This is a genomic window from Fibrobacter sp., from assembly GCA_024398965.1.
In the GTDB taxonomy this organism is placed as follows: Bacteria; Fibrobacterota; Fibrobacteria; order Fibrobacterales; family Fibrobacteraceae; genus Fibrobacter.
In genome coordinates this window covers 1-57,671 of record JAKSIF010000004.1, presented here as the reverse complement: position 1 = coordinate 57,671, position 57,671 = coordinate 1, and the positions used below count along the sequence as shown (strand labels likewise).

At 48.7% G+C, this 57,671-nt stretch carries 37 protein-coding genes (1 of these 37 running past the window's edge); 31 read left to right on the top strand and 6 right to left on the bottom strand.

The annotated features are described in order from the left end of the window. From MJZ26_02870 to MJZ26_02815, 12 genes are all read left to right on the top strand, one after another. Positions 1 to 1,196, top strand: the 3' portion of a protein-coding gene (locus MJZ26_02870) for a carbohydrate-binding protein (GenBank protein ID MCQ2104713.1). It extends 460 nt beyond the left edge of the window; the window shows 1,196 of its 1,656 coding nt (coding positions 461–1,656); its start codon lies beyond the left edge, outside the window; the stop codon is at positions 1,194 to 1,196. 287 nt (positions 1,197 to 1,483) lie between these two features. Next, positions 1,484 to 3,835, top strand: a complete 2,352-nt coding sequence (locus MJZ26_02865; protein ID MCQ2104712.1) for a family 43 glycosylhydrolase — start codon at positions 1,484 to 1,486, stop codon at positions 3,833 to 3,835. 217 nt (positions 3,836 to 4,052) lie between these two features. Beyond that, positions 4,053 to 5,633: a carbohydrate-binding protein gene (locus MJZ26_02860; GenBank protein MCQ2104711.1), complete on the top strand. Its 1,581-nt coding sequence runs from the start codon at positions 4,053 to 4,055 to the stop codon at positions 5,631 to 5,633. Between the two features lie 101 nt (positions 5,634 to 5,734). Then, entirely contained in the window at positions 5,735 to 7,720 is a 1,986-nt protein-coding gene (locus MJZ26_02855) for a carbohydrate-binding protein (protein MCQ2104710.1), read from the top strand. Between the two features lie 258 nt (positions 7,721 to 7,978). Further along, positions 7,979 to 9,778 carry a carbohydrate-binding protein gene (locus MJZ26_02850; GenBank protein MCQ2104709.1) on the top strand — a complete coding sequence of 600 codons (1,800 nt, stop codon included), beginning with the start codon at positions 7,979 to 7,981 and terminating at the stop codon, positions 9,776 to 9,778. A gap of 191 nt (positions 9,779 to 9,969) precedes the next feature. After that, positions 9,970 to 11,997 carry a carbohydrate-binding protein gene (locus MJZ26_02845; GenBank protein ID MCQ2104708.1) on the top strand — a complete coding sequence of 676 codons (2,028 nt, stop codon included), beginning with the start codon at positions 9,970 to 9,972 and terminating at the stop codon, positions 11,995 to 11,997. A 134-nt stretch (positions 11,998 to 12,131) separates the two neighbouring features. Continuing rightward, on the top strand, positions 12,132 to 14,756 hold the full coding sequence (locus MJZ26_02840; protein MCQ2104707.1) for a carbohydrate-binding protein: 2,625 nt from the start codon (positions 12,132 to 12,134) through the stop codon (positions 14,754 to 14,756). Between the two features lie 207 nt (positions 14,757 to 14,963). Beyond that, complete coding sequence (locus MJZ26_02835; protein ID MCQ2104706.1) at positions 14,964 to 15,791, top strand: TIGR02147 family protein; 828 nt, start codon at positions 14,964 to 14,966, stop codon at positions 15,789 to 15,791. Next, the gene (locus tag MJZ26_02830) at positions 15,788 to 17,452 is read left to right on the top strand and encodes a hypothetical protein (protein ID MCQ2104705.1); all 1,665 of its coding nucleotides are present in this window, start codon (positions 15,788 to 15,790) and stop codon (positions 17,450 to 17,452) included. The genes MJZ26_02835 and MJZ26_02830 overlap by 4 nt, the downstream gene beginning before the upstream one ends. Positions 17,453 to 17,624: 172 nt before the next feature. Further along, on the top strand, positions 17,625 to 19,799 hold the full coding sequence (locus MJZ26_02825) for a family 43 glycosylhydrolase (protein MCQ2104704.1): 2,175 nt from the start codon (positions 17,625 to 17,627) through the stop codon (positions 19,797 to 19,799). A 198-nt stretch (positions 19,800 to 19,997) separates the two neighbouring features. Further along, positions 19,998 to 23,903 (top strand): carbohydrate-binding protein, encoded by a 3,906-nt coding sequence (locus MJZ26_02820; protein MCQ2104703.1) that lies wholly within the window; start codon positions 19,998 to 20,000, stop codon positions 23,901 to 23,903. A 193-nt stretch (positions 23,904 to 24,096) separates the two neighbouring features. After that, positions 24,097 to 27,096: a glycoside hydrolase N-terminal domain-containing protein gene (locus MJZ26_02815; GenBank protein ID MCQ2104702.1), complete on the top strand. Its 3,000-nt coding sequence runs from the start codon at positions 24,097 to 24,099 to the stop codon at positions 27,094 to 27,096. 432 nt (positions 27,097 to 27,528) lie between these two features. On the opposite strand, the gene MJZ26_02810 is transcribed toward MJZ26_02815, so the two are convergent. Next, a complete protein-coding gene (locus tag MJZ26_02810) occupies positions 27,529 to 29,037 on the bottom strand; it encodes a feruloyl esterase (GenBank protein MCQ2104701.1) in 1,509 nt (502 codons plus the stop codon). Positions 29,038 to 29,302: 265 nt separating this feature from the next. Here MJZ26_02810 and MJZ26_02805 point away from each other — a divergent pair, with 265 nt between their 5' ends. The 5 genes from MJZ26_02805 (at position 29,303) to rpsI (ending at position 36,640) form a co-directional block, all read left to right on the top strand. Then, positions 29,303 to 31,171 carry a cellulase family glycosylhydrolase gene (locus tag MJZ26_02805; GenBank protein ID MCQ2104700.1) on the top strand — a complete coding sequence of 623 codons (1,869 nt, stop codon included), beginning with the start codon at positions 29,303 to 29,305 and terminating at the stop codon, positions 31,169 to 31,171. 197 nt (positions 31,172 to 31,368) lie between these two features. Further along, positions 31,369 to 33,297, top strand: a complete 1,929-nt coding sequence (locus MJZ26_02800) for an endo-1,4-beta-xylanase (GenBank protein MCQ2104699.1) — start codon at positions 31,369 to 31,371, stop codon at positions 33,295 to 33,297. Between the two features lie 275 nt (positions 33,298 to 33,572). After that, on the top strand, positions 33,573 to 35,453 hold the full coding sequence (locus MJZ26_02795; GenBank protein MCQ2104698.1) for a cellulase family glycosylhydrolase: 1,881 nt from the start codon (positions 33,573 to 33,575) through the stop codon (positions 35,451 to 35,453). Positions 35,454 to 35,785: 332 nt separating this feature from the next. Next, positions 35,786 to 36,214, top strand: a complete 429-nt coding sequence (rplM, locus tag MJZ26_02790) for a 50S ribosomal protein L13 (protein MCQ2104697.1) — start codon at positions 35,786 to 35,788, stop codon at positions 36,212 to 36,214. A gap of 45 nt (positions 36,215 to 36,259) precedes the next feature. Then, complete coding sequence (gene rpsI, locus MJZ26_02785) at positions 36,260 to 36,640, top strand: 30S ribosomal protein S9 (protein ID MCQ2104696.1); 381 nt, start codon at positions 36,260 to 36,262, stop codon at positions 36,638 to 36,640. Between the two features lie 83 nt (positions 36,641 to 36,723). Here rpsI and MJZ26_02780 read toward each other — a convergent pair whose 3' ends face one another. Beyond that, positions 36,724 to 37,908, bottom strand: a complete 1,185-nt coding sequence (locus MJZ26_02780; protein MCQ2104695.1) for a hypothetical protein — start codon at positions 37,906 to 37,908, stop codon at positions 36,724 to 36,726. Positions 37,909 to 38,285: 377 nt separating this feature from the next. Here MJZ26_02780 and rpsB point away from each other — a divergent pair, with 377 nt between their 5' ends. The 6 genes from rpsB to MJZ26_02750 all read left to right on the top strand — a co-directional run bounded on the left by rpsB (position 38,286) and on the right by MJZ26_02750 (position 43,051). Next, positions 38,286 to 39,023 carry a 30S ribosomal protein S2 gene (rpsB, locus tag MJZ26_02775; protein ID MCQ2104694.1) on the top strand — a complete coding sequence of 246 codons (738 nt, stop codon included), beginning with the start codon at positions 38,286 to 38,288 and terminating at the stop codon, positions 39,021 to 39,023. Positions 39,024 to 39,025: 2 nt separating this feature from the next. Further along, positions 39,026 to 39,922, top strand: coding sequence for a translation elongation factor Ts (gene tsf / locus MJZ26_02770; GenBank protein ID MCQ2104693.1), 897 nt, complete (start codon positions 39,026 to 39,028; stop codon positions 39,920 to 39,922). Positions 39,923 to 40,078: 156 nt separating this feature from the next. Further along, entirely contained in the window at positions 40,079 to 40,786 is a 708-nt protein-coding gene (gene pyrH / locus MJZ26_02765; protein MCQ2104692.1) for a UMP kinase, read from the top strand. A gap of 131 nt (positions 40,787 to 40,917) precedes the next feature. After that, positions 40,918 to 41,451: a ribosome recycling factor gene (frr, locus tag MJZ26_02760; GenBank protein ID MCQ2104691.1), complete on the top strand. Its 534-nt coding sequence runs from the start codon at positions 40,918 to 40,920 to the stop codon at positions 41,449 to 41,451. Positions 41,452 to 41,466: 15 nt separating this feature from the next. Next, complete coding sequence (locus MJZ26_02755; GenBank protein ID MCQ2104690.1) at positions 41,467 to 42,177, top strand: isoprenyl transferase; 711 nt, start codon at positions 41,467 to 41,469, stop codon at positions 42,175 to 42,177. Continuing rightward, the gene (locus MJZ26_02750) at positions 42,170 to 43,051 is read left to right on the top strand and encodes a phosphatidate cytidylyltransferase (GenBank protein ID MCQ2104689.1); all 882 of its coding nucleotides are present in this window, start codon (positions 42,170 to 42,172) and stop codon (positions 43,049 to 43,051) included. Before MJZ26_02755 ends, MJZ26_02750 begins: the two co-directional genes overlap by 8 nt. A gap of 5 nt (positions 43,052 to 43,056) precedes the next feature. Here MJZ26_02750 and MJZ26_02745 read toward each other — a convergent pair whose 3' ends face one another. Further along, entirely contained in the window at positions 43,057 to 44,121 is a 1,065-nt protein-coding gene (locus tag MJZ26_02745) for an MBL fold metallo-hydrolase (protein MCQ2104688.1), read from the bottom strand. A 187-nt stretch (positions 44,122 to 44,308) separates the two neighbouring features. Between MJZ26_02745 and MJZ26_02740 the strand changes: the two genes are divergently transcribed. Then, on the top strand, positions 44,309 to 44,803 hold the full coding sequence (locus tag MJZ26_02740; protein MCQ2104687.1) for a MerR family transcriptional regulator: 495 nt from the start codon (positions 44,309 to 44,311) through the stop codon (positions 44,801 to 44,803). A 244-nt stretch (positions 44,804 to 45,047) separates the two neighbouring features. On the opposite strand, the gene MJZ26_02735 is transcribed toward MJZ26_02740, so the two are convergent. The 3 genes from MJZ26_02735 to MJZ26_02725 all read right to left on the bottom strand — a co-directional run bounded on the left by MJZ26_02735 (position 45,048) and on the right by MJZ26_02725 (position 46,976). Then, positions 45,048 to 45,695: a DUF4405 domain-containing protein gene (locus MJZ26_02735; GenBank protein MCQ2104686.1), complete on the bottom strand. Its 648-nt coding sequence runs from the start codon at positions 45,693 to 45,695 to the stop codon at positions 45,048 to 45,050. A 76-nt stretch (positions 45,696 to 45,771) separates the two neighbouring features. Next, positions 45,772 to 46,293: a hypothetical protein gene (locus MJZ26_02730; protein ID MCQ2104685.1), complete on the bottom strand. Its 522-nt coding sequence runs from the start codon at positions 46,291 to 46,293 to the stop codon at positions 45,772 to 45,774. A gap of 140 nt (positions 46,294 to 46,433) precedes the next feature. Next, complete coding sequence (locus tag MJZ26_02725) at positions 46,434 to 46,976, bottom strand: nitroreductase (protein MCQ2104684.1); 543 nt, start codon at positions 46,974 to 46,976, stop codon at positions 46,434 to 46,436. Between the two features lie 168 nt (positions 46,977 to 47,144). Between MJZ26_02725 and MJZ26_02720 the strand changes: the two genes are divergently transcribed. From MJZ26_02720 to MJZ26_02690, 7 genes are all read left to right on the top strand, one after another. Further along, positions 47,145 to 47,705: a flavodoxin gene (locus tag MJZ26_02720; protein ID MCQ2104683.1), complete on the top strand. Its 561-nt coding sequence runs from the start codon at positions 47,145 to 47,147 to the stop codon at positions 47,703 to 47,705. Positions 47,706 to 47,853: 148 nt separating this feature from the next. After that, complete coding sequence (locus MJZ26_02715) at positions 47,854 to 48,999, top strand: 1-deoxy-D-xylulose-5-phosphate reductoisomerase (protein MCQ2104682.1); 1,146 nt, start codon at positions 47,854 to 47,856, stop codon at positions 48,997 to 48,999. Positions 49,000 to 49,163: 164 nt separating this feature from the next. After that, entirely contained in the window at positions 49,164 to 51,011 is a 1,848-nt protein-coding gene (locus MJZ26_02710) for a glycoside hydrolase family 9 protein (GenBank protein MCQ2104681.1), read from the top strand. Between the two features lie 247 nt (positions 51,012 to 51,258). Continuing rightward, positions 51,259 to 52,638 carry an RIP metalloprotease RseP gene (gene rseP / locus MJZ26_02705; GenBank protein ID MCQ2104680.1) on the top strand — a complete coding sequence of 460 codons (1,380 nt, stop codon included), beginning with the start codon at positions 51,259 to 51,261 and terminating at the stop codon, positions 52,636 to 52,638. Positions 52,639 to 52,732: 94 nt separating this feature from the next. Next, positions 52,733 to 56,356, top strand: a complete 3,624-nt coding sequence (locus tag MJZ26_02700) for an InlB B-repeat-containing protein (GenBank protein MCQ2104679.1) — start codon at positions 52,733 to 52,735, stop codon at positions 56,354 to 56,356. Positions 56,357 to 56,793: 437 nt separating this feature from the next. After that, positions 56,794 to 57,090, top strand: a complete 297-nt coding sequence (locus MJZ26_02695; protein MCQ2104678.1) for a type II toxin-antitoxin system RelB/DinJ family antitoxin — start codon at positions 56,794 to 56,796, stop codon at positions 57,088 to 57,090. Next, the gene (locus MJZ26_02690) at positions 57,087 to 57,554 is read left to right on the top strand and encodes a putative toxin-antitoxin system toxin component, PIN family (protein ID MCQ2104677.1); all 468 of its coding nucleotides are present in this window, start codon (positions 57,087 to 57,089) and stop codon (positions 57,552 to 57,554) included. The genes MJZ26_02695 and MJZ26_02690 overlap by 4 nt, the downstream gene beginning before the upstream one ends. The last annotated feature ends 117 nt before the right edge of the window (positions 57,555 to 57,671 follow it).

Genomic DNA, 57,671 nt, shown 5'->3' with positions numbered 1-57,671 from the left:
AGGGCAATGATTATGCTGCTATTATCAACCTGGCCAAGAAGGCTCAGGAAGTGGGTGTCATCAAGGGATTCATTTTCCATCAGGGCGAAACCGATGGCGGCATGGGTAACTGGGAACAGATTGTCCAAAAGACTTATAACGACATGCGTAACGACCTGGGCATTAAGGAAGAATTGCCCTTCGTCGCTGGTGAAATGGTGTACAATGGCGCCTGCCACGGCATGAGCACCCGCGTAAACGGTCTTTCCAAGTACTTTGCAAAGTTTGGCGTTGCCAAGTCCCAGGGAACGGGCATGCAGAGCGACCGTTTGCACTTTGACCACGATGGCTATGTAGAAATGGGTAAGCGTTACGCTGCCGAAATGCTGAAGCTTATCGACAAGACGGTGGATCCCAGCGCACCCTCGGTAAGTGTACCTCTTTACGGCGGCGGTTCTGCAGGTAGCGAAAAGCCCGAGGAATATGGCCCCTATGGCGACGTGTTCAAGATTCCTGGCAAGATTCAGGCCGAAGACTACAACAAGGGCGGTTCCGGCGTTGCCTATTCCGATATGGATAGCAAGAACCAGGGCGATGAATACCGCGGTGACGGCGTCGATATTTACAAGGCCGGCATGGGCATGGCTGTAGGTTACTGCCAGAAGGGTGAATGGATGAAGTACTCCGTTCATGTGGAAGAAGACGGCGAATACGAAATGAGCGCGCTTCTTTCTGGCACGAACGGTACCGGTGCTATCGCAGTCTACCTGGGTGATGACAAGATTGGTGAAACCATGGTTTCTAAGCAGAATGCTGCCGACGACTATGATACCTATACGAGCATTAGCGGTGGTAAGGTTACCTTGAAGGCCGGCGATTATGATCTCAAGATCCAGATTGAGTCGGACTGGGTAAATATTGACTATGTGGAATTCAAGAAGGCTGAAGCCGAAGTTGTGGAGCCGGACCCGGAAAATCCCGTTCCGTCTGATACCACAGTGAAGGATACGTTGCCTGTTGTATGCGAAGGCTCTGAATGCTTTGAACCAATTGGCATTCGTGCCGGCGTTTTGGCTAACCGTGTAGAGGATATGTCTAAGGCCCAGTACTTTGATATGCGGGGTAATCGTGTAGGCAAGTCCGATGCCCAGAAGCTGGGTGTCTACCTGGTTCGTGTTCCCGGTGTAAAGTCCTTTATTGTCCGTAAGGAGAAGTAATGAAAAAGCAGGAAATGTTCATTTTGAAGCAATTCGGCCTCTTTTTTGCGGTGGCAGTTATTTTGGGCTTTCTGTACGGCTAAATAAGTCCGTTTGAGGAAACTTTCAAGAATCCCGGTCTTTTGATCGGGATTTTTTTGCTTAAAGACGGGGTTTTGTTCGAGTTGCCCGTTGATAAAAAATCCATAGAAGATGGAATAAAAGCAGGTAGAAACACCTCTTTTATGGATATTTTTATGAGTGTAGAATGGTAAGGGTCGGTGTACCCTTCGAAAAGGAGTTCTCCTATGGGATGTTTTAAGAAGATTTTGGGCGCCGCAGCCTTGATTGGCTCTGCCTTGGCAGGTTCTGCTGTTGCCGCATCCGTTTCCAATCCGTGGATTTATTCCGATGTTCCGGACCTTTGCATTGCCAAGGGCGAGGGCGACAACTATTACATGGTAAGTACCACCATGCACTATGCTCCTGGTGTGCCTATCATGAAGTCTACCGACTTGGCAAATTGGCGTACCGTCAATTATGCTTACCAGACCTTGACCAATAGCGACAACATGAACCTGAACGGCGGCAAGAATGCCTACGGTAAGGGCTCCTGGGCATCCGCTATCCGTTATCATAAGGGCAAGTGGTATATCTTGACTCCGTCCTATACCACCAACAAAACTCATCTTTATATTACCGACGATATCGAAAACGGTCCCTTTACCGAAAAGCTTTTGCCTTTCTATCACGACCCCAGCTTCTTTATTGACGATGATGGCAGTGCCTACGTTGTTTACGGCGGTGGCCAGCTCAGTATCGTAAAGCTGAAATCCGACCTTTCCGGCCCCGATGGCGGATCTACCGTATTGGTGAGCGAAGCCCTGCGTAATCAGACTTCTGGCACTAGCAGCTACATTGTGGCTCTTGAAGGTGCCCACATGGAAAAAGTCAATGGCGAATACTACCTGTTTGGCATTAGCTGGTATGGCCCTTGCCGTACAGAATTGGTATTCCGTTCCAAGAGCCTTAAGAGTGGTTATTCCGGCAAGGTTTTCCTGCAGAACAACGGTGTTGCTCAGGGTAGTATCTTCCAGACCGAAGGTGGCAAGTGGTATGGCTACCTGTTCCGCGATAGCGGTGGCATCGGTCGTATTCCCTATTTGATGGAAGTGGAATGGAAGGATGGCTGGCCCACTGTTGTTGGCGGCAAGGCTCCTTCTACCATCAATTTGCCGAACGCTGTTGATCCTGGCTATGGCATGGTTACCTCCGATGAATTCGACGGTCCGGAGCTTCCGCTGGAATGGCAGTGGAACCACAATCCCGATAACAGCAAGTGGGCTCTTTCCGACGGCAAGCTGAAGATTACCACTGGCCGCGTCGATGGCAAGCTTTATAATGCAAAGAACACCTTGACCCAGCGTACCTATGGCCCCAAGTGCTCTGGCCGTACTCTGGTGAGCGGCAAGGACATGAAGGATGGCGATGTTGCCGGTCTTGTTGCACTTGCAGACTCCCTGGGCTTTGTTGCTCTGGAAAAGAACGGCAACAGCTTTGAAGTGGTTTACTACGAACGTGAATTCAAGATTTCCGGCACTCCTATCAATGGCGACGAAGTTTACCTCCGCATAGACTTCGACTTCACTAGGGACCGCGCAAACTTCTACTACAGCACTGATGGAAAGAGCTGGACCAAGTATGGCAAGGAACTGAAGTTGCCCTATACCTTGGGCATGTTCGTGGGTTACCGTTTTGGCCTGTTTAACTATGCCAAGAAGACTGCCGGTGGTACCGCCGCATTTGACTGGTTCAAGGTTGGCGACGATGTCAACGACGAAATCTACCTGGATGGCGCAATTGAACCTGTTCCCCAGACCGCTCATAACGCTACTCAGACCCCGTGGGCAATTCCGGGAAAGATCCAGATGGAAGATTTCGATGATCCGGGCAAGGGCAAGGATGGCGCCTCCTACTATGATACCGATTCCGAAAATCATGGCGACTCCGACTATCGTAGCAATACCGGCGTTGATCTGTACAAGAAGTCCAACGATCGCGTTATCGTTGGCTACAACGCAGAAGGCGAATGGCTGGAATACACCGTGAACGTAAAGGAAGCTGGCGACTACACCCTGTTTGCCGCTGTTGCCGCCGCAGGTTCTACCTCTAGCTTCAAGTTCTCCCTGGATGGCAAGGACATTACCGAAACCATCGCGGTTCCTGCTGCTAAGGCTGGCGAAGAAAACTACGATGACTACAACAAGGTTTCTGCCAATGTCACTTTGCCCGCTGGCGAACATGTGCTGCGCTTTACCGTAGTTGGTTCCTGGCTTGATATTGACTACATCACCTTCGTGAAGGGTAAGGATGCTACTGACCCGGAACCCATCGTAGAACCGGAAGATCCCGAAGAAGGTGAAGGCGATGACGAAGGCAGTGGTGACCATACCGTGATTGCTTCCAAGATCCAGTATAGTGTTTCCCAGGGCCAGAATTACAATGTATTCAGCTTGACTGGAACGTTCATGGGTAGCATCGAAGCTGCCAATATTCAGCAAATTAGAACACAGACTCGCAACTTGGTCAAGCAGCAGGGTATTTATCTGGTCAAGTCTACCAAGAACGGCCTGATTCATCGTGTGTCTATTACAAAATAGCCGAAATTAGCCGAATTTAGCGGTTTTTATTACCTCGTGGAGTCCCAGGCTTGTTCCTGGGGCTTCTTTTTTATTGTTTGGCTTGTTTTCATTATGGACAAACTGTCCACAAAAGCTAGTTCTGTTTTGGCGCTACACCCTGAAATTTCATTTAATTTATAGAATGGTGGCCCCTGTTATTTGATAATGGTGTCAAAAAGGGGTGTATGGGTATTAGATGAAAAAGGAACTTCTCTTTTCCGCCGTGTTGGCACTGGTTGGTGCGACAGAATCTTTTGCAGGTAATGCAAAGGCCGAAACTTTGAACGGTCGCTCCATTTATGTTTATGCGCCTGCAAACATTGAGAAGAACAAGCCGCTTTTGATTTCCTGCCATGGCATGAATCAGGATGCTGCCTACCAGAGCAATCAGGCCCGCTGGGAAGATATTGCCGATACCGCCCGCTTTGTGGTGGTTTACCCCAACGGCATCAACAAGGGCTGGGATCTTGGCGGTGACAAGGATATCAACCTGATGAAGGACATTATCGACGAAATGTCCAAGCGTTACCAGATTGACCTTTCCCGCGTATACCTGTCCGGCTTTAGCATGGGCGGCATGTTCACCTATTACGCCATGGGTAAGATTGCCGACAAGATTGCTGCCTTCGCTCCTGTTTCCGGTTACATGATGGGCGGCCCGGGCAAGGCTCAGCGCCCTGTGCCTATTATTCACCATCACGGCACCAGCGACGATGTGGTTACCTACAACAACGTGATGACCCACATCAATGCCTACAAGAATCAGTTTAACTGCCCTGCAAATCCCTCTGAAACCCAGACGTTCCCTGCAAATTCCAAGTCTGAAATGTGGGGCCCCTGCGATGATGGCGTTAGCGTCAAGCTTGTAACCTTGGGCGGCAAGGGCCATTGGCATTCCAACGACGAGGCTGTGGTTCATACCAGCAAGTCCATCTGGAACTTTATCAAGAATTACACTCTGGACGGCTCCGTAGATGCAGTAGAACCAGAACCCCAGAAGCCATTCAAGGGTACAGCTATCGCTATCCCGGGTAAGGTGGAAGCCGAAGATTTCGATATTCCGGGCGTTGGCCGCAATGCAGATGGTACTACCAATCAGTCCTTCAGCGTTGCCACTTCCGAAAACAAGGGCGATTCTGACTACCGTAAGGATACCCCGGTAAGCATCTACAAGAAGGCCACCGGCAATGTCATCGGGTATAACGGCGAAGGCAACTGGTACGAATATACGGTTGATGTGAAGGCCGACGGCGAATACACGGTTTACGCCGCTGTTGCCGCCGCAGGTTCTACTTCCAGTTTCCAGCTGTCCATGGACGGCAAGGAAATTTCCGAGAAGGTTGCCGTTCCCGCGGCTGCCGCAGGCGAGGACAACTATGATGATTACAACAAGGTCAGCTTTGACGTGAAGCTTTCCAAGGGTCAGCATATCCTGCGTCTTACCGTCACTGGCGCCTGGTTTGACATCGACTACATGACCTTTGTAGCAAAGGGCGAGGCCGACCCGGAACCTATCGAGACTCCTGCAGTCGATCCAGTTGATCCGGAAAATCCGGGCAATCAGACTGGCGATTCCGATAAGTGCGACGAAGGTGAAAAGTGCGAGGGCTCTCCTGCTACAATTCATTCACGAATCGCCTTAGACGGAGCTACATCCAGAAGTTTTAAGGTTTACAGCCTGTCTGGCGCATTCTTGGGAACGAAGATTCCTGAAAAGGCTGGTATATACATGATTCGTACCGGCAGTGCCATGAAAATGATTCAGGTCAAGAAGTAATCCTTTGACAAAATGTCCATAAAAGGTGTGGCTCTGCCATGCCTTTTTTGCGTTTTAACAGGTAACTTTATAATTGAAATAATTATTAAGGAGTGTACAAAATGTTCGGTTTGAAAAAGTCTTTAGGTGTTGCAGCTATGGCAACTTTGGCCATTGCGGCCTCTGTAAACGCGCATCCCGATAGCTTGGTGCTTACGCCCCCTCTGGGTTGGAACAGCTGGAACGTGTTCCACGAAAACATTAATGAAAACCAGATCAAGGAAGTTGCCGACGCCATGGTTTCTTCCGGCCTTCGCGATGCTGGCTACATCTATCTGAACTTGGATGACAACTGGATGGATACCAAACGCGACGCCAATGGTGACCTTCAGAACCATCCCAAGACTTTTCCCAGCGGTATGAAGGCTCTGGCCGATTACATTCATAAGAAGGGTCTGAAGTTTGGTGTGTATGGCGACCGCGGTAAACGTACCTGCCATCATTACAACAGCAACTGGGACAGTGAAAACGGCTCCTACATGCACGAAGAACAGGATGCCAAGAAGTTTGCCGAATGGGGCGTTGACTACTTGAAGTACGATAACTGCGACCCGGCTCCCGGCTCCAACCAGGAAGCGGATTACACCCGCATGAGTAAGGCTCTCCGCAATTCCGGCCGCGACATCGTGTTCAGCATTTGCGCCTGGGAATATAAGGACTGGATGCCGAAAATCGCCCATCTGTGGCGTACCACTTTCGATATTGGCCCCGAATGGAGATCTACCTCCTGGTACCGCGGCGTTTACGAAATTATCGATGCCAATGACAAGTACTGGAAGATTGCAAAGCCGGGTAACTGGAATGACCCGGACATGCTGGAAGTGGATAACAGAAACCTGACTTACGAAGAACAGAAGTCCCAGATGACCATGTGGTCCATTATGGCGGCTCCCATCATGATCAGTTCCGATGTCCGCAAGATGAGTGATCAGGTTAAGGACCTTTACCTGAACAAGGATATGATTGCCATTAACCAGGACTCCCTGGGCGTTCAGGGCCATCGAATTTCCAATGTGAACGGCAAGCAGGTTTGGACCAAACCCTTGCGCAATGGTGACCTCGCTGTAGCCCTCCTGAATGACAATACTTCTACCCAGACTATCGAAGTCAACTTTAAGGATATTGGCGTAGAAGGCGAAGTGGAAGTCCGCGATGTCTGGCAGAAGAAGGATCTGGGCCTAAAGTCCAGTGTTTCTGCGGAAATCCCGGCACACGGCACCGTATATCTCCGTCTTGTTGTAAAGCCCGTTCCTCGTGAACCCTTTGGCGGTAAGGCAGCAGTCATTCCTGGCAAGATCGAAATGGAAAACTTCGACATTCCGGGTACTGGCGCAGGTAACGCTTCCTTCAACGAAATGGATTCCGAAAACCACGGCGATAGCGATCTTCGCCCGGGTACCGGTGTGGACCTCTACAAGAAGGCAACTGGCGTGATTGTGGGCTACAACCAGGCCGGCGAATGGCTGGAATACACCGTGAATGTCGCTGAAACTGGCACTTACACCATGTATGCCGCAGTTGCTGCCGCAGGTTCCACTTCCAGCTTCAAGCTGTCCATGGACGGAAAGGATATCACTGAAGAAATCCTTGTTCCCAAGGCTGCCGAAGGTGAAGAAAACTACGATGACTACAATAAGGTGAAAGCCAACGTGAACCTGACCAAGGGTGAACATATCCTTCGCTTTACGGTCACTGGCGACTGGATGGATATCGACTATATCAACTTTGTGGCTGGCGAAAATGCGAAGGACGACGCTCCCATCGAAGGCAAGGAAGAAAATCCTGATGATTCCAATGATCCTGCTAATGGAGCGGACGACTCTGGCGACGGTACCGCCATCCATGTCAGCAATGTTGGTTTCAGTGCTGCAACAGTTCGTGAATTCAACGTGTTTGCTGCAACAGGTAAACATCTTGGCCGCGTAACTCTCGGAGCATCTTCTGCAAATGAAGTTTCCGCTTCTCTGAAGGCCGCCGGCTATGCCAAGGGCGTTTACATGGTTCGCGGAGCTAATGGCTCTAAGATCATGCGAGTTCAGGTGAAGTAGTAAATCGCAAGAATTCATAAACGAACTGTTTCAAAGATCCCGGAGAAGTCCGGGATTTTTTTGTCAAGGAATTGCTTTGAAAATGAATCTCAAAATATTCAAAGTGTACTAAGTGTATGTTGATAAAATGACAAAAGAACTTTTTGAAAGCAAGTATTTTTTTGTCGTGAAAACAATATTTTTTTATTGGTGAGTGACCGTGGTGGGTTGCTTACTATGGGAAAATGCCTTGTTGGCGTTTCTATTTGAGAGGAAAATATGGGTTTGAAAAAGGTTTTGGCCACGGCTTCTTTGGTGGCTTCGTTCGTTGCAGCATCTGCTGTCAATTCATTTGCGGTTACAAATCAATTCCGTGGTACAAACTGGGCCGATAAGCGCGACAACTTCGTGTCTGATGTGCTGAAGCTTTCCGGTATGAGCGGAACTGAGAACTATCAGGATGCTTACGCACTGTCCGACCGCGTCATGAGCCAGTTTGTTGAAAAACTGGGCATCAACAGTTTGCGTATTCCTATTAACGAACCTACGGCCTTGAAGGCTTGGGGGTCCTACAAGGGCATTATCGATGGCATCTTGGCCCATGGCCGTATGCTTATCGGTTATTGGGGCCCTGCACAGCCTGCTGGCCCAAAGAACATGGACGACTGGTGGAAAATGTGGGATACCGTCGTTAAGGAATATGGCTCCAATCCCGATGCCTATTTTGAAATTTTCAACGAACCCCACATGTATACCAAGGATCAGCTCCGCAATCTGTACGCGGATTGGCTGAAGCGCTATCCGGATGTACCTCGTGACCACGTTTTGCTGGATGGTACTGGCCTCGCATGGAATGTGCCCGAAATTGCCGATGATTCCCGCTTTGACGGCTGCCTTTTCGCAGTGCACGAATACACCTTCTGGAACATGAGCATTACCACCGAACAGGGCTGGATGAACAGTTTCAAGGGCAAGGTAGGTAAGTACGCCGACCGCACCGTGGCAACCGAATGGGGCGGCGCCATGGGCCCCGGCGACAAGGCTGGCGTTCATTACGAAATCATGGATTACAACGATCCCAATCCCACCAACTACTTCATGGCCTACATTCGCGGTATGTCCGAACAGCTGCGTCAATGGAAGATGGGTAGCTTCTACTGGGTTGGCCTCCGTGACGAAGACTGGTACAGCATGACAAAACGCTCCGGTTCCGGTGCTAACACCACCTTGAGTATTGTGAACCAGTCCGGTGTAGATCGTATGCAGTATTCCTGGACCGATACCGTGGAAGTGAAGCCTGTTCCTCAGGAACCCTTTGGCGGCAAGGCCTGGGCGGTTCCTGGCAAGATCCAGGCCGAGGATTTCGACGTCCCGGGCGTAGGAAAGGATAACGATTCCTATTACGACAAGGACAAGGATAATCATGGTGACTCCGACTACCGCAAGGATACAGGCGTTGATTTGTATAAGAAGTCTGGCGACCGTGTTGTTGTAGGCTATATCCAGAATGGCGAATGGCTGGAATACACTGTCAATGCTGCCAAGGCTGGCGATTACACCATGTTTGCTGCAGTTGCTTCCGACGGGGGCTCCAGCTTTAGCGTGTCTGTTGATGGAAAGGTTGTTGTGGAAAATATCGAGGTTCCCAAGGCCGACAAGGCAGAAGGCGATGAGCAGAACTTTGATGACTACGCCAAGGTCAGCGCGAATGTAAGCCTTACCGCAGGCGAGCATGTTGTCCGTGTAACAGCCACAGCCGACTGGTTCGACATAGACTACTTTACCTTCGTAGAAGGCAAGGATGCTACTGATCCGGAACCTATCGTAAAGGATCCTGTTGACTCTGACGACCCGGATGTTGAACCCGGTGAAGATTGCGTGAATTCCTCTGACGAAGGTTGTGAAGAAGTTATCGCAATTCGCAATCAGGGGCTGTCCATTGTTCCTACGGATTTGTCCAGGGCCCAGTATTTCGATATGCGTGGAAATCGCATTAGCAGAAATGCCGCCTTGGGACAGGGTGTGTATCTGGTTCGCATTCCTGGCGTGAAAAACCTGATTGTTCGTAAGGCAAAGTAAGCCGCTCCCCCAAAAACACGCTTTTTTATCAAAAAACAGGCCTTTTTACCCCGAAATGAGGTAAAAGGGCCTTTTGTCATTTTTGCAAAAGTATTTGCAAAAATGGTGCGTTTTTTCAACAAAGGTGAGGTACTTTTATACATGTGATGTTGTGCATCAGTCCATGAGTCAAATAAAAAAGGACAAAGGGAATGTTTGAAAAAATTAGTGTTAGGTCGCTTCTCTCTATCGCAGCTGTTGCAGCCCTGCCGAGTAGCGTATTTGCTGCAACGACTTTGAACGTAAGCCTTGGCGATAGCATTCGCCCGGTAACCCATGTGGCATCCGGTTCGCTCTACGGCTTTACAGAAACCCTCCCCAGCAACGTGGATGCCGATGTGGCTCCTCTCAAGCCCAATGTGTTCCTGGCTCCTGCACGTAGCGGTAATGGCCGTCAGCAGCCCATTGGCGGTGCATTTTTGATTTCTCCCCGTCTCAAGAATACCACAGCCAAGGTCCAGATTCGTCTTGCTGACATTTTGCCGGGCTGGCCCTATAAGTACCAGAATTGGGATAGCTGGAAAAAGGAAGTTACCTCTGTCATTAACGACAAGAAGTCTTCTGCGGTTCAGAACTTTGATGGTTACGAAATCTGGAACGAACCCAACGATACATGGAAAGGCTCTGATAACTTCGAAAGAGATCTGTGGAAACCCACGTACGATTTGATCCGCCAGTTGGATCCGGGTGCAAAGATTATTGGCCCCTCCTATTCCTACTACAACTCCACCAGGATGGAAAACTTCCTTAGGTTCTGCGTACAGAACAACTGCCTGCCCGATGTAATCAGTTGGCATCAGTGGGGTTCTGAAGGTTTCGTCGGCGCCTTGGAAAATCTGCGTAGCCTTGAAAAGAAACTTGGAATTTCCCCCCGCGCCATCAGCATTAACGAATACTCCGATGGAGAACACTCCTATGAAGGCTGCCCGGGTATTTCTGTTCCCTTCATTGCAAAGTTTGAACGCCACGGCGTTGAAAGCGCTATGATTTCCTGGTGGTTCGTACCGCTTCCAGGTCGTCTGGGTAGCTTGCTCACCGCACAGAACCAGCGCGGTGGTGGTTGGCATCTGTATAAGTGGTATGGTGACATGTCTGGCTACATGGCCAAAGTTACCCCTCCTAACGACAAGAGCGCCGGTGTCGATGGCTTTGCCGCTGTAGATGCCAAGCAGAACTACGCAAGCGTCGTGATTGGCGGAAACACCCTGGGCGATGTCAATGTGGTCTTCGATAAGATCCCGGCCTTCTTGGGCGGCAAGGTCAAGGCCATTGTGGAACGTGTTGTCTGGAAGGACAAGGATACTGCAGTCCCCAAGACCGATACCCTTTCTACCAAGGAATACACCATGAACGGAACCACTCTTACCGTTCCGGTGAATATCGAAAGCAAGTTCTACGGCTACCGCGTTTATCTGACTCCTGTTAATGTTCCTTTGAAGCCCTACAAGGATGTAATTGAACTCCCCGGCAAGGTAGAAGCAGAAAACTACGATGTGGCTGGTCAGGGATTCTCCTACTTCGATAACGATGCTGAAAACAGAGCTGGTGACTACCGTGAAGACGGCGTGGATATCGAAAAGGCTGGCGATAACTATGTAATCGGTTATACCGAAGCCAATGAATGGCTCAAGTACTCTGTAGATGTAGTTACCGAAGGCGAATACGAAATTACCGCAAATGTGGCAGCCGCCTCTGATACCAAGGGCTTCAAGCTGTTCCTGGATGACGAGGAATTGACTGGTGAATATACCATTCCTGCCACAGGTGAAGATTGGAAAACCTATAAGGTCGTGAAAGTTGGCAGCGCCAAGCTCAACGCTGGTAAGCATGTGCTGAAGCTTCAGATTGACGGCCCCTACGTGAACATCGACTGGGTCAATTTTGCAGAACCTGTTCCTGAAGTTCCGGAAATTCCCGAAACAACCGACTCGAGTGAAGTTAGCGATACCAACTCGACTGCTATCGGACAGTTCGTGGATCGTATGAATGGTCTTGGCCTGATGGGCTCCAATGAAGCCTATGCGGTCTTTGGATTGAACGGTTCCTTCCTTGGTAAGGTTTCCGCAAGGGATTTCCAAAGCTTGCACCATGAAGCTCGCAACCTGGTAAAGAAGGATGGTCTTTACATTGCCAAGTCACTCAAGTCTGGCTCTGTAATTCGCCTAAATCTCTCTAAGTAGCTCTTTTTTCAAACAAACCGAACGGTTCCCGTGGACAAGTTGTCAACGGGAACTTTTTTTATGGTCTTTGTTCGGGAAACGTTTGAAAATAATTTTAGGATGGTGTTTGATAAACTGGTGATAACGAGGAAAATATGAAAAAAGGTTTGGTATTTGCTTCAGCTTTGGTTGCGGCTCAGATGTCTGTGGCAGCAACTCAGGCGACATTTTATGTGGCTCCCGATGGAAGCGATGCTGCCAAGGGTACCAAGGATGCTCCCTTTAAGACCATTGGTGCAGCCCAGAAGGCTGTGCGCGCCATTAACGGTTCCATGACCGGCGACATCGAGGTGATTCTTCGCGAAGGCACCTACCAGGTAACCAATACCATTAATTTTGATGAACGCGATGGTGGCCAGAATGGTCATTACGTCCGCTATAAGGCTGCCGAAGGCGAAAAGCCCCTGATTACTGGCGGTATGCCCATTACGGGCTGGACCCTTCACGACGAGGCCAATAACATCTGGAAGGCCGAAGGTGTTGAGGGCCGTTTCCGTCAGCTTTATGTGAACAACCAGAAGGCTGTTCGCGCCTGTTTCCCCAACGTGATTGCGGCAAACGACAAGGGCGTCGGCGGTTTTGACCATGATTTTGTGCGCCTTACCAAGGTGGACTCTACGGGTCGCGCCTTCGATGTGAATGCGGATTACATCAAGAATATCAAGAACATCGAGGATGTTGAAATCCACTTGATGATCGCCTGGTCCGAAAATATCCTGCGTCTTGAAAAGGCCCAGGTGAACGGCGGTACTGCAAAGCTGATTCCCAAGGATCCCGAACGTACCAAGCTGTTCCATCGAGCATATCCTATGCTGGGCACCGCCTTCATGAGCAATCCGCCCAAGCAGCAGGTCTTCTATCTGGAAAATTCCTACGACCTTATTGATGCGGAAGGGGAATGGTACCTGGACGAAAAGGAACATGTACTTTACTACAAGGCTCGCAAGGGCGAAAATGTGCAGACTGCCAATGTGGTGGCTCCCCGCGTAAACACGCTGTTTAATGTCCTAGGTAAGGATACCAAGACCAAGGTGGGCTACATGGCTTTCGAAGGCTTGACCTTTGCCCACTCCAACTATACCCGCCCCAGCGAAGAAGGCTTCTTGGATTTGCAGGCAGCCAACTTTAACGTGGATGTCTTGCCGGATCCGGGTCGCGGTAACTGGGAAAAGCTGAACAGTAATAAGTTTTTACTGTGGCGCCCCGATGCTGCCTTCCGTGTAGAAAACGCCCATCATTTCTTGGTGCAGGGTTGCGTCTTCTCCCAGATTGCAGCTACCGGCCTTGATTTTGTTAGCGGAACAAACGATGACTTGATTCAGGGCAACGCCTTCTTTGAAGTGGGTGCCGCAGGCATTATGCTTGGCAAGTTTGCGCCCGACTCCCTCAGCGAAATTCACGAAGGTTACAACCCTTCCGACAAGGACGAAATCAGCACCCGCGATACCATCAAGAACAATCTTGTGACTAATGTGACCAACGAGCATCAGGGGGCAGTAGGTATTGGCGCTGGCTATCCCCGTTACGTTGTCATTGAACATAACGAAGTTTCCTACACTTACTACTCCGGAATTTCCGTTGGCTTTGGCTGGACCAAGAAGGAAACCGCCATGACCAACAACCACATTAACTGGAATAACATCCACCATATTGCCCGCTTGCTGTGTGACTCCGGTCCGATCTACACCTTGTCTAACCAGGGTACCGGCAGCGAAATCCAGCATAACTACATTCACGACAATGGAACTTCTAAGTGGGCAGACTACTGGAATGTGCCCATCTATCTGGACGAAGGCTCCAGCGGCTTTACCGTGAAGGAAAACGTGTTCAAGAATTCTCCGAGTGGTGTGGGCCAGAACCAGGCTGGACAAAATACTCTTCAGCAGACCAACGATTACTACAACGCCGATGTGGTAAACAATGCTGGCATCGAAAAGGATTTCCAGTACATCCGTAACATCAAGGACATTCCTGTGGCGGATTTCTCCAACATTGTTCCTCAGGCTCCTTTCAACGATGTGGTTCATAGCATTCCCGGTCGCCTGCAGTTTGAAGACTACGACGAAGGCGGTCAGGCAGTTTCTTACAGCGATAAGGATGCTGCAAACCAGGGTGGCGCTTACCGCGAAGACGGTGTGGACGTAGTTGGCCTCGGTTGTGCAGATTCTGCCGCTACGGAAGACTGCAAGGGCTATGCTATCGGCTATACCGAAGCCGGCGAATGGATGGAATACACCGTCAACGTGATTCTCGAAAGCGAATACGTCTTCCGCGCCAACGTGGCCAGCGGTCTGGATGTGGCTGGATTCCAGTTGTTCTTGGATGGCAAGGCTGTAAGCGATACCATCTCTATCCCCAAGGGCGAAGACTGGGACACCTATACCGAAATCAATGGCAAGACCGAGAAATTGGCAAAGGGCGAACATGTTCTTCGCGTCATGATGACGGGCGCTTACGGCAATCTGGATTGGATCCAGTTTGCGCTCACCGAAGCGGAATTGGATGTGCCCGACGGAATTCGCGGAGGCTACAACCTGAATCTGGATGTTTCCAATGTGGGCGCCTACAGGATCTACAATTCCCAAGGCCGCCTGATGGGCAATGTGAATGCCACATCCGCCCGCGAGGCTCGCGACATGGTTCGCAGCCGCGTTATGGACGCCGGTATTTACATGGTGAAGACGCCCAACGGCTCTGCCTTCAGAATGAACGTCCGCTAAGTCCTTCGAGTCGGCCAACGTCATCTTGAAACGAAATCATCCCGAGTTTTTTAAAACTTCGGGATGATTTCTATATGCTACGGATTGTAGTATAAAAATTAAAAATTTTGACATTTGTTTAAACATTTGTTTATTTTTCTTTAATTTCATTGATTTTGTAGTATAAAATCTATTGTGAGCATAGAAAGCAAAACTTAAATTATAGGTATGAAAGAAATCGTAGAATATCACAGCTATCGAAAGTACATGCAGGACTTTTACGAGGAACGCAAGCGCTGTTCCGCCTTTTCCTGGCGTGAATTTTCGAAGATTGCAGGATTTTCTTCGCCTAACTATATGAAGGTGGTTTGCGAAGGCAAGAGCCGCCTCAGCAAGGCGGGGGTAGAGAGCGTGTCCCGCGCCATGGGTTTGGAAGGTTTCCAGGCGGAATACTTTACCGCCATGGTGGATTTCGAGGATGCAAAGACGGAGGCGAAAAAGAAGGCTGCCTTCCAGCGGATGCAGGACATCGCCAAGGAAAATCGGATGCGGGTCATCGATGCCGACGCCTACCATTATTTTGACTCCTGGGTGAATCCAGTAATGCGTGAACTGGCTCCCATTATGCCGGGGGCGAAACCTCTGGAACTTGCCCGCAAATGCTACCCGGTGGTCAGTGCCGCCGAGGTCCGTCACTCCCTTGATTTCATGGTGTCTGTGGGACTTCTCAAGAAAAAGGGTGAGGCGTACGTGCAGACGGAAAAGTCGGTAACGGGCTCTGCCGAGGCGATCCCGCTGGCGCTTCGCTCCATGCACCGCCAGATGTCAAAATTGGCGACGGATGCTATTGACGATCGTGATGTTTCTGAACGCCATATGACGGGAGTTACTTTGGGAGTATCGCCTAAAACTTATGGACGTCTTGTGCGTGAACTGGAAAATTTTCGTCGGAAGGTGGTGGCTATCGCCGCCGAAGAAGATGACTATACTCAGGTATATCATTTGAATTTACAACTGTTCCCTTTGACTAAGGATGTTACAAAGGAGGATACATGAAGATGTTGTTGAAAGAGCTTGCCAATGGTGCGAAATGCATGGGTTCTAAAGCTTCGCAAACTTTTGCAGTTGTGTTCACCGCGGGCTGTCTTGCGTTTTCGCTGATGGCTTGCTCCGATGATAATTCGTCTGGAGTGGTTGATGTATCTGGCTCTACGGATCTTCCTAACGCAGGTCCTATTGCGACAGATACTAACGCAACGGATACCGTTGTTGTTAAACCTTCCAATCCAGATACTTCCGAGACAGATTTCACTACAAATCGTCCTGTGGTGAATTTGACTGATGAACAAATCGCGATTCTGAACGGCGGGCTTGCGGTGCTGTTGGATACTTCGTATGGTGCCGTTCCTGATAGCTGGGATTATGGAGAAGATCAACCGTCTGAGGGGACTGTAACGGTGGATGCGTACAATAAAATCGTGTCGCCTTATGGTGGCTGGGGTTCTGGCAGACATGAATACAGATACAAGAGTGAGGATGGCTTCCGCGAGTGCTATGTGCAGAGTGATTCCAGTGGCTCTGCTGTGTATTCTAGCCGTGAATACAAGACTAACGCTCGATACGACAATATTTTCCATTATGACTACCTTAGTAGCGTCACATCGATGCGTTATACGGTGCTTGGCTCCGACACCATTGTCATTAAGGCCGTAGGAACCTCCAAGATAGAGAAAGGCTTTTGGGGCTTAGACTACAGTTGCACTGAATTCCTTCAGAATTTCAAGGATGATTGTGCTAAGGAAAATGGCCTGTTCAAGGATTTTGGCGATGGTTGCCGAGAGGAGCGTCCGCTGGTTTCTTGTGCTTTCTTCTTGCCCGAAGGAAAGAGCATGCAGTCCTATATTGACATTTATGAACAGGAATTGATTGATTTCTGTATGGCAGATTCTACAATGTATAGTTCTAAGGATGATCCTGACCATGCTCCAGGTAGTTGTGCGGGAGGGTCATTTATCGATGAAAATGGAAATTCTTCTTGGCGAGAGCAGTGCTGGTATCAGAACGGTGAGGAAATGAATTTGGACGAGTGGCGTGAGGATCGCCAGATTGATTCAACCAAGGCCAGCGCCTATGACGAGTGGGCTGATTCGTTGACATTGACTCCCAGGAAATACCTTGAACAGTTTGCAGTGTACGAGGCGGTTGTTGATGGAATTCTTCACCTCTACGATCCGGATTTAGGCTACAAAGAAGGACTTGCCTATAACGGATTCCCTGAAGATCCAAGGGCAGCTTCTTACAAGGAAGAAGGCATGTATCCGTTGCCAGATTCCCTGGTGGGGGTATTTTTCCCGGAAATGGTGAAGAATCCCTTCTGGGGCGATTCCGTGGCGGTGAGTTCCCATCAGTACAAAACTGGCAAACATTCCTTCTATATGGTGGTGGTTAAGGATGTGGGGGAGAAAGGCCATGGATTGACTTCTGTTGCAGCAGACTCTGTACTTGTTACTGACATTGTAAAGGTGGGAAGCTGCCCAGAAGATGTGAATGTTCATTATTCGGTTTTCTTGCTGCAGGCATCCCCGAATTGGGATGTTTCCGACAAGAAAATTGTGAGAAGGTCTGTTGAGGCCCCACTCTGGAACTGTGATGACCCTGAAAGCCTAAAAAAGGTGGATCCCTATAGAGAGTGGATTGCACCGAACGGGCTGAAATAGCATTTTTTGAAGAAAAGCCTTGTTTTTGGCGGTTTTTGACCAAAAATTCCCACTTTTCCTGTGGATAACTTGTCCATGGGATTTTTTGTGCCCTGCTGTATTTTATTCCTAATTAGAGGTAATTTATTAGGGTAATAAACTAGGGGTGTACTCTATGGGAAAGAATGGTTCTATGAAAAAGCTTAAGATTGCTTCCGCTACTTTCGGACTTGCAATGTTCGGTCTTGCAGCTAATGCCATGGCCGATAATCCGTTTATCCAGACATATTATTCTCCGGACCCGGCTCCGGTCGTGTTTGGCGATACCCTTTGTTCCTATTCCGGTAACGACGAAGGCGGTTCCTTCTTTACCATGCATGGTTGGCGTGTTTCCTGCACCACCGATATGGTGAACTGGACTGACATGAATGGCCTCATTCTTGAAGCCGGTGACTTTAACGGCAGCGCCAAGAAGAATGGCGACTGGGCTGCCCAAGTTATCCGTCGTAAGGATTCCAGCGGCAAGTTCAAGTACTACTATTACGTAACCGTAGAATCTACCCGCGGTGGCCGCGCCATTAACGTAGCAGTTTCCGATTACAAGGAAGGCCCCTTCAAGGATGCCCTGAACGGCAAACACTTGGCTGGCCCCAACTGGGACTACATCGACCCTACCGTATGGATTGATGATGACGGCCAGGCTTACCTCTACTGGGGTAACCCCAAGCTTTATTACTGCCCTCTTAAGGACAACATGATCGAATGTGACGGTAAGGAAAAGGTCACCGACATGGCTTCCTTTAACGGCAAGTATACTGAAGGCCCGTGGATTCACAAGCGTGGCAAGAAGTACTATATGATTTACGCTGCCGGTGGCATTCCGGAATCCATTGACTACTCCTGGAGTGATTCTCCTACCGGTCCGTGGGAATACAAGGGCGTCATTATGCCTAGCGCCGAAAAGGGTTCTGCCTTTACGGTCCATTCCGGCATTGTTGACTTTAAGGGCCGTAGCTTCTTCTTCTATCATAACCAGCGTCGCGTTCCCAGTGCAGGCGGTTATTCCCGTACTTCCGCTGTGGAAGAATTTACCTGGGGTGCCGATGGTACCATTCCTACCATCCGCATGACAGACGATGGCGTTACCAAGCCTATCAAGAATCTTGATCCGTATACTCGCGTAGAAGCCGAAACCAAGGCTTGGATCGAAGGCATCACCGTGGATAAGACCGGTGGCTATACCATTATCAAGAATGTGGATGTCGAAGGCAAGACCGTATTCCTTACCAATATGAATGCGGGTTCCTGGACCAAGGTCCGTTCCGTGGATATGAGCGACGGTGCCGACAATATCGTAGTTTGCACCAAGGGCGGTTCTGGTAAGATTGAACTTCATTCCGGTTCTGCAACAGGTCCGCTGATGTCTACCATCGACGTTCCCGCAAGCACTGACTGGCAGGAAAATTCCTTCCCGGTTACTGGGGCAGATGGTGTTGGCGATCTTTATTTCGTGTTTAAGTCAGGCAACTTCAAGTTTGACTACTGGTTCTTCGAAAGCACAAAGCAGGCTGTTCCCCAGGAACCGTTCTCTGGCAAGGCTGCAGCTATTCCGGGCAAGATCCAGGCCGAAGATTTCGATAAGCCGGGCGTAGGTCGTGGCAACCAGTCCTTCAGCGACAAGGATGCCGAAAATCACGGCGACAGCGACTACCGTAAGGATGATGCTCCTGCTGTTGACCTCTACAAGAAATCCAATAACCGCGTGGTCCTTGGCTATGTCCAGGAAGGCGAATGGCTGGAATACACCGTAGACGTTGCCAAGGCTGGCGAATACACCATGTTTGCCGCAGTCGCATCTGCGGGTGGTTCCAAGTTCAAGCTGTCCATCGATGGCGAAGACATTACGGGCGACATTGAAGTGCCTAAGGCCGCCGCCGGCGAAGACAACTACGATGACTATAACAAGGTCAGCGCCGATGTTACGCTTCCTGCAGGTAAGCACATCTTGCGCTTCACCGCAACCGGCGACTGGTTTGACGTAGACTACTTCAACTTTGTAGCAGGCAAGGGCGCCGAAGATGACGAACCGCTTCCTGGCGAAGGCGAAACGGACCCGAATAATCCCGGTGAATCTACTGATCCTGATGGTCCTATCGGAATCGTGTCCAGCGTGAACTACTCTGTTTCTGTGGATTCCAAGTACGACGTGTTTGACTTGACCGGTAAGCACATGGGTCGTGTGAACCTGGGTATAGGTTCTGCTGAAAGCCTGTCTCAGCGTATGAGTGCTGCAGGTTTTGCTCGCGGTCTCTACATGGTTCGCGGCATCAAGAGCCAGAAAATGACCAAGGTGAATGTGGCAAAGTAGTCCAAGATAATTTAGCTAAGTTAAATTTTCCTTAGAAATAAGAGTGCGGCTCAGAAATGAGTCGCATTTTTTTATTCCCGAGAATTGCAATTGGCAATTGGGGCTTTGACAAAATGTCAAGGGTATTTTCGTTTGGGATGGGTATTTTATGCTGGATAAGAAATATTTTTCTTATTGGTGTAAAAAAATGAGGAAACTATGAAGAATTCTTTGAATAAAAGAACAATGGGATTGATGGTTGCGATGTCTTTGGCCGCCTCACTTCCCTCAATCTCCTTCGCCCAAAAGTTTGACGAATGGAATGGAAATCCAAGAACGTTCGGTATAAACGTGCTTTCTCCCCACGTGACGTCCATGCCGTACAACACCTTGGAAGAAGCCTTGAAGATGGATCGCCGTGCTTCTGAATGGTACCAGTCTCTAGCTGGCACTTGGAAGTTCTATCATGTAGAAGCTCCGGCCCAGCGCAATAACGAATTCTTCGCAGACAATTATGATGTTTCCAAGTGGGATGACATCCCGGTTCCTGGCAACTGGCAGATGTACGGTTATGACCGTCCCATTTACAGTAATGTGATTTATCCGTGGAACGCTAAGGACTGGATTAGTCCTCCTGCTGCTCCTACCAAGTTTAACCCTGTGGGCCACTACCGCCGTAACTTTACCGTGCCCAAGAACTGGGATGGTAAGCGCATTCGCCTGCACTTTGAAGGCGTGGAATCCGCCTACTATGTCTGGGTGAACGGTAAGTTCGTTGGCTATAGCGAAAATTCCTTTACCGACCACGAATTTGATATTACAGATAAACTGCGCAGTGGCGAAAACAACATCTCCGTGCAGGTGTTCCGCTGGTGCGATGGCTCCTGGATGGAGGACCAGGACTTTATTCGTTTGTCTGGTATTCAGCGTGATGTGTATATCTACGCTACTCCTAAGATTCATATTCAGGACTTCCAGGCCAATGCCTCATTGGCCAGCAACTACACCGATGGTACCCTGGACCCCAGCATTTGGGTAAGGAACACAAGTTCTGCTGCTTCCGGTACCTATACCTTGGAAATGGGTGTGTATGATGCTTCTGGCGCTGCCGTGGTTACCGACAAGTCTACGGTTTCCATTGCCGCCGGCAAGGAAGAAAAGGTCACCTTTAGTAAGGTTATTTCCGGGGTTAAGCTGTGGGCTTCCGAAACCCCGAACCTCTATACCTTCGTGCTTACCCTGAAGGATGCTTCCGGCAAGACCGTGCAGGTTGAAAGTAACCGTATTGGCTTTAAGAAGGTTGAACTCAAGAAGAATGGCCAGGGCATTACCCAGTTCCTGGTCAACGGCAAGCCCGTGATCTTACGCGGTGTGGACCGTCATGAAATCGATCCGGATTACGGCCATACCATTAGCCGTGAGTTGATGGAACGAGACGTGTTCCTTATGAAGCAGTTTAACATCAATGCTTTGCGTACTTCCCATTATCCCAATGACCCGTACATGTACGATCTTTGCGATAAGTACGGCATTTACGTTCTTGATGAAACAAACTTGGAAACTCATGGTGCAAACGATAAGGTTCCCAAGAGCGATGACAACTGGCGCGACGCTTCTGTGGAAAGAATTTCTTCCATGATTCAGCGCGACAAGAACCACGCTTCCATCATCATTTGGTCTTTGGGTAACGAAGCCGGCTGGGGTGACGTTTTCGGTACCATGCAGAAGTATGCTCACGATGCAGATCCTTCTCGCCCCGTTCACTACGAAGGCGATAACGATCACGCCGATGTTCAGAGCTGCATGTATTGTAGCGACTGGATTGCTGCCACCTACAACAACAATAACAAGCCCTGGATGCTTTGCGAATACGAACACGCCATGGGTAACTCTGTAGGCGAACTGAAAGAATACGTGGACGCGTTCTATAATAACCCCCGCGTATTCGGTGGCTTCATTTGGGACTTTATAGACCAGGGTCTCCGTCGTAACGGCACCAAGTTCTTCAATTTCGGCGGCCTTTGGGGCGACCAGCCTAACGACGACAATTTCTGCGCTAACGGCCTTGTTCTTCCGGATCGTACCTTGCAGCCTGAAATGTGGGAAGTCAAACACCAGTATCGTAACGTAGTGGTTCGCGACAAGGGTGCAGCAAAGGGCGCTGTGGAAATCGAGAACCGTTTTGACTTCGTAAACCTGAAGGACTACGCAACTGCAGTATGGACCTTGAAGGAAGACGGCAAGGAAGTTGCCAAGGGCTCTCTCTCTAGCACCCAGCTAGATGTTGCTCCTTTGTCCAAGAAGGAAATTACCATCGATCTTAAGAAGCCTACTCTCAAGGCTGGCTCCGAATACCATCTGGATATTGATTTCCAGCTGAAGAATAAGCAGGATTGGGCCGATGTTGGCTTTAGCATTGCTCACGAACAGTTCCTGGTGCAGCTAGGTCAAGACAAGGTTCCTCAGCTTGATTTCACCAGCTTGCCCAAGCATAAGGTTTCCGAAGGCAATGGCAAGGCTGTTGTTGAAGGCGATGATTTCTCTGTCACCATCAATACTGCAAATGCAACCATCGAAGATTACAAGCTGGGAGATGTGCAGCTGATTACCACAGGTGGCGTTCCTAACTTCTGGCGAGCTCCTACCGATAACGATAAGGGCTACAACATGGAAAAGGAAAGCGGTGTCTGGCGCAAGGCCGGTAGCACTCGCAAGGTGAACAGCTCCAAGGTTACCAAGGTTTCTGATAACGAAACTCGCTTTGACTTTGACTTGGGTATTTCCGCTGGCTACTCTACCATGAAGCTTAGCTACACCGTTTACGGTTCTGGCGATATTCTCGTAGATTACACCTTTACCCCGGATGCAGCCCAGCCGGCAATTCCCAATGTGGGTACGCTCTTCACCATTCCGGGTGGCTTTGAAAAGGTTCAGTGGTATGGTCGCGGCCCCAGCGAAAACTATGTGGGTCGTCGTGATGGTAGCTATGCAGGCCTGTATAAGGCCAATGTAGATGATTTCTTCGTGCCTTACATGGAAGTTGGCGAAACCGGCCAGCGTAGCGATGTAAAGTGGGCTATGCTTACTAATTCACAGGGCAAGGGCCTTATGGTTGTTGGTTCTCCCCGCATGGAATTCAACACCTTGCATTACACTCCGGAACAGTTGACTGATGTAAAACTTCCTTGGGACCTGAAGCGAGACAAGGAAATTACTCTCCGTGTTGACCTGCAGCAGATGGGCCTTGGTGGCATCAACAGCTGGGGTGCAAAGCCCTTGGATAAGTACAGACTGTTTGCAAAGAATACCTTTAAGCACAAGTTCCGCATTACTCCGGTCCGCGGTGTGATGGAAGATCCTAACGAACTTGCAAACATCGGTTTCCCCAACCTGGAAACCAGCATGGTTACCAATGTGAAGTATCCTTCCATTGAATACGGCGAAGTGAAGGCAGAGGCATTTGCTGAAAACGAATTGCCTGGCACTATCGAAATGGAAAATTACGATAAGGGTGGCGAAGGCCTTGGATATCACGATGCCGATATGACTAACGAGGGCGGCCTCTATCGCGAAGATGATGGTGTCGATATTGTGAAGGCTGGAGACGGTTACGCTATCGGCTATACCCAGGCTGGCGAATGGCTGCAGTTTACCATTGACGTGAAGGAAGCGGGTGATTATCTGTTCCGAGCCAATGTGGCCAGCGGTCTTGATGGTAGCGGTTTCCAGCTGTTCTTGGATGGCAAGGCTGTAACGGATACAGTCAAGATCCCCAAGGGTGAAGACTGGGATACCTATGGCACTGTAGATGGAAAGATTGGTGCAGTCACTGCAGGTAAGCATGTGCTCAAGGTTCTTCTCACCGGTTCCTACGGAAATTTGGACTGGATCAGATTTGGCATGAACGAAGAAGCCCTGCCCATTCGTAACCATGTGGAACTGAATGTAAACGAACCCCAGGAATTCTACGTGTTCAGCGCCAAGGGTAAGATGCTGACCAAGGTGAACGCCATGGACATGAACCAGGTTCGTGAACAGCTTCAGGCACGCAGCATGCAGCCCGGTGCATACATTATTCGTAGCGCAAATGGTGCCATCAAGCAGGTGATTAAGGTTACTCGCTAACTTTAAAAATCCATATTGGTTTTTCCACCAAATAACGGACATCTCGGATGAAAATTCGGGATGTTTTTTTGTGAGGAAATGTGTGGTTGTTGCCTTGACAATCTATCCATAGGATTTTGACGGTTAGGAACTCTTTTGAGTTAATAAAGGGGTATCTTATACCTTGATGAAAAAGGGTAAAAAAGAGGTCATTATGTTTTCTAGAAATTTGCTGTTCGGCTTGGGTCTGAGTTTTGCAACTCTCGCCATTCCTGCTTTTGTTGCCCCGGCAACCGCTGCGCCTGAAACTTCCCATGTACTTTGGTATAATAGCGATGCCGGCACTACCTTTACAAATGCCTTGCCCATCGGTAACGGCTATATGGGCGGCATGGTCTATGGTGGCGTCAGCAAGGATGTAATCAACCTGAACGAAGGCACCGTCTGGAACAGCGGCCCCGGCAGCAATAATGTTTCCAATGGCTATTCCAAGATGGCGGAAATCCGCAGTTCTCTTTTCTCGGGCAACTACGATCGCGCCGAACAGCTGACGGGTCAACTTTCTACTTACGATATTGCAAAGTTCCAGCCTGTAGGCGACTTGGTTCTTGATTTTGGCCACACGGGTACAGATTACCGCCGTGAACTGGATTTGGAAACTGCCATCGCAAAGACCACTTATACCTCTGGCGGCGTCAAGTATACCCGCGAATACTTTGCAAACTATCCTGACAACGTCATCGTCATTCGAATTTCTGCAGACGCAAGCGGCAAGGTGAACTTTAGCGCATCCCTCACAACGCCTCATACCAACAAGAGCATCAAGAATGTAGGTTCCGATGCGTTAACTCTAGATGCAACCATCAATTCCATCAAGTTCCAAACCCGCTTTGTGGTGAAGGCTGACGGCGGTAAGGTTTCTGCAGGTAGCGGCTCCGTCAAGGTAGAAGGCGCAAACTCCGCCTACATCATCCTGAATACAGGTACGAACTTTGTCTCCTTCGATAACGTTTCCGCTAACGCCGGCAAACGCGCCGCTGCCGCCATCGATGCCGCCAGCAAGAAGACTTATGACCAGCTGAAATCCGCCCACCTGAAGGACTATCAGGAACTGTACAATCGCGTGCGCTTGAACCTGGGTACACCTGCGTCCAACGCCGGCGACATTACCTCCAGCCGCGTCAAGAATTTTAACACCACCGATGACCCTTCCTTCGTAGAACTGTATTATCAGTTTGGTCGCTACCTCATGATTTCCAGCTCCCGTAAGGGTGGCCAGCCCGCCAACCTTCAGGGCATCTGGAATAACGAAATGAATCCTTCCTGGGGCAGCAAGTACACCACCAACATCAATCTTGAAATGAACTACTGGATGGTGGAATCCGCCAACCTTCAGGAATGCGGTGTACCGCTGTTCGACAAGATCAAGTCCCTGGTCACTCAAGGCTCTAAGACTGCAAAGACCATCTGGGGCACCGACAAGGGCTGGGTGGTTCATCACAATACCGACCTTTGGAACCGCACAGGACCTGTGGACGGCTCCTGGGGTGTATGGCCCTCTGGCGCGGGCTGGCTCAGCACCCACCTGTGGGAACATTACCTCTTTACCGGCGATAAACAGTTCCTGAAGGATGCCTACTCCACCATGAAGGGCGCCGCAGAATTTTACCTATCCACTATGGTGGAAGAACCTGTCAGCGGCCACAAGTATCTGGTGACGGCTCCCAGCGACTCTCCGGAAAATACCCACGGCAAGTACAACGTCTGCTTTGGCCCAACTATGGACATCCAGATTGCCCGCGACGCCTTCAATAACGCCATCGAGGCTTCCAAGATTCTTGGCGTTGACGAAGACCTTCGTGCCGAATTTGAAAATGCGGTAAAGCGCCTGCCCCCCAATCAAATCGGCAAGTACAAGCAGCTGATGGAATGGTTCGAAGACTGGGACGATCCTCGTAGCGATCACCGTCATGTTTCCCACCTGTATGGAATGTTCCCCAGTGCCCAGATTTCTGTAGACGGCACTCCTGAATTTGCAGAAGCTGCAAAGACCACGTTGACCCAGCGTGGCGACAATGCCACGGGCTGGTCCCTGGCCTGGAAAATCAACCTGTGGGCCCGTTTGCAGGATGGCGATCATGCCTACAAGCTGGTTCGCAACTTGCTTACTCCGGACCGTACCTACAACAACCTCTTTGATGCCCATCCGCCGTTCCAGATTGACGGAAACTTCGGCGCGGTTTCGGGCATTAACGAAATGTTCATCCAGAGTCAAGGCGGAAAAATTCGCATTCTGCCTGCGCTGCCTTCTAAATGGTCCAGCGGTTCTGTGGCTGGCCTTAAGGCGCGAGGCGATATCACCGTGGATTCCTTGGCCTGGAAAGATGGCAAGTTGACTTACCTCGGCTTAAGCGCCGGTAACAAGGAAACGGTGAACATCGAGTACAATGGCAATCTCCAGAGTTTTACTTCGGTTGCTGGCGGAAACTACCAGTTTGATGGAAACCTGAAGTTGACCAATCAGCCTTTTGAAGCGATTGCCATTCCGGGCAAGATCCAGGCGGAAGATTACACGGCAATGGACGGCGTCCAGATTGAACCTGATGAATCCGGCGAACCTAACATTGGCTGGATCAATGATGGGGACTGGTCTGAATACCTTATCAAGGTTCCGGCTGCAGGTTCCTATAACTTGAAAGTTCGAGCCGCTTCCGGTGCCGATGCCAAGAGCAGTATCGTGGTCAAGGATTCTACAGGCAAGGAGCTGGGAACCCTTACGGTGGACCCTGAAAAGACAAAGGGATGGAACGACTGGTACGAGGTGGAAACCAAGATCTCCCTTGCAGAGGGCGAGCAGGTTCTTCGCTTTGAATATACTGGTGAAAGTTCCTTCCTGATGAACGTAGACTGGTTCAGCCTGGAGGCGGATTCCACAACGTCCATTGCTTTCACTCAGGTGGTCTCTGGCTTGGAAGTTTCTCCTGTACCCATGTCCCGCGCCTCTGTTGCCCTCATGGTAAAGGCTCCTGCAGGCAGAAGCTTCGAGGTTCGTCTTCTCGATGTCAATGGCAAGCTGGTGGACGTTTCCCGCGGCCTCGGCGGTACTTCCTCTCTGGTGGAATTCGGCGCATCAAGTCCTCTTCCTCAGGGTAACTACATCGCCATCGTCAAGAGCGGTTCCTTCCAAAAAACGCTTCGCGTCTCAGCCTATTAATCTGTCGGACGTTAGTACTAAACCTCAGAAAGGAGGATATTAGTACTAGCGTTTGTTGTATTGTAGAGGGACGACTAGTACTAAAATGCATGTAATGTCGAGTTCATACTATGATTTTGACTGTAATTGGACGACTTTTCCTTAAAAACTAGTACGAATTTGAAAAAAACAGCGGTTCGTACTAGTGCCAAGATAAAATGGGTGCTAAAAGCTAGTATCAAATTGAAAAAAGAGAGCGATTGGTACTAGTGTCGGGGGTAACCATGGCGAATTGCTGCTGGGGGTAACCATGGCGAATTGCAGTCGCTGATAGCCATGGCGAATTGCTGCCGGGGTAATCACGGTGTTTTGTCGCTGGTGAACCTTAGTGTTAAGCAAAAGAGTCCCCGCTTTTGGCGGAGACCCTTTTTTGTTAGGAGAGAACGATAATTCTTACGGCATGGTGAACTGCTTCAGGAAAGGCCAGCCGACCTTGCCGTCGCCCTGTTCATGACCGCCTCCCTGCTTGGTGCAGAGAACCACCTTGGTGCCATCTTTGCAGCTGGAGTATTCCTGGCAGCCGTTGGAGTTGGTGGTGGGGGAGCCGGTACATCCGTTCTTGTCTGCCCAGAACTTGAAGTTCTTTTCGGCGCCCAGGAAATTCAAGCCGTCGTTGAAACCGCTATCGCCGCCCTGGTATTTGCAGACGAAGTCGTTTGTGCCGCGGAACATGATGATGGATATGGGGCGTTCGGGATTGCAGGTGGCGCTGTTGGTGGTGTTCAGGTCCATGCCGGCAGGTGCCACGGCGGCGTAAATGTCGGACATGAAGCAGGCAACGTGATTGCTCATGCCGCCACCCATGGAGAATCCGGTGGCGTAGACGCGCTTGGTGTCGATGCAGACTTTTTCTTCCACCATGTTGATCATTGCTCTGGAGAATTCCAGGTCATCATCGTAGGAGCAGCAAGGGCCCACATTCCAGCCTGCGCCCATTGGAGACTTGCCGCTGGTTCCGTCGGGATACAGGGAAATGACGCCTTCCTGGTCGGTCAGGCTCTTGTATGTTGTTCCGTTAAGCTGTCCTTCGCCGGAACCTCCGATGGGGTGATAATCTACAACGAGGGGAACCGCCTTGTCGCCCTTGTAGCTGCTGGGCACGTGCATAATGTAGGTGCGGTTCTTGCCGTTTACATTTACGGTCATCCTGTGATCGCCTGCTGCATAGGTCTTGCCGGCGCAGCTTATTACTTCCTCTATCTTGCTGGAACTGCTTACGACAGGAGTTTCAGAGCTAGAAGAACTCTGCTGGGGTTCCCAGGGATTGAAAACGGAACTGGAGGATTTTTCGGTCGGATCGCCTGGTGTGACTTCTGCCGTTTTTAGGGTGATGGTCACGTTCGTTTCTACATCCTGAGCCATGGTGTAGGTGCTGTTTTGGAAGCCGGTCTTGGAGAACATCAGAACGGCGGGCTGTTCTCCTTCTTTCTTCAAGACGTTCTTGACGGCGCCTTTCTGGGTCAGGATGAAATTCTCGCTGGAACTCTGATTGGAAATTCGCAGGATCATGACCTTCTGCTGGCCGAACTTGCTCATGTCAATCTGGACGTTCTGCTGGTTGAATTCCTGCTGGAAGGCCTCCTTGCCCAGTGCGTCCATCAGCGATACCTTCATGGTGCCCCGGTTGCCGGCAATGCTCAACAGGTTGCCGTGCCTTTGTACAGAAATCTTGCGTTGTACGGCTGTTCCGAAGAGGGCGTCTGCGTCATTGCTTAGGCTGAATGCGCCGTCTGTGTCAGATTCGCCACTGATGCCTGCGTAATTGAACGAGTTGATGGAAACGCCAGGAATGGCCTGACCGATTTCATTCACAACATGTCCGCTGATACTCCAGCCAAAAGCAAGGCCAGAACAACACATGGCAATCCCACTTGCCACGCCAAAAAAACGGGTAAAATTCATTGTTAGTCTCCTTTTTTACCAACCCAAAACATCCCGTTTTATACACTCGTGTAAGAAAATAGCATTAGATTTTGCGAAAATAGCCGAATGTAAACTAAAATTTCAATTTTTGTCTTAAAAGTGTGTAAGAATTTTATTTCTAAATGCGAAAAGTGAGTGTTGTCAAACTATACAATGGATTTTTGATCTAGTGAGATACATTTGGGCTAAATGCGGGTAGTTTTCATGATTGTAAATGGTGTTTTACTACAAAAAGGATGTAATCATGAAAAAGTTTGTATCGCTTCTTGCAGGCCTTGCTGCCGCATCGATGTCCCATGCAGCCCTTGCTGATGGTGGCGCTAAGTTTTTGGGTAACATTACTACCAATAGCCAGATCCGTTCTGATATGGGAACTTACTGGAACCAGATTACCAACGAAAACGGCTGTAAGTGGGGCTCTATCCATTCTGTTGACGCCAACGGAAAGAGCGTTTTCAATTTTAACGGCTTCGATAGCTGCGAAAACGGTTACAAGTGGGCCAAGGAAAAGCCGGGTGAACGCACCTTCAAGTTCCATGCCTTGATTTGGGGTTCCCAGAAACCCAACTTCCTTTGCACCAAGAAGAATCCTGGCATTACCAAGGAAAAGACCCTTCAGTACATTACCGAGTGGTTCGATGCTGTGGCTGCCAAGTTCCCCGACCTTGAATACATCGACGTGGTGAACGAAGCAATCTGGGCTGGCGACAACTACCATTCCGGTTATAGCAAGCCCGCTGCAGGTGCCGAAGGCATCAGTACCGACGACCCGGAATGCGGCGGTACCTACATTGTGCAGGCCCTCGGTGGCGACGATGTGATTAACGGCAAGCATCAGTACAACTTCGTGAAGAAGGCTTTCGAAATGGCCCGCGAACGTTGGCCGGAAGCAAAGCTCATCTATAACGACTACAACACCCTTTCCTGGCAGATGAACGAAGGTATCGAAATGGTCCAGACTCTGCTCAAGAATGGTGCTCCCATTGACTTCTATGGTCAGCAGTCCCATGACTGTAAGGGTATGAGCAAGGCCGATTTTGAATCCAAGATGACCAAGATCCACGATGCCGTTGGCATTCCTCTGCTGGTTTCCGAATACGATATCGGTGAAGCCGATGACCAGAAGCAGAAGAATGACTATGCCAACCAGATTCCCTTCATGTGGGAAACTCCCTGGATTGGTGGCATCACCATTTGGGGTTACATCAATGGCGCAACCTGGGCTGCCAATACCGGCATCATGGAAAGCAATGGCACCAAGCGCGCTGCCATGAAGTGGCTGGAAGAATACTTTGCAAATAACCTTGATAAGGGCCAGAACGACACGGCAATTCCTGTAGAACCGGAACCCCAGACTCCGTTCAAGGGGAAGGCCCTTTCCATTCCGGGAAAGATCGAGATGGAAGACTTCGATGTTCCGGGTAAGGGTAGGGGTAACGATTCCTATTACGATATGGATACCGAAAATCATGGTGATTCCGATTATCGTAAGGGTACAGGTGTAGATCTTTATAAAAAGTCCGGCAATCGCATTGTCGTTGGTTATAACCAGACAGGTGAATGGCTGGAATACACCGTGAATGTCAAGGAAACTGGAACATACACCATGTATGCCGCCGTGGCTTCCGCCAACAGCACTTCCGGTTTCAAGCTGTCTATGGATGACAAGGACATTACCGAGGAGATTTCTGTTCCCAAGGCTGCCGCTGGCGAAGAAAACTATGACGACTACAACAAGGTCTCCGCTAATGTGAACCTGACTGCAGGCGAACATATTCTCCGCTTTACCGTTACCGGTGACTGGATGGATATCGACTACATCAACTTCGTGGCTGGAGAAAATGCTCCGGATACAGAACCTCTGCCGGAAGTGGATTGCAAAACGGATGATGAGTGCTTTGCTATTGGTCAGAATCTGCACATGGGTGCTAAGGTCCTTTCCGATTACGACGTATTCGACATGAATGGTGCGCATATGGGTCGTCTTAGCGCCTATGGTATGAATGCCGCCGTTTCCTTGGTGAAGAATAGCGACTACCTCAAGAACAAGGGTGTCTACATTGTCAAGAACCGTTATTCAAGTGAAGTCCAAACTGTTAAAATTGCTAGGTAAATAGCAAAATTTGTCGAAATTCGCTAAAAAACGCCGTTTTTTGTGGATTAGGAAGTCCCCCAGGCTATCTGGGGGATTTTTTGTTATGGATAAAATGTCCATGGAAAGTCTATTTGGGGGTGAAATATTCCAGCTTGCACGAAATAATTTATGTGACGGTGATATGGGAAACCATTCAAAGAAAAAGGATGTGGATTATGAATAAACTCGTTTCTCTCGCACTTGCCGGTCTGGCAGCTGCAACAGTATCTCATGCCGGCCCCGGTCTGGCTGATGGTGCTTCTAAGTTTGTGGGTAACATTACCCAGTCTAACACCGCTCCCGGTCCTAACGACGAATTTACCAAGTTGTGGAACCAGGCCACTGCCGAAAACGGCTGTAAGTGGGGCTCCATCGAAGGTACCCGCGGCCGCTACAACTGGGCTGGCTGCGATGCCGCCTACAATTGGGCAAAGAATAACGGTGGCCATTTCAAGTTCCACGCTCTCCTCTGGGGTTCCCAGTATCCTAGCTGGCTAGAAAGCCTGAGCGTCGATGATACCAAGAAGGCTATTACCGCATGGTTCGACGCTGTTAAGGCTCATTATCCCGATCTGGAAATGATCGACGTGGCCAACGAAGCTATTCGTACTGGCAACGGTCAGTATCATTCCAACTATACCAAGACCAAGATTATTCCGGCTCTCGGCGGTGACAACAATGGCGATTACGCCTTCCTTACCACCGCTTTCAAGATGGCTCGTGAACGTTGGCCCAAGGCAATCCTTATCTATAACGACTATAACACCATCCAGTGGAACGTGGACCAGGGTATCGACCTGATTAACACCATCCGTAAGAATGGCGCACCGGTTGACGCATACGGCCTTCAGGCTCACGACTTGATGAGCACTGGTGGTGGTTACAATGGCACCGGCGGCGGTGGCAACTGCCTTAACTACAACACCTTCAAGTCCACTATGGAAAAGATCCATAGCAAGACCAACAACTTCCCGGTTGTGATCTCTGAATACGACGTTCCGTCCACTGATGATAACATTCAGGAACAGTGCTATAAGGAACAGTTTGCGTACTGGATGGAAGACCCGAACGTTGCCGGTATCACCATTTGGGGTTATATCTATGGCCGTACTTGGCTCGACTGTAACGGCCAGGCTAGCGGTTGCTCCGGCTTGATCAAGAACGGTCAGGATCGTAAGGCGATGACCTGGATGAGAAACTATCTGAAGAGCAACAAGGGTGTGAACACCACCGGTCTCGCCACAGGCATTGTTGCTGATCCGGAACCGCAGACTCCGTTCAAGGGCTCTGCAATCGCAATCCCGGGTAAGGTTGAAGCAGAAGACTTTGATGTTCCTGGCATCGGTTCTGGCAACGATTCCTACAGCACTGCAGAAAGCTCCAACAAGGGCGATTCCGACTATCGTAAGGGCACTTCTGTCAGCATCTATAAGAAGGCTACTGGTAATATCGTCGGTTACAACAACGAAGGCAACTGGTACGAATACACCGTGAATGTCAAGGAAACTGGTACCTACACTGTCTATGCGGCTGTTGCTGCCGCAGGTTCTACTTCCAGCTTCCAGCTTTCCATGGACGGCAAGAACATTTCCGAAGTGATTTCCGTCCCTGCCGCCGCTGCTGGCGAAGAAAACTACGACGATTACAACAAGGTTGACTTCGATGTGAACCTCACCCAGGGCAAGCATGTTCTCCGCCTCACCGTTACTGGTGCCTGGTTCGATATCGACTACATGACCTTTGTTGCCAAGGGCGAAAAGGATCCGGAACCCATCGTTAAGGAAGAACCGGAATCCAGCTCCTCCTCTGTCAAGGAAGATCCGAGCTCCAGCGCTTCTGGCGAAAAGGATGAATCTAGCTCCAGTGTAACTGGCGGTGAAGAAACTCCTTCTGTCATCGGTCAGAATATCCACATGAACATGGATGTTCTCCAGGCTTACGATATCTTCGATATGCAGGGTATTTTCATGGGCCGCATCCGCGCCTATAGTGCAGACCAGGCTATCGGATTTATCAAGGCAAGCGATGTCCAGTTTGCTAAGGGTGTCTACTACGTACGTAACAAGACAACCAAGCAGATGCAGACCTTCCGCATTGCAAAGTAAAAGGTTTTAGAGCCTAGGCTCAAAAGATCCTAATCCAAAACACCAAACAAGACGCCTCGATGTGAACGCATCGAGGTGTTTTGTTTGTCTCGGGAATATGCAGAAAAGTGCGGAATTTTCTTAAAAGAACGGTTTTTCGACGTCAGGAACAGAATTACACTATGGATAAAATGTCCATAGAATGTCGTTTTGAACATGTAAAAAGCGGGCTTTAGGGATTTAATTTATACCATGGTTAGGACGGGAAAACCGCTCGAAATGAGGATGTGTTTGATATGAAAAAGATTTTGTCTCTTCTTGCAGCAGGTCTCGCTGCAGCATCTGTAAGCCACGCAGCCCTTGCTGATGGCGGTGCCAAGTTCCTTGGAAACATTACTACCAGTAGCCAGATCCGTTCCGACATGGGTACCTACTGGAACCAGATTACCAACGAAAACGGCTGTAAGTGGGGTTCTATCCACTCTGTCGATGCAAACGGAAAGAGCGTTTTCAATTTCAACGGCTTCGACAGCTGCGAAAACGGTTATAAGTGGGCAAAGGCTGCTCCGGGCCGTACCTTCAAGTTCCATGCTCTTATCTGGGGCTCCCAGAAGCCCAACTTCCTTTGCACCAAGAAGAATCCTGGCATCACAAAGGAAAAGACCAAGCAATACATCGAAGAATGGTTTGATGCCGTGGCCGCCAAGTTCCCCGACCTGGAATACATCGACGTGGTGAACGAAGCTATTTGGTCTGGCGATCCGTATAATGGCAACTATCACTCTGGCTATAGCAAGCCTGCTGCAGGTGCCGAAGGCATCAGTACCGACGACCCGGAATGCGGCGGTACCTACATCGTTCAGGCTCTGGGCGGTGACGACGTTGTCAACGGCAAGCATCAGTATAACTTCGTGAAGAAGGCTTTCGAAATGGCTCGCGAACGCTGGCCCAAGGCAAAGCTCATCTATAACGACTACAATACCCTCTCTTGGCAAATGAACGAAGGTATCGAAATGGTCCAGACCCTTCTTAAGGCTGGCGCACCTATCGATTACTATGGTCAGCAGTCTCACGACTGTAAGGGCATGAGCAAGTCCGACTTCGAAAGCAAGCTTACCAAGATTCACAACGCCGTAGGCATTCCCCTTCTGATTTCCGAATACGATATCGGTGAAGCAGATGATACCAAGCAGAAGAATGACTATGCAAACCAGATTCCGTTCATGTGGGAAACCCCGTGGATCGGTGGTATCACTATCTGGGGTTACATCAATGGTGCTACCTGGGCTGCAAATACCGGTATTATGGAAAAGGACGGCAGAAAGCGTGCTGCCATGGTCTGGCTGGAAGAATACTTTGCAAATAACCTTGATAAGGGCCAGAACAACACGGTCACTCCCGTTGAACCTGTCCCTCAGGAACCTTTCAAGGCTATGACTATTCCTGGCAAGGTTGAAGCCGAAGACTTCGACGTCCCGGGCGTAGGCTCTGGCAACGATTCCTACAGCACTGCAGAAAGCTCCAACAAGGGCGACTCCGACTACCGCAAGGGTACGCCCGTCAGCATCTATAAGAAGGCTACTGGCAATATCGTTGGTTATAACAGCGAAGGCAACTGGTACGAATATACCGTAGATGTTAAGGAAACTGGTACTTACACCGTTTATGCCGCTGTTGCCGCCGCAGGTTCTACTTCCAGCTTCCAGCTTTCCATGGACGGCAAGAACATTTCCGAAGTGATTTCCGTCCCTGCCGCCGCTGCTGGCGAAGAAAACTACGACGATTACAACAAGGTTGACTTCGATGTGAACCTCACCCAGGGCAAGCATGTTCTCCGCCTCACCGTTACTGGTGCCTGGTTCGATATCGACTACATGACCTTTGTTGCCAAGGGCGAAAAGGATCCGGAACCCATCGTTAAGGACGAACCGGCAGAAAATCCTGAAACCGAAGAAGTCGGTTCCGCTATTGCCAACGGTTTGAACCTGAGCACCGGACGTCCGGATGACTTCGATGTTTACACTATGAGCGGTGAGTTTGTTGGCCGAGTCAGTGCCTATGGCATGAACGAAGCTATCAACCTGGTAAAGGTTAGCGATAACCTCAAGTCCAAGGGTGTGTATTTCCTCCGTGCTCGCTACACTGGAGAAATGAAGACTTTCCGCATCGCTAAGTAAGTTTTGGACTGAAATGTCCTAAAAGATCCTAATCCAAAACACCAAACAAAAAGACTCCGAGGCGAATGTCTCGGGGCCTTTTTGTATCTTCCTGCTTGCAGTATGGTGTATTGACTCTGTTCTTATGAATGTCGAAATCGTCCAAAAATTTTAGCAACAATCATACTAATTGCTACAATTGATATAATTGATAGAGTTTAAATCCTTGAAATGACGGGATTTTTTACAAAAAACATCTTTTTTTACCTTGAAACCATTGCCGTTTTCTTCTAAATTATGCCCAGCATTTCACGGGGCAGGGTGCCCCGGAATAACGAACCAAAAGGATTTACATGAAGACTATTACGGTAAACCCGAAGAACGTCGAACGCAAGTGGAAGCTTGTGGACGCCGCCGAAAAGCCGATGGGTCGCGTAGCAAGTGAAGTTGCTAAGCTCCTCATGGGTAAGCATAAGGCCATCTTCTCCCCGAACGTCGATACTGGCGATTTCGTGGTTGTGATCAACGCTGAAAAGGTTGCTGTGACTGGCAACAAGAACCTGCAGAAGGAATACTTCCACTACACTGGCCACATCGCTGGTGAACGTTGGATCAACTTCGCAGACCTTCTTGCTAAGCACCCGACCGCTCCGCTGGAAGCTGCCATTTGGGGCATGCTGCCGCACAGCGCTCTCGGTCACAAGATGATCAAGAAACTCAAAATCTATGCCGGTGCAGAACATCCGCACGCAGCACAGAAACTCGAAGTCGTAGACTTGTAATTTAGAACGGAGGATACCTCTATCGCTACCGCAAAGAATAAGAAGATCTACCGCGGCACTGGCCGTCGCAAGAACGCTATCGCCGCTGTGATCCTGAAGCCGGGTTCCGGCAAGCGCACTATCAATGGTCGTGATTTTAAGGATTACTTCCACTCTGAAGTGCAGAACATGATCGCCAACCTTCCGTTCGCCATCCTCGGCAACGCAGAAGAATGGGATGTCGAAGTTACCGCTCGTGGCGGTGGCATCGCTGGCCAGATGGGCGCTGTCCGTCTCGGCATCTCCCGCGCATTGGTTGCTAACGACGCCGAAGTTAAGCCGGCTCTGAAGAAGGAAGGCTTGATGACTCGTGACGCTCGTGCAGTTGAACGTAAGAAGTTCGGCCGTAAGAAGGCTCGTAAGAACTTCCAGTTCTCCAAGCGCTAATCGATCATTCGATTGTTCGCGAAAGCGAACGCAAGCTTTGGTTGTTCCATTCGTGGAGCAACCATTTTTTTGTTTCTGCGCTATTAGTTGAATATAACCAGTGGCACCCACCTATATAGGAATGTGGGTAGCTTTCCCTTCTGGAAGTTTGTCATGGGGGAGTGGTCGCCGCGTACAACAATCTGGTACTCCGGATGCCTTATCGCCAACTGTGCAATATATCGGGCGGTATTCTGCTGACGTTTCATGAAGATTTCCGCTTCGTTGATTCCCGGGGTGTTATCGTCGTAGGGAGGGTGGGTATCCAGCGTTGTCCAGTAGATGTACTTGGGAATGGAATCGCTCATTAGTTTGTCTAAGAATTCAACAATGGAGGAGTCGCAAATCCCTGTGAAGCCTAGCTTGCAGATTGGCAGTCCCCGCTGTTCAAAATCTTCCTTGAACAAAAGGCTGTCGAAGCCGACCTTGGAATAGTTGGCTTGCCTTCTATAAAAGCTACCGTCATAGCCGTGGACGTACCATTTCTGAAAGACGCTGTCCTTGAGAGCCGTCATCAATTTGAAATCTTCTAATTCGGCTCCCTGAGTGTGCGTTGAATTTCTAAGGGAGATTCCTGAGAATGTGGGCTTTCCGAAACTATAGGCGCTGAGCAGTTCTTTTGTTTTTTCGTGGTCCTGGCTTGCACCGAGGCTTTCAACAAGAACAGCTAGGGTTGGCCTGGAGGGGTTGAACGGGTTTTTGTTCTTATCCCATTGTTCGACGAGTCTTTTTTGCGTTGTGACGGTGGAAATTTCCGGCTCGGGGATGCTTTTCTCCTGAAGCAGGTTGTAGAGAGAAAAATTGCCGAAGGGAAGGATGCATAGCATGACAATGATGGTCGTGAACCACGTTTTTTTTGTATAGCGCTTCAAAGAAAAAAAACTGTACCCTAGGGTTGCCGTTACGGCGACCACTAGAAGCGGGATGATCACGAATAGGATTGGCCCCCACCAGTAATTTGTGGAAAGGTTCCAGATAGAAGCCGTGCTTTGGTTGAATGATTCGCACAGGCTTTCGAAATCAGCAAATAGGCAGAATAAGGCGCAAGCAGAAATGATGACGGTTGCAATTCTAGGCTTGTTCAAGAACCTTAGCAAGATTGCAAGAAATGCGGTTTCTGTGGAGAATAGCCCGAATGCAACCGCTGTATGCAGGTACTGGCCCGCCATGAAAGGGAGCGCAGACACCGAAAGAGACAGAAGCAGTAGATAAAGTGGGCTATGGATCATATTTTGTCAAATATTAGTAAAGTTATCCTGGAAATTTCTGACTCTTTGCACAGGAGCCTTTTCATATTTGTTCTGAACAATACGGGGGTATTATGAGGAATATTCCATTACCAATGCCGACGAACTTCTCTGGTTCTTTTGAGGGTCAATTCCGTAGAAATTCGCTAGTTGAGATGAAAAGTGCCCCTTTGAAGGGGCTTTTTTCGTATGCAAATCTTTGAACAAATGGTGTATTTAACTAAATTTGCACCTGCTTGGGCAATTACGCTCGGGCGTAAATCAATCACCGGTCTCGTAAGAGCCGCTTCGGTGGTACCTCGGTACTTTGCGGCTTAATTACAGGCTGGGTAGAAACAACCGAAAAAAGGAATACTACTATGGCAAATCTGCCTTCCGTTGAAGACCTGCTTGCTGCAGGCTCCCACTTTGGTCATCAGACTCAGCGTTGGAACCCGAAAATGAAGCCGTATATCTTGGCAGAAAAGAACGGCATCTACGTTCTCAACCTGTCCAAGACCCGCGAACTCCTCGAAGTTGCTGCTGCTGCCGCTAAGAAGATCTCTGAATCCGGCAAGACCGTGCTCTTCGTTGGTACCAAGCCGACTGCTCGTCAGTCTGTTCTGGACGCTGCAGGTTCCTGCAACCAGTTCTCCGTCACCAACCGTTGGTTGGGTGGTATGCTGACCAACTTCCAGACCGTTCGTAAGTCCATCAAGAAGATCGACAAGATCGACACCATGGAACAGGATGGTACTTTCCAGGCTCTCTCCAAGAAGGAAGTTCTGGACAAGACCCGCGAACGCGCTAAGCTCCTGGAAGTCTTCGGTGGTATCCGCGAAATGGTGACCCTTCCGGGCCTGCTGGTCGTTACCGACCTCGCTCACGAAAAGATCGCCGTCGCTGAAGCACGTCGTCTTCACATTCCTATCATTGGCATCTGCGATACTAATGTGGATCCGACCCTCGTCGACTACCCGATTCCGGCTAACGACGACGCTGTCAAGTCCCTGAAGCTCATCGTGGACTACATCGCTGCCAACGTTGCTCCTCGTTCCTCCGACAAGAAGGAATCCAAGGAAGAAGCTAAGAAGTTTGACAACGGTGAGGACAAGTAATTATGGCAACTATTACCGCCTCCCTCGTTAACGAACTCCGCCAGAAGACTGGCGTAGGCATGATGCAGTGCAAGAAGGCCCTCACCGAAACTGATGGCGACTTGGACAAGGCTATTGAACTCCTCCGTAAGCAGGGTGCTGCTGTTGCTGCAAAGCGCGCAGACAAGGCTGCCAAGGAAGGCCGCATCTATCTTATCGAAACTGCTGACAAGGCTGCTGCATTCGAACTGTCTTGCGAAACCGAACCGGTTTCTAACAACGACGACTTCGTTGCTCTCGCTAACCTCGCTGTCAAGGCTGTCGAAACTCAGGCTATCTCCTCTGTGGAAGACCTGAAGAACGCTGTCGTCGATGGCAAGAAGGTGAACGACATCCTCCAGGACGTTCTCGTTAAGATTCAGGAAAACATCGACTTCCGTAAGTTCGCAGAAATCAAGAAGTCTGCAAACTCCGTGTTCGGTGTTTACAGCCACATGAAGGGCAAGATCGGCGTTATCACCGAACTCGCTTACGAAGGCTCTGCCGACGAAGCTGCTCTCAAGGCTGCTGCTAAGGATATCGCTATGCAGGCCGCTGCTTTCGCTCCGGTTGCATTGAAGGACTCCGACGTTCCTGCTGAAACTATCGAAAAGGAACGCGAAATCGCTCGCGCCCAGATCGAAGCTCAGGCTCAGGCAACTGGCAAGGCTACCAAGCCGGAATTCGTTGAACGTCAGCTTGACGGCCGTGTTGCTAAGGTCCTCAAGGAAATCGTTCTCGAAGACCAGGAATTCTTCATGTCTGAAAAGAACCCCAAGAAGCTCAATGTTAAGGACTACCTCCAGGAAGTCGTTGCTAAGCAGCTTGGTCTCTCCAGCTTGAAGGTCGTGAACTTCATCCGCTTCGAACGCGGTAACTAGTTGAGTTTTGAGTGTTGAGCTATGAGCTCGGGCCTTCGGCCCTTTGAGCTAAAGCTTTCCTCAACTTAGCGAACTTTAAAAGGACCGTTCCCTCGGGGAGCGGTCTTTTCTTATGTTGAATCTTTACTATATTGGGCTTAAATACGGAGTTTAATTATGGCAAAGTTTAATAGAGTCTTGCTTAAGTTGAGCGGTGAAGCTTTGGCTGGTGCCAAGGGTCATGGAATCGACAACGACATCTTGAACGAGATGGCTTCTGAAATTGCAGACGTCGTACGTAAGGGTGTTGGTGTTGCCTTGGTCATTGGTGGTGGCAACATGATTCGTGGCGTAAGTGCTAGCGCTGGTGGTATGAACCGCGCCCAGGGTGATGCCATGGGTATGCTGGGTACTGTAATGAATGGCCTTGCCATGCAGGATGCCTTGGACAAGCAGGGTATCAACTCTGTGGTCATGAGCGCTATTCGTATGGAACCCATCTGCGAATTCTTCAACCGCCGTCGCGCTATTGAACTTCTTGCAAATGGTTCCGTGGTTATTTTCTCCGCAGGTACCGGCAATCCCTTCTTTACCACCGACAGCTGCGCCGCCCTTCGCGCCATCGAAAGCGAATGCGACGTTATCATGAAGGTGACCAAGGTGGATGGCATCTACTCTGCCGACCCCATGAAGGATCCTACCGCCACCCGCTTCGACGACATTACCTATCAGGAAGTGATCGCCCGCGGACTTAAGGTGATGGATACCGCTGCCGTTGCTCTGTGCATGGAACACAACATGCCCATTTTTGTGTTCAAAATGGAAAAAGGCTGCTTGACTCAGGCCGCCGTTGAAGGTAATTTAGGAACACTGGTACATTGTTAATGAACAGTGAACAATAAGCAATTAACAATTGAAAAAATCGCACTTCGTGCTTCTGTATAAGACGCCAGAGGCGTGATTATTTACATTGTTCATTGTTAATTATTAATTGTTAATTGAAAGAAGGTTTTATTATGGCAGATTATTCTGAAAAAATGGCTAAGGCCGTTGAAGCTACTGAACGTGAATTCACCAAGATCCGTGCCGGCCAGGCTTCTCCCGCTATCCTGAACGACATTCGTATCGACTACTACGGCACCCCGACCCCCATCTCTCAGGTGGCCAAGGTCTCTGTTCCGGAACCTCGTATGCTTCTCGTCGCTCCTTGGGAAAAGACCATCGTAGACCTCATTGAAAAGGCTATCTACGCAGCAAACATCGGCCTTACTCCCATGAAGGATGGCAACTCCATCCGTGTTAGCCTGCCGATCCTCACTACCGAACGTCGTCAGGAACTGGCTAAGATTGCTCGCAAGCACGCAGAAGACGGCCGCGTTGCCATCCGCAACATCCGCCGCGATGCAAACGACGCTATCAAGAAGGACAAGGAAATGCCCGAAGACGAAGCCAAGAAGCAGCAGGATGAAATCCAGAAGGCTACCGACAAGGCTATCGCTCAGATCGACGCTCTCCTTGCTGCCAAGGAAGCAGACATCCTTAAGGTTTAATTAGGGTAACGACGCGTGGCAAACGAACTGAGACATGTGGCCATTATCATGGACGGTAATGGCCGTTGGGCTAGAAGCCGCGGCCTCGAACGTTTCCTGGGTCACCGTAAGGGTACCCAGGCTACGATCGATTCCGTAGAAGTTGGTGTGAACCTTAAGTTGGAACACATGACTTTGTATGTGTTTAGTTCTGAAAACTGGGGTCGCCCTACAAAGGAAGTGGAATACTTGATGGGTCTTCTCATTGAGATGGTCATCAAGGAAATTCCCGACCTGATGGAGAAGAACGTTAAGCTTACGGTCATCGGCAATATGGATCGACTGCCCGAAAAGCCTCGCGCAAAGCTCCAGGAAGCTATCGACATTACGGCCAACAATACCGGTATGCAGCTGAACCTCGCCATTTCCTACGGTGCCCGTCAGGAAATCGTGGGTGCGGTAAAGGCTATCGCCTCCAAGGTTGCTGCAGGTGAAATCAAGGTCGACGATATCGATGATTCCGTTTTTGCAAATCACCTTTATCTGAAGGGTGCTCCCGATCCGGATCTCATCATCCGTACCGGTGGCGAATTCAGACTTTCCAACTATCTCCTTTGGCAGGCCGCCTACAGCGAATTCTACGTAACAGACACCCTGTGGCCCGACTTCACCAAGGAAGAATTCATGAAGGCGGTGGAGTTCTTCAAGACTCGTGAACGCCGCTTTGGGAAGGTTCTCCATGAGTAATTTAGCACAACGTTTATTGACTGCTTTGATTGCCATTCCGCTGGTCTTTGGCCTGCTGTGGTTCAGTGATTATTCACGTATCGCCTTGATGTGTTTCCTGGGTGGCGTTGGCGCTTGGGAATGGGCTGGTATGGTTTCCAAGATGTACAAGGGCCCGGATATGCGTGCCTACTCCTTCGTGGCAACCTTCGCCCTTACGCTGGCCTGGGCTCTTTCCAAGGGCGGCTTCTTTGGGCTTGGCGCAGTTCCCTGTGTTGTTGGCATGGCTTGCGTCGTTATTTTGGCTGGCTACATTGGCATGGCATATTCCAAGGTCGAAATTGATCACCTGTTCCCCTGGCTGGTAATGCAGATTGCAGCTCCGCTGTACGTAGGCCTTTGGGGCGGCATGAACGTTCTCATGATGGGTAACGGTCAGGGCTTTGAACATTGCTATCCCTTTATCCTGGTCATGACTTGTATGTGGCTTTGCGATACTGTGGCTTACTTCTTCGGAAAGTTTGCTGCAGGCAAGGGTCCCTTCGGTCGTCACCTCTTTGCTCCGACCATTAGTCCCAAGAAGACTTGGGAAGGTGCTGTTGCCGGCACAGTCGCAACTGTTGCATGGGTCGTTTATTGGTCCAATTACAGCGCAGCTCTTTCCTCGTTCAACGTACAGTTTGATGTTGTTAAGGGGTGCGTTCTCGGCTTGATCATTGCAATTTCTGGTCAGGCAGGCGATCTCTTGATGAGCGCACTAAAGCGTTGGAGCGGTACCAAGGATTCCGGTAATCTGTTCGTAGGCCACGGTGGCGTGTTGGACCGTTGCGATTCCTTCTACCTCACGGCCCCCATGCTTTACATTCTTTTGGATTTCATGGAAAAGATCGGTTAGGTTCTTTATTCCAGATAAAGGACTTCGCCCATTTGAGGCATTAATAGAGGCTTGCCGGATTCCGCGGCAGCCTTTTTCGCATTTTCCAGAGGCTCAAAGTAGCTATGCCTTGAAAGACAGAACCTGGAATTGTGAACGGTCATGTAGCGTGCGGCATTTAGTTCAGTCATCTCTGTACCAAGGTACTTGGGTAGGGTGTGAATGTTGGCCCACTGTTCATTGTACTGGCCGTTTTCGAGGATGCCTAAGTCTATCTTGAACTTTTCGCCGATTTGCTTGAAGTGCTTTCCATATCCGGTATCACCGCCAATCCAAATGGTTCGCTTGGGAGTTTCTACAACGTAGGATGCCCACAGGGTACGATTCTGCCGCAAGTCTCGTCCAGAGAAATGGCGGGCCGGCGTTGCCGTTACCATAAAGCCGGAGACAAGGCTTGCTTCATCCCACCAATCCAATTCAATCAGCTTCTCCTTGGGGTAACCCCAGCGTTCAAAGTGTTCTCCAACACCCAAACCGAGAATCACCTTGCCTACGCGAGGTTCCAGTTCCTTTACAGCTTTGTAGTCCAGATGGTCCCAGTGATCGTGGCTAATGACAAGGTAGTCGATATCAGGGAAGTCTTTTGGCTTGTAGACGTCGGTGCCCTTGAACATCTTGTTTGCAAAACTGACGGGAGAACCACTGTACAAAATCGGGTCGATAAGGAATTTCTTTCCGGACAGATTAATGAGGTAGCTGGAGTGTCCGAACCATACCAGCCAATCCTTATCTTGGGGAAGGACTTTCAAATCAGTCTTGATAACGGTCAGGGCGGTATCTGGAATTTTCTGCACGGTATCCTTGCCGAATAAAAAATCAACCCAGCTACCTGCTGCGCTTTTTTCGCCGGTCATCAATATTGTGGGCTCAAGGTTCACAAACTGATTTTTAGAGATGTCGTAATTAGGAGATTTCCTGATTCGTTCAAGGCGTTCGCCCTGGGGTAAACGGCCGAAACTTTCCTGACTCAAGAACAACATACCGATGTCTCCTAAGGCAAAGAGAATGGACAGAATAATTGTAGTTACCATAATTTTCTTTTTCTTTGTCATGCGTTAAGATAAAATATAACATCTAGAGTATGCTCTAACACAAGGGGCACTGGGCGAATTTGTAGGCTGTGTAGGATACACTTAAGAATGTTTGAATTTTATCATTTTGTCTTGACGTAGAGTTAACTCTAAGTTGTATATTTCTTTCATCGTTGGAGACATCTTTATGGCAAACAATATCAAGAACGAAAAATCCAAGGGCTATAGCATTGGAGAAGTGGTAAAGCAAACTGGTCTATCCGCCCATACCCTGCGTTACTATGAGAAGGAAGGCTTGCTGCCTTTCGTTACCAAGAACAGTTCGGGGCTTCGCGTTTATACCACTACCGATTTGCAGTGGCTTAGCATGATTGAATGTCTCAAGGATTCTGGTTTGCAGATCAAGGAAATCCGCCAGTACATCGAATGGTTCCGCCAGGGCGACTCCACATTGCAACAGCGTCTAGATCTATTCGCCAATCGCCGCAAGGCCCTGGAAGCAGAAATGGCCCGCCTGCAGGTCGTAATGAACAAGATTACCTTCAAGGAAACATTGTATACCACGGCCATCAAGTTGGGAAGCCTTGAAGCCGCTGATAACGACAAGAACATTATGCGCCTCAAGAAAAAGCTCTTTGACTCTCCCGATGATTTTGACAAGAAAGTTCAGGAAGCCGGATAATATTCTTGTGAACAGTTCTAATTCATGTCCCTCAGGGATTTTTGTTTTTCGCGCTTGTTAACGAAAACGTTAACAAACAACCGCTAAAAAAACTCGTTTTTGCAGTTCTTTGTTAACGAAAACGTTAACAAGTGCCAGACACATTGTTACGGGCCCCTACCTAAACAGACGTCTTTATTAACAAAATGCCCCGAATACTTCGGAATTCTTGTCGCTTGCGGAATTTATAAGGTCCGCAGATCGATTAGGATCTTTTAAGAAGTTTCATTCCTAGATGGGTAATGACGCACATGCCTGCCGAAATTCCAAGCAACTGCAGTACAGCCGCGGTGACGCTTTCTGCGGCCATTTTCCAGCCGCCAGTCACGAACATGTACACGTAAAGTTGGGATTGTATAAATCCATAGACGCCTGCGGCAATCAACAGCCCGTAGGCGATGTATAGCAACACCGTTTTCCAGGCACGACTACGGCAGAGATTTTCCAGCTTGTCTAACTTTGTGTCAAGATGGAATCCCAAGTGGGAAAGCATCACCATAAAGCCCCAGCAGCAACTTGCCAGATGAACTTCCCGGGCAGTCTGTGTTGTCCTCATGGGAGACCATTCGAAAACAAGCCCCGTCATAAAAATGGAGCTTACGACCATGGAGATCATCAAGGCAAACAAAAGCCAGTCTGTCACGTTCATCATAATACGGCGGGCGTTCCATTTTCCTTTGCCGATGGTTCTATAGAACCAGAAGTTCAATGTGTGATGGACGATAAATAAAACGAAAAGTGCAATGCCTACGTATCCGTGTCCGGTAAGGTCTCGGATGGCGCCATGACTCATGAGGTACAGAAAGCAACTGTACATCAGAATGTCGATGATAATTTTCGCAATTCGTTTCATATGAGTGTCGTCCTGTGCAAAGTTCGCGCGCCGCGGCGAGCGTCATCCTGAACGTAGTGAAGGATCCAGACCAGAATTACTTCAAGGCTCCATCTACAAACTTCTTGATGTCGGCTTCGGAACCGTAGTTAAATTCCTTGCCACCCTTGAAGATGGAACCCTTGGCTGCCTTCGCGATGTCCTTGCCGCTAGGGCCAAGGCCGCTTCCGCCGCTGGTGCAGAGGGTAATGAGGTTCTTCTTTTCAAAGTTCTGACTTTCTACGAAAGTGTACACGATCTTGGGGGCATAACCCCACCAGATAGGGTAGGCGAGAATCACAGTGTCATAATCCTTTACGTCGATTTTATTCTTGATAGCAGGGCGGCTCTTGGGATCATTGCTTTCGATGGTAGAACGGGATTTCTTGTCGTGCCAATCCAGGTCCGCAGAAGTGTATGCTTGCGCCGGAACGATTTCAAATAGGTCGGCACCCACAGCCTTGGCCGCCTTTTCGGCCATTTGCTTTGTGGTTCCGGTTGCGCTAAAATATACTACGGCTGTTTTTGCGTTTGCAATACAGAACACTCCTAGAATAAGAGCTAGAATGAATTTTTTCATTTTGGTATTCCTTGCCGCTTCTGCGACCGTCAAAATGTCTTTCAATAAAATATAAGACCTAGAGTTAGCTCTAGGTCAAGGGTTATCGCAGTGATTTTTGCAGAATTTTATCTTGAATCGTTGCGACACGTTCCCTGCATTTACTTAATGTAATAGACGTAGTTTTCCTTGCGGGCAAGAGCCTTGGGTACGGGGGTCTGGCGGTAGCCCAAAGCCACATGACCAATACCTTCGTAATTACCCTTGATGCCAAGCTTTTCAAGGATTGCTTTGCCGAATTCGCTTTCGAATTCCTGACGGGCACGGTGAATCCAAACACTGCCTAGGCCAATGCTTGCTGCGGCGTTCATCAGATTTCCCATAACGAGGCTGCCGTCGTTGATGTAGGTGCCGGAAGCGTTATTGGCGTCGCGATCGGCGATGACAATCAGGATGACGGGGGCTCCATAGAATGGGTCGAAGCCCTCTTCCCAACCACCAATCTTGCGGTTTTCTTCTGCAATCTGATCTCGCATTTCCTTATTGGTGACGGCGATGATGATGGAAGACTGCTGATTCTTTCCAGAAGGGGCGAATGTGCCTGCGCGAAGTACGGCTTCCAATTCCTCGTCGGTAATCATGTCGGGCTTGAACTTGCGGCAGCTGCGGCGAGTTTCCAGAGTCATCAGGGTTTCATTCATCATTGTTTTACCTATGGCGAAAAAAGTTTTTGGCGAGGGCCATTCGGCACCACGTTCATTACAAAAATAGCATTTTCGAACAACAGACTTTAAAAAAAGAAATTTATTTAAACAAGGTCTTGACCTAGAGTAAACTCTAAGTGATATATTATAGTACAAAAAGAGGTTACAATGAAAAAAATCGTCCTCATTCTTTTAACAATCCTTATGGGGGCTGCCATGGCTGCTGAATCCAAGAAACTGGTCATCTATTATTCCCGTGCCGACGAAAACTATAGCGTAGGTTACATCAAGAAGGGCAACACCGAAATTGTTGCCGAAATCATCGCCGCCAAAACAGGCGCTACGCTCCTGAAGGTAGAACCAGTCAAGGAATACCCGAAGAACTATGACGAGTGTATCGCTGTTTCAAAAAAGGAATTGGCAAACGATGCCCGTCCGGATATCAAACCGATTAGCATCAATCCTGAAGAGTATGACGAAATTTATGTAGGCTATCCTGTGTGGTGGGGTGAAATGCCTATGCCTATGTTTACCTTCTTTGAAAAGTACAATTTGAAGGGGAAGACCATCCATCCCTTCGTCACTCATGAAGGCAGCGGCCTCAGCGGTGTCACCCGCCTTAAGAAAGTGACGGGCGCTAATGTTACGCCGGGTCTTGCCATCTACGGACATACAGCCCAGAATGAAAAGTCCAAGGCCGAAAAGGAAGTGGAAAAATGGCTTAAGTAATTATAAGCTCTTTTGAACGCGTAAATCTTTGCGAGTTTAACTCGTAAAATCTTTTAATGTATATCTACGGCATGATGTGTGTGGATATACTTTTTTTTATGTTCTGATTTATACTATCTTTTTTCTTGTATAGAATAAGGATTTTAAAATGAAAAATGTCGTACTTCTCGGTGCTACTGGTTCTATTGGAACTTCTACTGTAGATGTCTGCCTTCAGCATTCCGACCTGTTCAAGGTCTATGCGGTGGCTGCAAATTCCAGCGTTGAAAAGGTTGCAGAAATTGTTCGCAAGTTCAAGGTGGAACGTGTCTGCATGTTTAAGCCCGAAGCAGCCAAGGAACTGAGTGCCATGCTCAATATGCCGGTGCTCTCCGGTATGGAAGGCCTTTGCGAACTGGCCGCCGACCCCAAGGCCGACATCATCATCAACGCCCTGATGGGGGCCGTTGGTTGCCTGCCCACTATTACCGCCATCGAGCACGGTAAGCATGTGGCCTTGGCCAACAAGGAAACTATGGTCATGGCTGGCCCTGTCATCTGGGACAAGCTGGCTGAAAATCCCAAGGCTTTCATCACTCCCATCGATTCCGAACACAGCGCTATTTTCCAGTGCCTGGCAGACCGCCCCAACAAGGAAGTGGAATGCCTGGAAATTACCGCTTCCGGTGGCCCCTTCCGCACCTGGGATATTGAACGTTTCGAAAACATCACCGTGGCCGACGCCCTCAATCATCCGGTGTGGAGCATGGGCCGTAAGATCACCATCGACTCCGCTTCCATGATGAACAAGGGCCTTGAAGTTTTGGAAGCCCACTTCCTGTTCCACATTCCTTACGAACAGATCAAGGTGGTGGTTCACCCGCAATCCATGGTGCACTCTCTGGTGCAGTTCCGTGATGGTTCTTTGATGGCTCAGCTGGGCGCTCCCGACATGCGCATTCCTATTCAGGTGGCCCTCACCTGGCCGGAACGCCTGCCTCTCGAAACCAAGCGCTTGGATCTGCCCACCTTGGGGCAGCTCACCTTCTTCGAACCTGACTTTAACAAGTTCCGCTGCCTGGCTCTCGCTTTTGAAGCAGGCCGCCGCGGCGGTGTAGTGCCCGCCATGATGAATGCCGCCAACGAAGTCCTCGTTGACCGTTTCCTGGATGGCAAACTGAAGTTCACCGACATTCCCCGTCATGTGGAAACCATCATCAACGGCGCTCCCAACCTTACGGGTCACTTGACCCTGGACCAGGTGCTGGAAGCCGATGCCGAAGCCCGCCGCCTGACTCTGGACCTGATCAAGTAGTAAATAGACTGATATTTAGGTCTTGTTGCCGAAAACGCCCTAAAAAGGGCGTTTTTGCGTTTTCTCACACTGGATACATCTGTAAACATAAAAGCCGAACAATTTGAAATAAAAGCATTTTTTGTAGGTATATTAAATTTGAAGAAATTTATTAGGAGTTCCTTATGTTTTCAAAATTCGGTCTTAAGCAGTTTGCCCCTCTTGCAATTTCTGCATTGACTTTGGCATCCTCCGCCTTTGCCGCCACCGCTTACATCAACCAGATTGGTTATCGTCCTGGCGATGCCAAGGAACTGACTATTGAAGGTGGTAATGGCAATGTCGATTTCGTAGATGCAACAGGCCAGGTGGTTTTGTCTGTGGCTCCGGGCGCTGCTACCGGTTGGGATGCTTACAATCAGCAGGTTCAGCTTGTTGACTTTTCCGAATTGAACATTCCTGGAACTTACTCTGTTGTGCAAGGTGGTCAGCCTCTTCGCAATGACCTTAAGATTTCTGCAAACACCTTTGAAGAAGTTGCCAAGGCAAGCCTTAAGTGGTATTACTACCAGCGCGCTTCCATGGCATTGGAAGAAGCCTACGCAGGTCAATGGAAGCGTCCTGCAGGCCACACGAATACCACGGTACAGAAGCATAATTCCGCAGGCTCGGGATCCATTCAGTCTTCTAAGGGTTGGTACGATGCTGGTGACTATGGTCGCTACATTGTAAACTCTGGCATTACCACCTATACCTTGCTTGCCCTTTACGAACATTATCCGGATTATTTTAAGACACTTAAATGGAATATTCCTGCTGAAGGAACCTTGCCGGATATTCTCGCCGAAATCAAGTACAATCTTGACTGGATGCTTACCATGCAGGATACCGACGGCGGCGTATTCCACAAGATGACTTCCTTGGGCTTCCCTGGCGATGTGATGCCGGCTAAGGATACGGATCCCATCTATGTTATCGGTAAGGGCTCTGCAGCAACATTGGATTTCGCTGCAGTCATGGCTACCGCAGCTCGTGTGTATCAGCCCTACGATGCAGCTTTCGCAAGCACTTGCCTTGAGGCTGCCAAGAAGGCATACGCCTGGGGTCAGCAGAATCCTAACAAGGCCTTCCGTAACCCCAGCGATGTTAGCACCGGTGAATATGGTGATGGCAGCTTCGGCGATGAAATGAGCTTTGCCTCTGCAGAACTGTTCGTGACTACGGGTGATGCGTCTTACGGTAATGCAAAGGCCTCTGGCAATGTTCCCAATTGGGGCGATGTTGGCGGTCTTGCAACTTACGACATGGCTATTCATTCAACCGAGTTTGGTGCAGGCGCTGCCGCTGCCAAGGATTCTCTCCTTAAGGTTGCCGACGATTTCGTAACCCGTTCCGAAACAGGCTTTGGTGTAGTCATGAATAAGGCTGATTTTGTCTGGGGTTCCAACGCTGTGGCTGCAAACCAGGGCGTTTGGCTGCTTCATGCCTATTACCTTACCGGTGACGACAAGTATTACAAGGCTGCCCGCAAGGTTCTTGACTACCTGCTGGGTAAGAATCCGCTGAACATGTCCTTCCTTACTGGCTTTGGTACAAAGTCTCCCAAGAAGCCTCATCATCGTCCTAGTACTTCCGATGGCGTTGCTGCTCCGGTGCCTGGTATGCTGGTGGGTGGTCCTCAGCCCGGTGGTGAAGATATCGGTACCGAAAGCTGGGAATGTAAGGATTACAGAACAGGATCTGCAGCCACCTCCTATGTTGACCATAATTGCAGTTACGCTTCTAATGAAGTTGCCATTAACTGGAATGCTCCCATGGCTTATCTTGCGGGTGCTATCGAAGCTGTCAACGCTGGTTTCGCTCCCAAGTTTGCCGTTGAAGGTGTGGCCAAGGGTGAAACAGCTGCAATCAAGCCGACTATGGCTGGCAAGGCTTCCGCAGAAGGCTCTGTACGTCTTCGCTTTGCAGATCAGAAGGTCTTCATTGAGAAGGCTGGCAAGCGTTACAATCTGAAGGGTATGCAGATAAAGTAATTCGATGGGCCCTGAGCCTGGCGATGTCGCGGTATCTAGGGTTCCGCACCCCGTCACCCTGAATTTCGCATACCGTCATCCTGAACCCCGTAGGGGTGAAGGATCCAGTAACGGATAGTCCAGGGATTCTCTACTGTCATTCTGGAAGGATCCAGTGACGAACAGTCTGGAAAATACAAACTTTTAGGCGCTCCCTCGGGGGCGCTTTTTTTGCTTTGTATATTTGCTTTTTCTATATTGCTCACCGATGGAACATGTCCTCGATAACGTTTTGATGTTTGTGCTGGGCCTTGTAGGGCTCAGCTTTCTGGTGACCATTCACGAATTGGGCCATTTCCTTGTTGCCAAGTGGAATAACGTTAAGGTCAATACATTCAGTGTAGGCTTCGGCAAGAAACTTCTTCGCTTTAAGAAGGGTGAAACCGAGTATTGCATTTCTGCAATTCCCTTTGGTGGCTACGTGGCCATGGCGGGTGAAAATCCGGATTCCTTTAAAGATGGGCAGATGCCCGGCGAGCGTGACTTTACAGGAAAGTCTGTGGGCGCCCGTGCTGCTATTGCTTTCGCCGGCCCTTTCATCAATATTGTGTTTGCCTTTGTCCTATTGATGATTCTCTACATGGTGGGTGTTCAGGAACCTGCCAACAAAGAACTGATTATTGGTTTTGTTGGCAAGAATTCTCCGGCGGAAGTTGCCGGCATTCTTCCTGGAGACACTATCACCGCAATCAACGGGAAGCCCACTCAAGGTTGGGATGATTTCCGCGAACAGATTGGCGTAAGCCTTGGTGCCAACGTAGAACTTGAAGTTCACCGTGGTGGCGCTCCCGTGATGTTGACCGTAGTCCCTGAGGAGCTGGTTATTCCTGCAAAGGATTCTACAGATTCCGAAATCAAGATGGGAATCGGTGACATTGGAATCTATCCTCAGAACCGAGTGATTGTACGTTTGCCGCCTATTGCAGGCTCCGCTGCAGAAAAGGCGGGTCTTGCCTTGAATGATACCGTGTTCGAAATCAACGGGGAACATATTTCCCGCTATGAGGATGTGGTTCGCATTATTGATGGTTCCAAGGGTGCAGAAGTCAAGGTGACCGTGATTCGTAATAACGATACTTTGACATTGCCCATGGTTCCGGTCTACAATGAGGAATATAAGCGCTACATGGTGGGCGTTCAAATGGGCTATGTGCTCTTCCGCGAAACGAAGCTTGTGCGTCGTGGCCCCATTGAAGCTTTCGAAAAGACCTGCGCCACCAGCTGGAAAATGACTACCAGTATCTTCCGCTATTTTGGTCGTATGTTCAAGGGCCAGGTAAAGGTGGATGCTTTCTCTGGTCCGGTGTCCATTGTGGCTGTCATGGGAAATGTCTGGATGGAAGGCTTCCAGGAATTCCTCATGCTTTTGGCTCTTATAAGCATTAACCTTGGCGTCATGAACTTGCTGCCGCTGGCCATTACCGATGGCGGCCTCCTCATGTTCCTCGGTATCGAAAAACTCCGCGGAAAGCCTTTGTCTACCAAGACCCAGACGATTATCCAGAACGTCGCAGCAGCCTTCTTCATCAGCTTCTTCGTGTTCATCACGATTCTCGATTTCGGAAAGCTGAGCCTGTTCTTGAAGTGACACATGGCGTCATCCTGAGTCCCGTATCAGATTTAGCTGAGTCAATTCACTGCGATGGTGGAAGAAATCAGTTTAGCCATAGGATGGTTTACGTATGAAATTCGTATCTCTCGTTGGATTATGCCTCCTTTTAAGTGAATCAGTTCTTGCTGCATACTCAGGAACCCCGCAGGTTCCTATGAAAATTGACAATTGCTACCAAATTTCTTCTGCAGAAGAATTGTATGGTTTCGCAAAAATCATGAATGAGATGGATGCTGGGGGGCAATCGAAGGAGTCGGTTTGCGCGAAGCTTGTTGCGGATATTGTAGTCAACAACAATGTTTTAGAAGATGACTCCCTGAATGGGGATGGAAGTGATTTTATTCCCTGGACTCCTATTGCCAATTTTACGGGAGTTTTTGACGGGCAAAATCATACGATATCAGGACTTTACTACAAAAATACGGAAACCTTTGCTTCTGCGGGATTTATCCTGACTGTTACGGGAACGTCCGAAAAAGATTACTCGATTGTGAGGAATGTCGGAATTGTTGATTCTTATTTCTATGGAGATCTGTATGTAGGAGGAATTGTTGCTCTTGCGAGAAATCTCACTTTGGAAAATGTTTTTCACAAGGGTACTGTGGTTGGCTCTACGGGGGTAGGTGGACTTGTTGGACTTTCCAGCATGAATGGAACGTTCCTTAATTCGTACAACGAGGGCGTTGTTAAAGGATATGAACGACCCAATAGTATTTATCCGGCTATGTACATTGGTGGTGTTGCCGGCTATATTCATACGGGTAAGAACCTGGTGAGAAATTGTTACAACATCGCACAAATTGATCAATCGGGAAGTTATGTTGGGGGAATTGTCGGAATTGTTGGTAAAGAAACTGATCTCACGATTGAAAATTCTTTTAATACAGTAAAATTGTATAACGCACTGTTGTCAGGTTTGGTTGGGTATGTAGATGCTACCGCAAACTTGACAACGAATAATTCGTTCAATAAAGGGACGAATTCGGGTGAATTTGAGAGAACGGATGCGTCCTTCTCTAATGGCGAATTAGCAGTTATGCTTCACTATGGCTTTAAAGGTGAGGTTTGGGGTCAAAACGTTGGTACAGATCCGTATCCGATTCTGAGTGGGTTTGTAAAAGGGTATTCGGGAGAAGTAACTCTTTATGATGTCAAACTGCATACCTTTGATGGCGACACTGCTGAATATGTCCAACAGTATTTGAAAGGTGTTGGCACTACATTACAGGTCCCTTTACGGCAGAATTATCTTTTTGGAGGATGGTATTCCGATAGTGACTTTTCGGGGAATGCTGTAACGAAAATTTTGGCGAGTGATACTGGCTCAAAAGAGTTCTTTGCGAAGTGGTTAAAGACACTTGAAAAGAAAGACGGTTGTTATGAAATTTCGTCAGGTGAAGATCTTTATGTTTTTGCTGCAATTGTCAATGGAAATGATGGATTTACTCAGGAACGAACTGCTTGTGGCAGGCTGACTGCAAATATTGTTGTCAATAAAAATGTTCTTGATGAAAAAGGAAATTTGAATAGTGCAGGTTCATCAACTTTTAAAACCTGGACTCCGATAGGCCCGTTTAGCGGTACATTCGATGGCCAAGGACATTATATATCTGGACTTTATTACAATGATTCCAAGAAGGATCAGATTGGTCTTTTTGGTTATGTATCTGGCTCAAGCGAAAATCCTGGCATTATAGAAAATGTTGGTCTTGTAGATTCCTATATCAATTCGCACGATGATGCGGGGACTTTGATAGGCAAGGCGACAGGCTATGTTTATGTCAAAAATTCTTACAGTACAAGTACAATAAAAGGAGGGACGTTTACGGGAGGCCTTGTTGGCTACGAAAATGGACATGCCCTTACTATTAGCAATTCGTACTTCGCAGGAAACGTTGCTGGCTATCAATGTGTAGGAGGTATGCTAGGTGGTTCGTATGGAAACGAACAGGTCAAGTTCATAAATTCCTTCAATACGAAACAAGGCTTTGTTGGGTACGTTAAGAATAAAAAGGATAGTAGTGTTATTGTTGTTCACTCTTATGCTCCTAGTTCGTCTGGCTATGGAGAAACCTCGGTCAAGTTAGAACAGTTCAAGGATGGCTCTGTGGCTTCGGCCTTGCATAACTATTCAAGTACGGATGTCGATGGATCCGTATGGGGACAAAATGTAGGCGTAGATTTATATCCTGTTTTAAACGCTAATTTCGATGCTGAATTATTTAAAGTTTCAAAAGCAGTGTTCCACTATAATGACGAAAGTATTACAGACGAAGTCATGAATTACGTTGAAGGTGTTCCAGAATATATCAAGAACCCATCCGTACAAAATAAGATATTCGTTGGATGGTATAATAATAAATCATTTGATGGTTCTGTAGTCCATCCTATAAATGCTGAAACTAAGGGTGATATGGAATTTTATGCAAAGTGGATTTCAATCAGGGCGCCGGAAACAGAGGATGAATGTTATGTCATAAAAACAGTCGATGACCTGTACAGTTTTGCTGCTATTGTTAATGGCGCAAATGGAATGAGTAAACAGGAAAGAGCCTGCGCCAAACAAGTAGCTGATATCACTGTTAATAAGGACTTTCTTAAACCAGATGGAACGTTAAAGTTTAGTGATGATGATTTGGTTGTATGGACTCCAATTCAAAACTTTAGAGGAACCTTTGACGGTCAGGGACATACAATAAACGGACTCTTTTATGCGTCAAGTTATGTTGTAGGGGTAGGACTGTTTGCAAATTTGAAAGGAGATGTCGAGGGTGATGGAGCTGTTGTCAAGAACGTTGGCATTGCTCAATCATATCTAAAAAGCTCTGGTCAGGCTGGTGCGATTGCAGGAACTGTTGAAGGAAACGTTTTGCTGGAAGGTGTATTCAACAGCTCTATTATTTCAGCTGGGCTGGCCGGTGGCTTAGTCGGTCTTGTAAAACAGAATGGTCACTTGCTTGTGCGGAATGCCTTTAATATCGGTTCCGTAAGAAGTGGGGATGATGTAAGTGTTGGAGGCTTGGTTGGAACAATTAATTCGGGGAGCTTCGTTCGTATTGTCAATTCTTTTAACGGGATGGTTTTAAGTAATGGTAATTCTAACCTAATAAATTGCAATAGCGATTCCTTGTGCAAAGTTGAACATTCTTATTATTTGTCTCTTGATAGTGTAGAATCAGTTGGCTCAGCTGCGACTCAGCTAGAGTTCGCTGATGGTTCAATTGCGAAAGCCTTGCGTGAATATGACAGTGATGAAATTGATGGATCGATGTGGGGACAAAACATCGGCGTAGATTCCTATCCGAATTTGACCGGTGAAATAAATATTTCTGGAGCTCCAGTTATTCCCTCATATCCAGGTGATGCTCCTGAATCCAGCTCAAGCGAAACTTTGGAATCAAGTTCAAGCGAAAATCCTGAATCGAGTCCGAGTGACGAAGTTGATCCCGATTCCAGTTCAGCTACAGATGGGCTTGATTTCCAATTGAAAAAGATTCCCGTTGTGTCTATATACACTTTTAAAAATGAAATCTTTGTGGACGAATTTGATGGTTTTGTTACTGTATTTGATGTGAATGGAAAATTGCTTTCGAAGTCTTATTCAAATGGATCTGCTCGGATAAAAGTGAATCGCCCTGGAACGTATATCGTTATGGCTGGGAAACGTATGTGGAAAGTCCTATTGAAAAGATAAGTGCTAGCATTTTTTTGTTGTAAAAAAGGCTTCTGTCAAGTAGACAGAAGCCTTTCCCTTTAAACCCGTACAAATTATTTCTTGAGCGCTTCGATCTGCTCCCTGGAAAGGTCTGTGTATGGACGTTGCAACACTCGTGTCAACAGTTGTTTCTAGAACAACCTAAGCCTCGGCCATGTCGATTCAAGTAAACTTGATCGCCAAGGCTCTCGTGCAAACAACTGTTTGCAAAATGCATCGATGGAAATCTGGTTCCTTGCTTTTCCCGTAGCTTCTTTCTAAATTCCATCACGTAACATAGTTTGTTAGATCGCTTTACTGCCTAGGGCTTACGCCCGGACGCAGCGGCGGTCTTTTTTTATGGAGTGAAATATTATTGGAAATATGTAGTGAATTGTATTATATTTGTATTTGGATGAACTAAAAATGGAGTTTGTATGGCAAGTATAGTCGTTCAGGTGAGGGTTGATGAGGAACTGAAGGATGAGGCTCAGGCGATTTATGAACAGTTGGGCTTGGACTTGCCCTCGGCTATCCGCATGTTTTTAAAGAAGTCTGTCATTGATCGTGGGTTGCCCTTCCGTGCAAACCTTGATGACGCAAAAAAAATATCCTTGGAAACTGGTCGCAAGGCTTTTTATGCACTTCGTGAGGAGGCGGCAAGGAATGGCGTTCAGGACATGTCGTTGGATGAAATTAATGCTGAAATAAAGGCGGCGCGGGAGGAACATTGAATAAAAAATTTTATGCAATCATAGACACGAATGTGATTGTAGCGGCTTTGCTCACAAAGAACAAGTTAAGCGCGACAGTTAGAGTGCTAGAAGCTTTTCTTAGTGGTGAGGTTGTCGCTGTTGCCCACGAAAAGATTATTGATGAGTACAAGGCGGTCTTGTCCCGTGAAAAGTTTAATTTTTCTAAAGAAAAAATTGAGAAAGTTGTAGCGGCCTTTGAACAAAATTCAGTGTTTCTCTCTGGCGCTACTTCTGATGAGCCGGTGAGTGATCCCAAAGACATTGTTTTTTACGAGGTTTCTTTGGATGCTCAATCTCATTTTGATGATTCCTATCTTGTTACGGGAAACATCAAGGATTTTCCTGTGAAACCATTCATTGTTACACCGTCGCAGTTTATGGATATTTTGTTGGAGAACTCAGGCTTTACCGTAAACGAACCGTTGGCTAGGTACAGTGCGTAACTTTTGTATTTTCTATATTCTAAAGAAAATCTGTAGAGGTCATTATGAACATTCTCGTAGTTGGTAGCGGCGGTCGTGAACACGCCATCGCCCTCGCTGTTAAGAAGTCCCCCATGT

Bases quoted from the DNA above. Each gene is read 5' to 3' on its own strand.
- pyrH (MCQ2104692.1), top strand. From the start codon at position 40,079: ATGGCAAAGTTTAATAGAGTCTTGCTTAAGTTGAGCGGTGAAGCTTTG.
- MJZ26_02780 (MCQ2104695.1), bottom strand. From the start codon at position 37,908: ATGATCCATAGCCCACTTTATCTACTGCTTCTGTCTCTTTCGGTGTCT.
- MJZ26_02735 (MCQ2104686.1), bottom strand. From the start codon at position 45,695: ATGAAACGAATTGCGAAAATTATCATCGACATTCTGATGTACAGTTGC.
- MJZ26_02810 (MCQ2104701.1), bottom strand. From the start codon at position 29,037: ATGAATTTTACCCGTTTTTTTGGCGTGGCAAGTGGGATTGCCATGTGT.
- MJZ26_02730 (MCQ2104685.1), bottom strand. From the start codon at position 46,293: ATGAAAAAATTCATTCTAGCTCTTATTCTAGGAGTGTTCTGTATTGCA.
- MJZ26_02695 (MCQ2104678.1), top strand. From the start codon at position 56,794: ATGGCAAGTATAGTCGTTCAGGTGAGGGTTGATGAGGAACTGAAGGAT.
- MJZ26_02830 (MCQ2104705.1), top strand. From the start codon at position 15,788: ATGAAGATGTTGTTGAAAGAGCTTGCCAATGGTGCGAAATGCATGGGT.
- MJZ26_02745 (MCQ2104688.1), bottom strand. From the start codon at position 44,121: ATGGTAACTACAATTATTCTGTCCATTCTCTTTGCCTTAGGAGACATC.
- MJZ26_02750 (MCQ2104689.1), top strand. From the start codon at position 42,170: ATGAGTAATTTAGCACAACGTTTATTGACTGCTTTGATTGCCATTCCG.
- MJZ26_02840 (MCQ2104707.1), top strand. From the start codon at position 12,132: ATGAAAAAAGGTTTGGTATTTGCTTCAGCTTTGGTTGCGGCTCAGATG.
- tsf (MCQ2104693.1), top strand. From the start codon at position 39,026: ATGGCAACTATTACCGCCTCCCTCGTTAACGAACTCCGCCAGAAGACT.
- MJZ26_02795 (MCQ2104698.1), top strand. From the start codon at position 33,573: ATGAAAAAGATTTTGTCTCTTCTTGCAGCAGGTCTCGCTGCAGCATCT.
- rpsB (MCQ2104694.1), top strand. From the start codon at position 38,286: ATGGCAAATCTGCCTTCCGTTGAAGACCTGCTTGCTGCAGGCTCCCAC.
- MJZ26_02825 (MCQ2104704.1), top strand. From the start codon at position 17,625: ATGAAAAAGCTTAAGATTGCTTCCGCTACTTTCGGACTTGCAATGTTC.
- MJZ26_02800 (MCQ2104699.1), top strand. From the start codon at position 31,369: ATGAATAAACTCGTTTCTCTCGCACTTGCCGGTCTGGCAGCTGCAACA.
- MJZ26_02865 (MCQ2104712.1), top strand. From the start codon at position 1,484: ATGGGATGTTTTAAGAAGATTTTGGGCGCCGCAGCCTTGATTGGCTCT.
- MJZ26_02815 (MCQ2104702.1), top strand. From the start codon at position 24,097: ATGTTTTCTAGAAATTTGCTGTTCGGCTTGGGTCTGAGTTTTGCAACT.
- MJZ26_02835 (MCQ2104706.1), top strand. From the start codon at position 14,964: ATGAAAGAAATCGTAGAATATCACAGCTATCGAAAGTACATGCAGGAC.
- MJZ26_02855 (MCQ2104710.1), top strand. From the start codon at position 5,735: ATGTTCGGTTTGAAAAAGTCTTTAGGTGTTGCAGCTATGGCAACTTTG.
- MJZ26_02740 (MCQ2104687.1), top strand. From the start codon at position 44,309: ATGGCAAACAATATCAAGAACGAAAAATCCAAGGGCTATAGCATTGGA.
- MJZ26_02710 (MCQ2104681.1), top strand. From the start codon at position 49,164: ATGTTTTCAAAATTCGGTCTTAAGCAGTTTGCCCCTCTTGCAATTTCT.
- MJZ26_02820 (MCQ2104703.1), top strand. From the start codon at position 19,998: ATGAAGAATTCTTTGAATAAAAGAACAATGGGATTGATGGTTGCGATG.
- MJZ26_02845 (MCQ2104708.1), top strand. From the start codon at position 9,970: ATGTTTGAAAAAATTAGTGTTAGGTCGCTTCTCTCTATCGCAGCTGTT.
- MJZ26_02805 (MCQ2104700.1), top strand. From the start codon at position 29,303: ATGAAAAAGTTTGTATCGCTTCTTGCAGGCCTTGCTGCCGCATCGATG.
- MJZ26_02850 (MCQ2104709.1), top strand. From the start codon at position 7,979: ATGGGTTTGAAAAAGGTTTTGGCCACGGCTTCTTTGGTGGCTTCGTTC.
- MJZ26_02725 (MCQ2104684.1), bottom strand. From the start codon at position 46,976: ATGATGAATGAAACCCTGATGACTCTGGAAACTCGCCGCAGCTGCCGC.
- rplM (MCQ2104697.1), top strand. From the start codon at position 35,786: ATGAAGACTATTACGGTAAACCCGAAGAACGTCGAACGCAAGTGGAAG.
- MJZ26_02860 (MCQ2104711.1), top strand. From the start codon at position 4,053: ATGAAAAAGGAACTTCTCTTTTCCGCCGTGTTGGCACTGGTTGGTGCG.
- MJZ26_02720 (MCQ2104683.1), top strand. From the start codon at position 47,145: ATGAAAAAAATCGTCCTCATTCTTTTAACAATCCTTATGGGGGCTGCC.
- rseP (MCQ2104680.1), top strand. From the start codon at position 51,259: ATGGAACATGTCCTCGATAACGTTTTGATGTTTGTGCTGGGCCTTGTA.
- MJZ26_02715 (MCQ2104682.1), top strand. From the start codon at position 47,854: ATGAAAAATGTCGTACTTCTCGGTGCTACTGGTTCTATTGGAACTTCT.
- MJZ26_02700 (MCQ2104679.1), top strand. From the start codon at position 52,733: ATGAAATTCGTATCTCTCGTTGGATTATGCCTCCTTTTAAGTGAATCA.
- frr (MCQ2104691.1), top strand. From the start codon at position 40,918: ATGGCAGATTATTCTGAAAAAATGGCTAAGGCCGTTGAAGCTACTGAA.